Origin of the sequence: Bacillus yapensis, assembly GCF_005280205.1 — a bacterium.
Lineage (GTDB): Bacteria > Bacillota > Bacilli > Bacillales > Cytobacillaceae > Robertmurraya > Robertmurraya yapensis.
In genome coordinates this window covers 230059-287729 of sequence record NZ_SUND01000001.1, presented here as the reverse complement: position 1 = coordinate 287729, position 57671 = coordinate 230059, and the positions used below count along the sequence as shown (strand labels likewise).

63 protein-coding genes, 1 other RNA gene, 1 pseudogene and 1 other annotated feature (2 of these 66 only partly in view) are annotated in these 57671 nt (G+C 38.2%); of the genes and pseudogenes, 52 read left to right on the top strand and 13 right to left on the bottom strand.

From position 1 onward, the window contains the following. The 3 genes from tpiA to eno form a co-directional block, all read left to right on the top strand. Positions 1-125, top strand: the end of a protein-coding gene (tpiA, locus tag FAR12_RS01395; protein WP_126405446.1) for a triose-phosphate isomerase. 637 nt of this gene lie to the left of the window's left edge; the window shows 125 of its 762 coding nt (coding positions 638-762); its start codon lies off the left edge, out of view; its stop codon occupies positions 123-125. Next, the gene (gene gpmI, locus FAR12_RS01390) at positions 118-1650 is read left to right on the top strand and encodes a 2,3-bisphosphoglycerate-independent phosphoglycerate mutase (protein ID WP_126405445.1); all 1533 of its coding nucleotides are present in this window, start codon (positions 118-120) and stop codon (positions 1648-1650) included. Before tpiA ends, gpmI begins: the two co-directional genes overlap by 8 nt. Positions 1651-1711: 61 nt before the next feature. Beyond that, positions 1712-3007, top strand: a complete 1296-nt coding sequence (gene eno / locus FAR12_RS01385; RefSeq protein ID WP_126405444.1) for a phosphopyruvate hydratase — start codon at positions 1712-1714, stop codon at positions 3005-3007. Between the two features lie 187 nt (positions 3008-3194). Here eno and FAR12_RS01380 read toward each other — a convergent pair whose 3' ends face one another. Beyond that, positions 3195-4160, bottom strand: a complete 966-nt coding sequence (locus FAR12_RS01380; RefSeq protein WP_126405443.1) for a nuclease-related domain-containing protein — start codon at positions 4158-4160, stop codon at positions 3195-3197. 237 nt (positions 4161-4397) lie between these two features. Here FAR12_RS01380 and secG point away from each other — a divergent pair, with 237 nt between their 5' ends. The 5 genes from secG to ssrA all read left to right on the top strand — a co-directional run bounded on the left by secG (position 4398) and on the right by ssrA (position 9062). Further along, on the top strand, positions 4398-4631 hold the full coding sequence (secG, locus tag FAR12_RS01375; RefSeq protein WP_126405442.1) for a preprotein translocase subunit SecG: 234 nt from the start codon (positions 4398-4400) through the stop codon (positions 4629-4631). A gap of 139 nt (positions 4632-4770) precedes the next feature. After that, on the top strand, positions 4771-5517 hold the full coding sequence (locus tag FAR12_RS01370) for an alpha/beta hydrolase (RefSeq protein WP_126405441.1): 747 nt from the start codon (positions 4771-4773) through the stop codon (positions 5515-5517). Positions 5518-5589: 72 nt separating this feature from the next. Beyond that, on the top strand, positions 5590-7866 hold the full coding sequence (gene rnr, locus FAR12_RS01365; RefSeq protein WP_425456127.1) for a ribonuclease R: 2277 nt from the start codon (positions 5590-5592) through the stop codon (positions 7864-7866). Positions 7867-8087: 221 nt separating this feature from the next. Further along, on the top strand, positions 8088-8555 hold the full coding sequence (gene smpB, locus FAR12_RS01360; RefSeq protein WP_126405439.1) for an SsrA-binding protein SmpB: 468 nt from the start codon (positions 8088-8090) through the stop codon (positions 8553-8555). A gap of 170 nt (positions 8556-8725) precedes the next feature. Next, positions 8726-9062: a transfer-messenger RNA gene (ssrA, locus tag FAR12_RS01355) on the top strand. Positions 9063-9380: 318 nt separating this feature from the next. On the opposite strand, the gene FAR12_RS01350 is transcribed toward ssrA, so the two are convergent. Continuing rightward, entirely contained in the window at positions 9381-9785 is a 405-nt protein-coding gene (locus FAR12_RS01350; protein WP_246010269.1) for an LAGLIDADG family homing endonuclease, read from the bottom strand. 343 nt (positions 9786-10128) lie between these two features. Next, complete coding sequence (locus FAR12_RS01345) at positions 10129-10401, bottom strand: hypothetical protein (RefSeq protein ID WP_126405437.1); 273 nt, start codon at positions 10399-10401, stop codon at positions 10129-10131. 268 nt (positions 10402-10669) lie between these two features. On the opposite strand from FAR12_RS01345, the gene FAR12_RS23205 reads away from it, so the two are divergent. The 11 genes and pseudogenes from FAR12_RS23205 to FAR12_RS01295 form a co-directional block, all read left to right on the top strand. Then, on the top strand, positions 10670-10813 hold the full coding sequence (locus FAR12_RS23205; protein ID WP_158318908.1) for a hypothetical protein: 144 nt from the start codon (positions 10670-10672) through the stop codon (positions 10811-10813). Between the two features lie 210 nt (positions 10814-11023). Further along, on the top strand, positions 11024-11218 hold the full coding sequence (locus FAR12_RS01340; protein WP_126405436.1) for a DUF4017 family protein: 195 nt from the start codon (positions 11024-11026) through the stop codon (positions 11216-11218). Positions 11219-11474: 256 nt separating this feature from the next. Then, positions 11475-11798, top strand: coding sequence for a hypothetical protein (locus tag FAR12_RS01335; RefSeq protein ID WP_126405435.1), 324 nt, complete (start codon positions 11475-11477; stop codon positions 11796-11798). Positions 11799-12023: 225 nt separating this feature from the next. Beyond that, the gene (locus tag FAR12_RS01330; protein WP_126405434.1) at positions 12024-12479 is read left to right on the top strand and encodes a GNAT family N-acetyltransferase; all 456 of its coding nucleotides are present in this window, start codon (positions 12024-12026) and stop codon (positions 12477-12479) included. A 114-nt stretch (positions 12480-12593) separates the two neighbouring features. Then, complete coding sequence (locus tag FAR12_RS01325) at positions 12594-13508, top strand: VOC family protein (protein WP_126405433.1); 915 nt, start codon at positions 12594-12596, stop codon at positions 13506-13508. A gap of 140 nt (positions 13509-13648) precedes the next feature. Next, positions 13649-14053: a GNAT family N-acetyltransferase gene (locus tag FAR12_RS01320; protein ID WP_126405768.1), complete on the top strand. Its 405-nt coding sequence runs from the start codon at positions 13649-13651 to the stop codon at positions 14051-14053. A gap of 14 nt (positions 14054-14067) precedes the next feature. Then, entirely contained in the window at positions 14068-14499 is a 432-nt protein-coding gene (locus FAR12_RS01315; RefSeq protein ID WP_126405432.1) for a GNAT family N-acetyltransferase, read from the top strand. Positions 14500-14564: 65 nt separating this feature from the next. Continuing rightward, positions 14565-15179 carry a VanZ family protein gene (locus tag FAR12_RS01310; protein WP_126405431.1) on the top strand — a complete coding sequence of 205 codons (615 nt, stop codon included), beginning with the start codon at positions 14565-14567 and terminating at the stop codon, positions 15177-15179. A gap of 30 nt (positions 15180-15209) precedes the next feature. Next, positions 15210-15593 carry a hypothetical protein gene (locus FAR12_RS01305; protein ID WP_126405430.1) on the top strand — a complete coding sequence of 128 codons (384 nt, stop codon included), beginning with the start codon at positions 15210-15212 and terminating at the stop codon, positions 15591-15593. Between the two features lie 462 nt (positions 15594-16055). After that, on the top strand, positions 16056-16520 hold the full coding sequence (locus tag FAR12_RS01300) for a DUF2231 domain-containing protein (RefSeq protein ID WP_126405429.1): 465 nt from the start codon (positions 16056-16058) through the stop codon (positions 16518-16520). Positions 16521-16567: 47 nt separating this feature from the next. Further along, a pseudogene (locus tag FAR12_RS01295) lies at positions 16568-16738 on the top strand (DapH/DapD/GlmU-related protein); the annotation flags it as partial. 68 nt (positions 16739-16806) lie between these two features. On the opposite strand, the gene FAR12_RS01290 reads toward FAR12_RS01295, so the two are convergent. Continuing rightward, positions 16807-18213 (bottom strand): DUF4179 domain-containing protein, encoded by a 1407-nt coding sequence (locus FAR12_RS01290; protein ID WP_126405428.1) that lies wholly within the window; start codon positions 18211-18213, stop codon positions 16807-16809. Then, complete coding sequence (locus FAR12_RS01285) at positions 18188-18733, bottom strand: sigma-70 family RNA polymerase sigma factor (RefSeq protein ID WP_126405427.1); 546 nt, start codon at positions 18731-18733, stop codon at positions 18188-18190. Before FAR12_RS01285 ends, FAR12_RS01290 begins: the two co-directional genes overlap by 26 nt. 284 nt (positions 18734-19017) lie before the next feature. On the opposite strand from FAR12_RS01285, the gene FAR12_RS01280 reads away from it, so the two are divergent. The 4 genes from FAR12_RS01280 to FAR12_RS01265 all read left to right on the top strand — a co-directional run bounded on the left by FAR12_RS01280 (position 19018) and on the right by FAR12_RS01265 (position 25641). Continuing rightward, entirely contained in the window at positions 19018-20178 is a 1161-nt protein-coding gene (locus FAR12_RS01280) for a D-alanyl-D-alanine carboxypeptidase family protein (protein WP_126405766.1), read from the top strand. 203 nt (positions 20179-20381) lie between these two features. After that, the gene (locus tag FAR12_RS01275; RefSeq protein WP_170972045.1) at positions 20382-21410 is read left to right on the top strand and encodes a DUF3231 family protein; all 1029 of its coding nucleotides are present in this window, start codon (positions 20382-20384) and stop codon (positions 21408-21410) included. Positions 21411-21726: 316 nt separating this feature from the next. After that, a complete protein-coding gene (locus tag FAR12_RS01270) occupies positions 21727-22239 on the top strand; it encodes a DinB family protein (protein ID WP_126405425.1) in 513 nt (170 codons plus the stop codon). A 291-nt stretch (positions 22240-22530) separates the two neighbouring features. Further along, on the top strand, positions 22531-25641 hold the full coding sequence (locus tag FAR12_RS01265) for an alpha-mannosidase (protein ID WP_126405424.1): 3111 nt from the start codon (positions 22531-22533) through the stop codon (positions 25639-25641). 70 nt (positions 25642-25711) lie between these two features. Here the strand turns inward: FAR12_RS01265 and FAR12_RS01260 are convergent, their stop codons facing one another. After that, positions 25712-26254 carry a recombinase family protein gene (locus tag FAR12_RS01260; protein ID WP_126405423.1) on the bottom strand — a complete coding sequence of 181 codons (543 nt, stop codon included), beginning with the start codon at positions 26252-26254 and terminating at the stop codon, positions 25712-25714. A 184-nt stretch (positions 26255-26438) separates the two neighbouring features. Between FAR12_RS01260 and FAR12_RS01255 the strand changes: the two genes are divergently transcribed. Beyond that, positions 26439-27902, top strand: a complete 1464-nt coding sequence (locus FAR12_RS01255; RefSeq protein ID WP_126405422.1) for a SulP family inorganic anion transporter — start codon at positions 26439-26441, stop codon at positions 27900-27902. Positions 27903-27920: 18 nt separating this feature from the next. Further along, entirely contained in the window at positions 27921-28340 is a 420-nt protein-coding gene (locus tag FAR12_RS01250) for a universal stress protein (protein WP_126405421.1), read from the top strand. A 62-nt stretch (positions 28341-28402) separates the two neighbouring features. Here FAR12_RS01250 and FAR12_RS01245 read toward each other — a convergent pair whose 3' ends face one another. Continuing rightward, complete coding sequence (locus FAR12_RS01245; protein ID WP_488154032.1) at positions 28403-28816, bottom strand: DUF4279 domain-containing protein; 414 nt, start codon at positions 28814-28816, stop codon at positions 28403-28405. A gap of 364 nt (positions 28817-29180) precedes the next feature. Between FAR12_RS01245 and FAR12_RS01240 the strand changes: the two genes are divergently transcribed. Beyond that, positions 29181-30359 (top strand): NupC/NupG family nucleoside CNT transporter, encoded by a 1179-nt coding sequence (locus FAR12_RS01240; protein ID WP_126405419.1) that lies wholly within the window; start codon positions 29181-29183, stop codon positions 30357-30359. A gap of 233 nt (positions 30360-30592) precedes the next feature. On the opposite strand, the gene FAR12_RS01235 is transcribed toward FAR12_RS01240, so the two are convergent. Further along, positions 30593-31357 (bottom strand): class I SAM-dependent methyltransferase, encoded by a 765-nt coding sequence (locus FAR12_RS01235; RefSeq protein WP_126405418.1) that lies wholly within the window; start codon positions 31355-31357, stop codon positions 30593-30595. Positions 31358-31379: 22 nt separating this feature from the next. Next, complete coding sequence (locus FAR12_RS01230; RefSeq protein WP_126405417.1) at positions 31380-31907, bottom strand: GNAT family N-acetyltransferase; 528 nt, start codon at positions 31905-31907, stop codon at positions 31380-31382. 87 nt (positions 31908-31994) lie between these two features. On the opposite strand from FAR12_RS01230, the gene FAR12_RS01225 reads away from it, so the two are divergent. The 6 genes from FAR12_RS01225 to FAR12_RS01200 all read left to right on the top strand — a co-directional run bounded on the left by FAR12_RS01225 (position 31995) and on the right by FAR12_RS01200 (position 39467). Beyond that, entirely contained in the window at positions 31995-32630 is a 636-nt protein-coding gene (locus FAR12_RS01225; RefSeq protein ID WP_126405416.1) for an NUDIX hydrolase, read from the top strand. Between the two features lie 188 nt (positions 32631-32818). Next, on the top strand, positions 32819-34255 hold the full coding sequence (gene treP / locus FAR12_RS01220) for a PTS system trehalose-specific EIIBC component (protein ID WP_126405415.1): 1437 nt from the start codon (positions 32819-32821) through the stop codon (positions 34253-34255). A gap of 126 nt (positions 34256-34381) precedes the next feature. Further along, positions 34382-36043: an alpha,alpha-phosphotrehalase gene (treC, locus tag FAR12_RS01215; RefSeq protein ID WP_126405414.1), complete on the top strand. Its 1662-nt coding sequence runs from the start codon at positions 34382-34384 to the stop codon at positions 36041-36043. A 22-nt stretch (positions 36044-36065) separates the two neighbouring features. After that, on the top strand, positions 36066-36779 hold the full coding sequence (gene treR, locus FAR12_RS01210) for a trehalose operon repressor (RefSeq protein ID WP_126405413.1): 714 nt from the start codon (positions 36066-36068) through the stop codon (positions 36777-36779). Between the two features lie 183 nt (positions 36780-36962). Then, positions 36963-39128 carry an outer membrane protein assembly factor BamB family protein gene (locus FAR12_RS01205; protein WP_126405412.1) on the top strand — a complete coding sequence of 722 codons (2166 nt, stop codon included), beginning with the start codon at positions 36963-36965 and terminating at the stop codon, positions 39126-39128. 114 nt (positions 39129-39242) lie between these two features. Beyond that, the gene (locus FAR12_RS01200; protein ID WP_126405411.1) at positions 39243-39467 is read left to right on the top strand and encodes a hypothetical protein; all 225 of its coding nucleotides are present in this window, start codon (positions 39243-39245) and stop codon (positions 39465-39467) included. Here FAR12_RS01200 and FAR12_RS01195 read toward each other — a convergent pair. Next, positions 39464-39634: a DUF4083 family protein gene (locus tag FAR12_RS01195; protein ID WP_126405410.1), complete on the bottom strand. Its 171-nt coding sequence runs from the start codon at positions 39632-39634 to the stop codon at positions 39464-39466. The genes FAR12_RS01200 and FAR12_RS01195 overlap by 4 nt on opposite strands. 100 nt (positions 39635-39734) lie before the next feature. Between FAR12_RS01195 and FAR12_RS01190 the strand changes: the two genes are divergently transcribed. The 3 genes from FAR12_RS01190 to FAR12_RS01180 are packed head-to-tail and all read left to right on the top strand — an operon-like array spanning position 39735 to position 41532. Then, the gene (locus FAR12_RS01190; protein WP_126405409.1) at positions 39735-40259 is read left to right on the top strand and encodes a GNAT family N-acetyltransferase; all 525 of its coding nucleotides are present in this window, start codon (positions 39735-39737) and stop codon (positions 40257-40259) included. A gap of 12 nt (positions 40260-40271) precedes the next feature. Next, positions 40272-40748: a hypothetical protein gene (locus tag FAR12_RS01185; protein ID WP_126405408.1), complete on the top strand. Its 477-nt coding sequence runs from the start codon at positions 40272-40274 to the stop codon at positions 40746-40748. Between the two features lie 19 nt (positions 40749-40767). Next, positions 40768-41532 (top strand): nucleotidyltransferase domain-containing protein, encoded by a 765-nt coding sequence (locus FAR12_RS01180; RefSeq protein WP_126405407.1) that lies wholly within the window; start codon positions 40768-40770, stop codon positions 41530-41532. Positions 41533-41554: 22 nt separating this feature from the next. Here the strand turns inward: FAR12_RS01180 and FAR12_RS01175 are convergent, their stop codons facing one another. Continuing rightward, positions 41555-42520 (bottom strand): nucleoside hydrolase, encoded by a 966-nt coding sequence (locus FAR12_RS01175; protein ID WP_126405406.1) that lies wholly within the window; start codon positions 42518-42520, stop codon positions 41555-41557. A gap of 56 nt (positions 42521-42576) precedes the next feature. On the opposite strand from FAR12_RS01175, the gene FAR12_RS01170 reads away from it, so the two are divergent. Both FAR12_RS01170 and FAR12_RS01165 read left to right on the top strand, forming a co-directional pair. Next, complete coding sequence (locus FAR12_RS01170; protein WP_126405405.1) at positions 42577-43269, top strand: MBL fold metallo-hydrolase; 693 nt, start codon at positions 42577-42579, stop codon at positions 43267-43269. Between the two features lie 124 nt (positions 43270-43393). Continuing rightward, complete coding sequence (locus tag FAR12_RS01165) at positions 43394-43735, top strand: hypothetical protein (RefSeq protein WP_170972044.1); 342 nt, start codon at positions 43394-43396, stop codon at positions 43733-43735. A 185-nt stretch (positions 43736-43920) separates the two neighbouring features. On the opposite strand, the gene FAR12_RS01160 is transcribed toward FAR12_RS01165, so the two are convergent. Beyond that, the gene (locus FAR12_RS01160; RefSeq protein ID WP_126405403.1) at positions 43921-44355 is read right to left on the bottom strand and encodes an Rrf2 family transcriptional regulator; all 435 of its coding nucleotides are present in this window, start codon (positions 44353-44355) and stop codon (positions 43921-43923) included. Between the two features lie 181 nt (positions 44356-44536). Here FAR12_RS01160 and FAR12_RS01155 point away from each other — a divergent pair, with 181 nt between their 5' ends. From FAR12_RS01155 to FAR12_RS01130, 7 genes are all read left to right on the top strand, one after another. Next, a complete protein-coding gene (locus tag FAR12_RS01155) occupies positions 44537-45403 on the top strand; it encodes an SDR family oxidoreductase (protein WP_126405402.1) in 867 nt (288 codons plus the stop codon). A 190-nt stretch (positions 45404-45593) separates the two neighbouring features. Beyond that, on the top strand, positions 45594-46115 hold the full coding sequence (locus FAR12_RS01150) for a GrpB family protein (RefSeq protein WP_126405401.1): 522 nt from the start codon (positions 45594-45596) through the stop codon (positions 46113-46115). Positions 46116-46176: 61 nt separating this feature from the next. Beyond that, positions 46177-46344 carry a hypothetical protein gene (locus tag FAR12_RS23200; protein ID WP_170972043.1) on the top strand — a complete coding sequence of 56 codons (168 nt, stop codon included), beginning with the start codon at positions 46177-46179 and terminating at the stop codon, positions 46342-46344. A 179-nt stretch (positions 46345-46523) separates the two neighbouring features. Beyond that, positions 46524-48761, top strand: a complete 2238-nt coding sequence (locus FAR12_RS01145; RefSeq protein WP_126405400.1) for an ATP-binding cassette domain-containing protein — start codon at positions 46524-46526, stop codon at positions 48759-48761. 118 nt (positions 48762-48879) lie between these two features. Continuing rightward, positions 48880-49434 (top strand): GNAT family N-acetyltransferase, encoded by a 555-nt coding sequence (locus FAR12_RS01140; RefSeq protein WP_246010268.1) that lies wholly within the window; start codon positions 48880-48882, stop codon positions 49432-49434. Positions 49435-49506: 72 nt separating this feature from the next. Then, positions 49507-49716: a binding site (T-box leader), on the top strand. A gap of 47 nt (positions 49717-49763) precedes the next feature. Continuing rightward, complete coding sequence (tyrS, locus tag FAR12_RS01135) at positions 49764-51011, top strand: tyrosine--tRNA ligase (protein WP_126405399.1); 1248 nt, start codon at positions 49764-49766, stop codon at positions 51009-51011. 24 nt (positions 51012-51035) lie between these two features. Next, positions 51036-52286: an MFS transporter gene (locus FAR12_RS01130; protein WP_126405398.1), complete on the top strand. Its 1251-nt coding sequence runs from the start codon at positions 51036-51038 to the stop codon at positions 52284-52286. A 58-nt stretch (positions 52287-52344) separates the two neighbouring features. On the opposite strand, the gene FAR12_RS01125 is transcribed toward FAR12_RS01130, so the two are convergent. Then, positions 52345-52893: a DUF3231 family protein gene (locus tag FAR12_RS01125; protein ID WP_126405397.1), complete on the bottom strand. Its 549-nt coding sequence runs from the start codon at positions 52891-52893 to the stop codon at positions 52345-52347. A gap of 174 nt (positions 52894-53067) precedes the next feature. Between FAR12_RS01125 and FAR12_RS23195 the strand changes: the two genes are divergently transcribed. From FAR12_RS23195 to FAR12_RS01095, 8 genes are all read left to right on the top strand, one after another. After that, positions 53068-53226, top strand: coding sequence for a hypothetical protein (locus FAR12_RS23195; protein WP_170972041.1), 159 nt, complete (start codon positions 53068-53070; stop codon positions 53224-53226). A gap of 189 nt (positions 53227-53415) precedes the next feature. Further along, the gene (locus tag FAR12_RS01120; RefSeq protein ID WP_126405396.1) at positions 53416-53904 is read left to right on the top strand and encodes a DinB family protein; all 489 of its coding nucleotides are present in this window, start codon (positions 53416-53418) and stop codon (positions 53902-53904) included. 19 nt (positions 53905-53923) lie between these two features. Next, positions 53924-55177, top strand: coding sequence for an MFS transporter (locus FAR12_RS01115; protein ID WP_246010267.1), 1254 nt, complete (start codon positions 53924-53926; stop codon positions 55175-55177). A 131-nt stretch (positions 55178-55308) separates the two neighbouring features. Then, entirely contained in the window at positions 55309-55512 is a 204-nt protein-coding gene (locus FAR12_RS01110; protein ID WP_126405394.1) for a hypothetical protein, read from the top strand. A gap of 54 nt (positions 55513-55566) precedes the next feature. After that, entirely contained in the window at positions 55567-56016 is a 450-nt protein-coding gene (locus FAR12_RS01105; RefSeq protein WP_126405393.1) for a MarR family winged helix-turn-helix transcriptional regulator, read from the top strand. A gap of 79 nt (positions 56017-56095) precedes the next feature. After that, a complete protein-coding gene (locus FAR12_RS01100; RefSeq protein WP_126405392.1) occupies positions 56096-56962 on the top strand; it encodes a permease in 867 nt (288 codons plus the stop codon). Positions 56963-56976: 14 nt separating this feature from the next. After that, positions 56977-57099, top strand: coding sequence for a hypothetical protein (locus tag FAR12_RS23920; protein WP_281275623.1), 123 nt, complete (start codon positions 56977-56979; stop codon positions 57097-57099). Positions 57100-57255: 156 nt separating this feature from the next. Next, a protein-coding gene (locus FAR12_RS01095) for a coiled-coil domain-containing protein (RefSeq protein ID WP_126405391.1) crosses the window boundary here: on the top strand, positions 57256-57671 show its beginning. 856 nt of this gene lie beyond the right edge of the window; only the first 416 of its 1272 coding nucleotides appear in the window; the start codon lies at positions 57256-57258; the stop codon falls past the right edge of the window.

Below are 57671 nucleotides of genomic sequence, written 5' to 3'. Positions count from 1 at the left end.
GCGTGAAGCCTGAGAACATCAAAGAATACATGGCACAGCCTGATATCGATGGCGCTCTAGTTGGTGGAGCTAGCTTAGAGGCTCGTTCTTTCCTTCAATTATTGGAGGCAGGTCAGTATGAGTAAATCACCTGTTGCTTTAATTATTCTTGATGGCTTTGCATTCCGTGATGAAGTGAAGGGAAATGCTGTTGCCCAAGCGAAAAAGCCAAACTTTGATCGCTTGTGGAACCAGTTCCCACATTCTCAACTAACTGCTTCTGGTGAGGCGGTTGGTCTTCCGGAAGGCCAAATGGGAAACTCTGAGGTTGGTCACTTAAACATCGGTGCTGGCCGCGTTGTTTACCAAAGCTTAACACGTGTGAATGTTGCTATCCGTGATGGTGAGTTTGTTGAAAACGAAACAATCAATGGTGCAATGGATCACGCGAAAAAGAATGGTACAAACCTTCACCTGTTCGGATTACTATCTGATGGTGGCGTACACAGCCATATTCACCATATGTATGCTCTATTAAAAATGGCTGCTGACAAAGGTGTGGAAAAAGTCTACGTACATGGCTTCCTAGATGGCCGTGATGTTGGTCCACAAACGGCACCTACATATGTGAAAGAAACATTGGGGAAAATGAAGGAGTATGGCGTTGGCGAGTTTGCCACTATTTCTGGTCGCTATTATTCCATGGACCGCGATAAGCGTTGGGAGCGTGTAGAGAAATCCTACCGCGCAATGGTTTATGGAGAAGGTCCAACATACTCTGACCCATTAGAACTAATCGAGGATTCTTATAAAAATGGAATCTATGACGAGTTCGTTCTTCCTTCTGTCATGACAAAGGAAAACGGTGAGCCAGTTGCAACCATTCAGGACAACGATGCTGTTATTTTCTATAACTTCCGTCCTGACCGTGCAATTCAGATTTCAAACACGTTCACAAACAAGGATTTCCGTTCTTTCGATCGTGGAGCGAAACATCCTGAGAACTTGTATTTTGTATGTATGACTCATTTCAGTGAAACAGTGGACGGATATGTTGCGTTCAAACCAACAAACCTAGATAATACTCTTGGTGAGGTTTTATCACAAAACGGCTTAAAGCAACTTCGTATTGCTGAAACTGAAAAATATCCACACGTTACCTTCTTTATGAGTGGTGGACGTGAAGCTGAATTCCCTGGTGAAAAGCGAATTCTAATCAATTCTCCGAAGGTTGCTACATATGATTTACAGCCAGAAATGAGCGCGTATGAAGTAACAGATGCTTTGCTTGCTGAAATCGAAGCAGACAGTGTGGATGCGATTATTTTAAACTTCGCAAACCCTGATATGGTTGGCCACTCTGGAATGCTTGAGCCAACAATTAAAGCCATCGAAACGGTTGACGAATGTCTTGGCCGTATCATTGATTTAATTTTACAAAAAGGTGGCGCAGCGATTATTACAGCTGACCACGGAAATGCTGATGAGGTTGTAACCTTAGAAGGCAGCCCAATGACAGCTCACACAACAAACCCTGTTCCTGTTATCGTAACGAAGGAAGGTTTGGAGCTTCGTGACGGTGGTATTCTTGGTGATTTAGCACCAACAATGCTTGACCTATTGAAAGTAGCAAAGCCAGCTGAAATGACTGGTACTAGCTTAATTAAGTAATGATTTCGGACACTGTTTCTGGTGTCCCCCAAATACTAATAAATTTTAGGAGAGATGAACAATGCCTTATATCCAACAAGTATATGCTCGTGAAGTTTTAGATAGCCGCGGTAACCCAACTGTAGAAGTAGAAGTATTAACTGAGTCTGGTTTCTTCGGACGCGCTCTTGTACCATCTGGTGCATCAACTGGTGAATACGAAGCTGTTGAACTACGTGACGGAGACAAGTCTCGTTACCTTGGTAAGGGAGTTCAAAAAGCAGTTGATAATGTAAACAACATCATCGCTGAAGAAGTTATCGGTTTAGACGTAACGGATCAAGTTGGAATCGACCGCTTAATGATCGAGCTTGACGGTACTGAAAACAAAGGAAAATTAGGAGCTAACGCTATTCTTGGTGTATCTATGGCTGTTGCACATGCTGCTGCTGACTCTGTAGGTCTTCCATTATACCGTTACCTTGGCGGATTCAACGCTAAGCAATTACCAACTCCAATGATGAACATCATCAACGGTGGTTCTCATGCTGATAACAACGTTGACTTCCAAGAGTTCATGATTTTACCTGTTGGAGCTCCAACTTTCAAAGAAGCAATCCGTATGGGTGCTGAAGTATTCCATGCATTGAAAAAAGTTTTATCTGACAAAGGTTTAAACACTGCTGTAGGTGACGAAGGTGGATTCGCTCCAAACCTTGGTTCTAACCGCGAAGCACTTGAAGTAATCATCGAAGCAATCAAAGCTGCTGGTTACGAAGCTGGAAAAGACATCTTCCTAGGTATGGACGTTGCTTCTTCTGAGTTCTTCAACAAAGAAACTAAAAAGTATGACTTAGCTGGTGAAGGCCGTACAGGTTTAACTTCTGAAGAAATGGTTAATTTCTACGAAGAGCTAGTTAACGAGTTCCCAATCCTTTCAATCGAAGATGGATTAGACGAGAACGACTGGGATGGCCACAAGCTTTTAACTGAGCGCATTGGCGGAAAAGTTCAATTAGTTGGAGACGATTTATTCGTAACTAACACTAAGAAGCTTGCTCAAGGTATCGAACAAGGGGTTGGTAACTCAATCCTTATCAAAGTTAACCAAATCGGTACATTAACTGAAACTTTTGATGCTATCGAAATGGCGAAGCGCGCTGGTTACACTGCAGTAGTTTCTCACCGTTCTGGTGAAACTGAAGATGCAACAATCGCTGATATCGCTGTTGCTACAAACGCTGGTCAAATCAAGACTGGTTCTATGTCTCGTACTGACCGTATCGCGAAGTACAACCAATTACTACGCATCGAAGACGAGCTTGGCGATTTAGCTATCTATGATGGATTAAAATCTTTCTATAACTTGAAGAAGTAATTTAAGTTAGGTGGGGCGGTCCCTTTTTGGGGACCGCCCTTTTGGTGTTGGTTTGGGCATTTGACCGATATATTGGCTGTTTTGACCGATATATTCGAAATAAGACCGATATATTTTGAAAACGACCGATATAACATCTATTTTGACCGATATGATCAGAATTTCGACCGATATCCAGAAATAGAGATTATCTTTTCATAGGATCACAGTAGATTCTACCTTTATTCGACCCTGAAAAAGGTAACTCCATCGCCTTTAACATCCTTTTTGCACTCGTATCCGACCTCAAATGCACAAAATCCCGAAATTGTTTATTCGTAATTGAATCCCCAAACAAATGAAAGTAATCCGTAACTGCTGAAACATGTGCTTTTTTATCTTTCATACCACATCCACCGCAATACCAAGTTACATTCTGCCGAATCATCGGAATTCTGCCACATCCTGGACAGCGAACTCCAGTATTAATATCACCAATCCTCAACCCATATTTCACTAGCACATCAATATCCTCTGGTGTATGACTTTTTAATAGTAGCTTTGATAGTTTTCGGACCTCTTTAGAATCAAGTATCTCATTCTGATAACGACTATCCACCTCAGCAATCTTCTCTAACAAGCTGTGGCCATGCACAACCTTCTTCATTGCTTCTCTATTTTTGGGACTCGTTTTAACGATAGTAGAGGGATCGCTAATCACAACGAAATATTCAATGGGGAGTGTGATATTGTGGAGTTTTAAAAGGCTTCGCAGCTGATGTTGGTGCCATTTAGCCTGTGAAATGGGATCTTGAAAGCCTTCTTCTTTTTCATTGGCAATACGGATCATCTGTTTGAAGTCTTCATCAAAATAGAGGGTTCCAAAGAAGTTCTTGCACTCGAGGATCAATGCGTAGCGTACGGTAAGAACAAGATAATCAATTTGAAAAAAATATTTTCCACTTGGAAGGCGGAGGGAGTGGAAAATGTAGTTTTCCTTTTCAGGGAGGAAATCGAGGTAATAGCTGACGGCTTTTTCACCCCGGTAACCTTTCAAATATCGCGCTAAATTTGCTTGCATAAATGCTGTTTTAGGGTGGGCAAGGTGAACTCGCGGCAATAAAGATTCGAGTTTTGGTACTTGAATGGGGATTGATAACTTTTTTATATTCAATCATATCTCTCCTTTCGCTATATTATTTCGCTCGACTGCACAAAACTCCTCTAAGGAATTTTCCTTTTTTATAGAGTTTTTTTACGTATCGCCGATACAATTCATTTTTCGCCGATATATCTCCAAAATCGCCGATATCCAAAGGTTCCACAATCAGAATCTCCTCTATTGTTCAAAAATTTAAAGTATGATAAAATATGAGATACTGTGAAATGTTCGTTTCAGGAGGTGGACTTCATGCATACTTTGTTCATTACATTGCTTGTAATCGTATCAATCGGATTAGTTATTGTCGTACTTCTGCAGTCTGGTAAAAGCGCAGGCCTATCTGGTGCCATCTCTGGTGGAGCGGAGCAGCTTTTTGGAAAACAAAAAGCTCGTGGACTTGATTTAATTCTCCACCGCATTACCATCGTTTTAGCGGTACTATTTTTCGTTTTAACCTTCGTGGTTGCTTATTTAGGAGCATAAGAATAATCGGAACCTGGCCCCAACAAACGGCCAGGTTTTTTAATTTAATCAGATTGAAACTCAAGCCGTTTCAGTGGATGATCCATACTACCATTGTTTAAACTAAAAAGAGATAAAGAGCTAAAAGGAGTACTTACATATGAAAATTTCACTACCAAAACCTTTTACCTTTGAGAGGGGAAAGAGAGCGGTCCTATTCTTGCACGGTTTTACGGGGAATAGCTCAGATTGTCGGATGGTTGCACGTCATCTTGAAAAACAAGGCTACACTTGCCACGGAATTCAATACAAGGGGCATGGCGTACCGCCTGAAGAGCTTGTCCACACTGGTCCAGAAGATTGGTGGAAGGACGTAATGGAGGGCTATAACTATTTAAAAGATAAAGGTCATAACGAAATTGCCGTCGTTGGATTGTCACTTGGCGGTGTCTTCTCCTTGAAATTAGGGTACACGGAAAAAATCAAAGGGATTGTCACGATGTGTGCACCAATGTACCTGAAGAGTGAAGAAATCATGTACCAGGGTGTACTTGAGTATGCTCGTGAATACAAGCGACGTGAAGGGAAAACACCGGAAGTAATCGAACAGGAAATGGCTGAATTCCAAAAGACGCCGATGAACACTCTCAAGGCACTGCAAGGATTAATTGCCGAAGTAAGAGAGAACATTGATATGATCTATGCGCCAACCTTTGTCGTTCAAGCGCGTCACGATAAAATGATTAATACGGACAGTGCGAATATTATCTATAACGAGATCGAATCACCTGTCAAAGAAATTAAATGGTATGAGGAATCTGGCCATGTCATTACGTTTGACAAAGAAAAGGAACAACTTCACGAGGATGTGTACAGGTTTCTAGAATCACTAGATTGGGAAGAATAATTAGAAAAGAGAGAAGGAGGGAAACCTTTGGACGAAAATATTAAACAACATATAGACAGACTCCTCACTTATATGGAGGATGAGGCGTACAAGCCACTAACTGTCCAGGAGCTTGAAGCTGCATTTGGTATCGAAGACTCAGCAGACTTCAAGGACTTTGTAAAAGCGCTTGTCAAAATGGAAGAAAAAGGTCTCGTTGTGCGTACGCGTAGCAATCGTTATGGCTTACCTGGCAAAATGAACCTTGTTCGTGGAAAACTTACTGGGCATGCGAAGGGATTCGCGTTTGTGATTCCAGATGAGCCAGGATTAGATGATATTTTTATACCACCGAATGAAACGAATAACGCCATGCATGGCGATACCGTGTTAGCCCGTGTTTCTTCAGAAAGCTCTGGCCAACGAAGAGAAGGGACGATTGTCCGCATTCTTGAGCGTGGCATTCAGCAAATTGTTGGTACATACACGGAAAGTAAGCATTTCGGTTTTGTGATTCCGGATGATAGCAAATTTGGAAGTGATGTGTTCATTCCAAAGTCTGCTTCTAAGGGAGCTGTCGAAGGGCATAAGGTCGTTGTGAAATTAACCACTTACCCTGAAGGAAGAAAGAGTGCGGAAGGTGAAGTTGTCGAGGTTCTTGGTCATAAAAATGATCCTGGTGTCGACATTTTATCCGTGATTCATAAGCATGGACTTCCTGGTCCGTTTCCAGAGGATGTTTTACAACAAGCAAACGAAACGCCAGAAACCATTTCGGAGGACGAGATTAAAAATCGTCGTGACCTACGCGATCAAGTCATTGTTACCATCGATGGTGCTGACGCGAAGGACTTGGATGATGCGGTTACTGTGACGAAGCTTGATAATGGAAACTATAAGCTTGGGGTTCATATTGCTGATGTGAGTTACTATGTCGAAGAAGGGACAGCGATTGACGTAGAAGCGGCGGACCGTGGAACGAGCGTCTATTTAGTGGACCGTGTAATTCCGATGATTCCACATCGTTTATCAAACGGAATTTGTTCACTAAATCCGAAGGTTGATCGTCTGACACTGTCTTGTGAAATGGAAATTGATGCAGATGGTCACGTGGTGAACCATGAAATTTTCCAAAGTGTCATTAAGACAACGGAAAGAATGACGTACAGCGATGTTAACAAGATTTTAACGGAAAAAGATGAAGAGCTTATCCAAAGGTATGAACCATTAGTTCCAATGTTTGAACTGATGGAGGAGCTTGCGCAAATTTTACGTAATAAAAGAATGCAGCGTGGGGCGATTGACTTCGACTTCAAGGAAGCGAAAGTGCTTGTCGATGAAGAAGGCAAACCAACCGATGTGGTTACACGCGAACGTTCGGTGGCAGAGCGCTTAATCGAAGAGTTCATGCTTGCAGCGAACGAAACAGTGGCCGAGCATTTCCATTGGTTAGATGTTCCGTTCATCTATCGTATCCATGAGGATCCGAAGGAAGACAAGCTAAGACGATTCTTCGAATTCATCACGAATTTTGGCTATATCGTCAAAGGAACAGCGAATGAAGTCCATCCGCGTGCATTGCAGGAAATCATTGAAGAGATCCAAGGCAAGCCAGAGGAAATGGTTGTTTCCACAGTCATGCTGAGATCGATGCAGAAAGCGAAATATGATCCGGAGAGTCTGGGACACTACGGGTTATCAACGGAGTTTTACACGCATTTCACTTCGCCAATTCGTCGTTATCCAGATACGATTGTCCATCGCTTAATTCGTACGTATTTAATCGAAGGAAAACTGGACCAAGCAACGAGAGATAAATGGAATGCCCAGCTTCCGGAGATTGCCGATCACAGTTCGAAAATGGAGCGTCGTGCGGTTGATGCAGAGCGTGAAACGGACGAACTGAAAAAAGCAGAGTATATGGCAGATAAAATCGGCGAGGAATACGATGGTATAATCAGCTCTGTGACGAATTTCGGGATGTTTGTTGAACTGCCAAATACGATTGAAGGTTTGGTTCATGTTAGCTATATGACCGATGATTATTACCGTTATGATGAGCGTCATTATGCGATGATTGGTGAGAGAACGGGGAAAGTGTTCCGCATTGGGGATGAAATTACAGTTCGTGTTGTGAAAGTCGATAAGGATGAACGCGCGATTGATTTCGAGATTGTCGGAATGAAGGGTGCACGTCCAAGAAAGCTAGAAGAACGAAAAGTCTTCAAAACAGGTAGTTCTGAGAAGAAGCCTCGTAAGAAAGAGTCTTTGAGTCGACCTGGCAAGGATGATAAAAAACCAGGAGCTCCACGAAAGAAGAAAAAGCATTATGAAAATGCCCCGAAGGCTAAGCGGAAAAAGAAAAGATAATGAGAGGGAGCCAAACATTTGGCTCCTTTCGGCGTACATATGAGCGGATATCGGAGTTTATTTGATTTTATCGGCGAAAAATGAAATATATCGGCGATTTTCGAGATTTATCGGCGAAAATTAGAATTTATCAGCGAAATGCCATTTTTTAAGCATATTCGTATTTGTGACAAGGTCTTTTTTTTGCTAAAATAAAGGGCAGTCAGTAAGGGGGAAATCATATGCCTAAAGGCGCTGGTAAGGTTATTGCCCAAAATAAAAAAGCGTTCCACGATTTTTTTATTGAGGAAACGTTTGAAGCGGGGATTGTTTTACAAGGTACAGAGATTAAGGCGATTCGTGCAGGGAGAGTGAATCTAAAGGATTCTTACGCTCAGATTAAAAATGGTGAGATGTTTTTATTGGGGATGCACGTTAGTCCTTATGAGCAAGGGAATCGTTACAATCACGACCCACTTCGTACGCGAAAGCTTCTTCTTCATAAGAAAGAAATCAACAAGCTGATTGGAGAAACGAAGGAAGCTGGTTATTCGATTGTTCCCGTAAAGCTATATTTGAAAAACGGTTTTGCGAAGGTGCAAATTGGTCTTGCGAAAGGTAAGAAAAAGTTCGATAAGCGTGAAGACTTGAAGAAGAAAGAAGCAAAACGTGATATTGAACGTGCTTTCCGCGAAAGACAGAAAAGTTAAGGTAATTCTTACAGAACCTTACAATTGATTTGGAGTTTGTTTGTGATATAATAATAAATGTCACGAGGTTGTGACACTAACTGATAGCTCATCTATTTCGAGCATTCCGTTTCAAACCATAGTCTTGTTTGTGTGAAATACCACAGGCAGACATTTTATAATGGGGACGCTACGGATTCGACAGGGGTAGTTCGAGCTTAGGTTGCGAGTCGCGGGGATCGGCCGCGTACCAACGTCAAAGCCAATAACTGGCAAACAACAAAACAACTTCGCTTTTGCTGCTTAATTAGCGCATAGCGGTTCCTCCCTCCATTGCCCATGTGGTAGGGTAAGGGACTCACTTTAAGTGGGCTACGCCGGATTCCACCGTCTGAGGATGAAGGAAGAGAACAACCAGACTAGCTGACCGGGCGCCTGTCGATAGGCAGATGGCTCAGCGAAACATGAATATGTCGACTACACTCGTAGAAGCTTAAGTGCCGATATCTTTGGACGTGGGTTCGATTAGTTCATAGTCGCCTTATGTGGTAACACATAAGTGAAAATTCGGCTTTATCGGTGAAACCTAAGTCGTGAAAAACGATAGGGCAATGCCGAGCGGTATGTGGAGCAATCCAACAGCCGTGTATCGACTCATAGGCTGCCATCTTGGTAGTACTAGGATGCGAATTTCTATCTGGAATCAGATAAAAATTATGATTCGCATAATACGCCGAAGAACCTGATGCATGTCAGGTTCAAGATATAGTCAGTGCCATGACGAAAGCATGGAATAGCACGTCCCACCGTCTCCACCAAATACATATTTGGTGGTTTTTTATTTGTCTAGATTTCAAAAAACTTTTCCTCAAACAAAAGTTTTTCTTCTAATAATTCAAGACTATACTTACCATTCCGTGGAGTAACCTTGTCATAATTATCCAAAATCCATTTAGCCCGCTGCTTTTTCTTTTCAACCCTACGAAATACAGTAATAAGTTCTAGGATCTCTATTACTTTTTGCTTTTTCTTAATAGTTAATGTATATGAATCTTTATGTTTTTCTGGATTGTAGTTCTTCTTATTTAGAACAATACCACCAGTTAGCGAAGAGACATAATCTAATAATTCCTTGTCAGTGGATGCAATGGTAATACAAGGTCTACGATGTTCATTCTTATGAATTCGAGTAAGAGTAATCGAACCTTCTCCATCTATTATTCCTGCAAGATACGAAGCTTCCCAATCCACCACTAATAATCACCTCTAAATAGAACGTATGTTCCCTTACATTATATCTTATTTGTTAGTTTGAAAAAATTATAAATGAAAGAGAATATGAGTATTTTGTGTCTGAATTTTTCGTTGAAATTTTTGCAAAGTTAAAGTTTAAAAAACCTTATTGTCATCTTATTTACACAAGATATACAGCAAAATTAGGTGAAAATGAAGAAAGATTATAGAAATTTATACTTGAACTGAAGAGTAGCTTTAGCAAAAAAGGACTGTCTTTTTGACGGTCCTTTTTTGGTGAGGTTAACACAAATACTTTTTTGTACAGACTCTGCTACTTATTTATAGAGTTATTATTGCTCTAATCATCATTTTTGGAAGCTGTTTTGTCATCGATTTCAGCCCCCTCTACAATCTGGTCACCAATAGTACTACCTGAAACACCGCCTATGACAGTACCAATTAGTCCATATTGTGCGCCTATCATAGCACCAGCAACGGCACCATTTAAAGTTCCTGCTACTGCTGCTTCACCAAAGTCATTCTCAACATGATTAGCATTACTGCTAGCTTGATTGTTGTCGCTTTCTTCTACATTTCCTCCAAAGTTATTGCGTTCGTTACTCTGATTCATTTACTCACTTCCTTGTTTAATAATGGGGAATATGATCAAACCATCCTAAACATATACTACCCAGCTGAAGTAGTTTTACTCAATATATATTGCTTCAAGATATGTTTGTCTTATCGGTAGCCATATTTTCTTGTATAACCAACAGGTCTATAATTCAAGAAGGATTATCGTTTATTTTTGTTGAAGTTATTCTTTTAACGAAACAGAAGAGTTGAGGAACTAAATAAGTTTAGAGTTTATCTTAAAGTTTTAAGTTAGGGGTGATCATGTGGAGGTTTTTGGAATTATGGGGTTCTCATTCGGAGCTATGGGATTTACTTTCGGACTTATTGCTTTTACAACAGCAATGACTAGTAGTAATAAAGTAAAAGAACTTGAAAAGAGAATTGATGATTTAGAGGGGAAATCGTGAACAAAGTTTCAAGAAAAATGGTGCTTTAATGCGATAAGTTCAGTAGCTCATTGTACTATAGAGCAGTTTAGTCTATGAATAGTCATTAGCTTTTTTTCAACAATGTGCCGGATTACCATTAAACGATTGCGAAAACAATTCATTTTTGAAATAATTTGTATTAAAAGGAAGGGGATTTTCTACGAGTAAAATAAAAAGAAGGTGAGTAAATTGAGATTTTTAAAGGTTTTTGGAATTGGGTTCGTCTTGTTTGTTGTACTAATCATTAGTTTACTCATGGACACAAATGATCCTTCTACTAGAGATGGAATAGGGTTTTTAATTATTTTTGGTATTGTCTTTTATGTACCTATCTTATTTATTGTGGCACTTGTAATGCAGTTTGTGAAAAGAGGTAACAGTTAAGAAATATTGCTGTTTTTTTAATATACTTCCCAAATTAAAAAAGAAGTTGATGAGCTTTATGAAGGTATTAGTTTAAGAATATATCAATGATTTAACAAATCTTATTGATATTTTATGAAAAATACAGGGACCTTAATCGATGAAGGATTAAGGTCTCTTTTTTTTCGACTCTCAATTTATGAACTTTATATAAAAAATTGGAACTTTTTAACATGTAAGCCGTAAGTAAATAAAGGACGTTTATGGGGGGATACAATTGAAAAAGTTTTTAGCAGTGATTTTAACCATATTAATAGAAACAGGCTTATTGTGGGTAATATCTATTATTTTTAAATGGAATCTTATGGAGATATTATTCTTAGGTGGAGTAATAATATTTGGTTTATTATGGTTATTTTTGTTTTCTTCCAATCAAAGCCAAAACCAATACAATGCAGGTGTAAAAGGCATGACAGGGCAGGAGGTTGGAGGAGTAAAACTATTTCGATTCCGTTTATCTCCAATTACTTTAGGATTAGTTTTGTTTATGGTGCTAAGTTTATGTTTGACTATTGTGTACTACAAGGATTATTTTATCTAATCTAACGTAAGTCTTCTGTCACCAGATTGTTTTGAATAATATGAAGAAGAAATATACATAAAGTAACTTAAATTGAGAATATAAGAAAGACTTGAAGATTTAGTTGCTATAAACTAAATAATAATGGAATTATTGGAAAGGTTTTTATTAGAGGAAGTATTTAGGTATAAGGCCAAACAAATATATCTGTCTTAATCGAGGATTATGGTAACTAGGGGAATTAATATGGGTAAATTTGAGGTAAAGCGTATAAGCAATCTGTTGGATTTTGATTTGAATAGATTCTTAGAGCAAAGTAAAAAAGAGGGTTTTCGTATTGTAGAAAGATTAGTAACGGATTATAAAAATGGGAGTAATACTTTCAATCTTATTGGAGAAAGTTTATTTGGTGTTTTTAATGAAGAAGGTTTACTTGTTGCGATTGGTGGATTAAATAAAGACCCGTTTTCAAAAGAACAATGTATTGGAAGGCTTAGAAGGTTTTATGTTATTAAAGAGTATCGGAGAAACGGGATAGGAAGCCTTCTAGTTACAAAGTTAATTGAAGAAGCAAAAAGATATTATGAAATTTTGGTGCTTCATACAGATACTGAAGAAGCTGATAAATTTTATACTTCTCTAGGATTTTTAAAAAAGAATCTTTATCCGAGTTCAAGTCACTATATGGAGTTTAAAAGCTAAAGAATTTTTATACTAACGTGTAGATTTACCTAAAATTCTGTCTATTATATTAAGGGCACTCTTTTATGAAATATACATAAAATCAACCTATATCATTTGTAAGGGAGAAAAATGATGACAAATCCTATTCAAAGAATCGTTCCAAATTTGTGGTATGACAAGGAAGCAATTGAAGCGGCAGAGTTTTATGCTTCTGTATTCCCGGAATCATCAGTTACCAATATAACAACTCTCAAAGACACACCATCAGGTGACGCAGATTTAGTTATGTTTGAATTGTGGGGACAGGAATTCATGGCAATCAGTGCAGGACCGTACTTCAAAATTAATCCCTCGGTGTCTTTCACGGTTAATTTTGATCCATCCCGAGATAAAGATGCGAGTGAAAAATTAAGTGACGTTTGGAACAAATTGTCGGTAGGAGGCACTGCATTGATGCCTCTTGATAAATATCCTTTCAGTGAAAAATTTGGTTGGATTGAAGACAAATATGGTTTGTCGTGGCAGTTATTCCTTACGAATCCAGAAGGAGAAGAGCGGCCAGCAATCATTCCGTCACTGCTGTTTGTTGGAGATAAATGTGGTAAAACAGAAGAGGCCATTCAGTTTTACACATCTGTTTTTAAAAATGCAAAGTTAGGTCATATTGCTCGCTATCCTCAAGGAATGGCGCCTGATAAAGAAGGAACCATTATGTTTTCTGAATTCATGCTTGAGAATCAGTGGTTTACTGCAATGGATAGTGCACATGAACATCGATTTAGTTTCAACGAAGCCATCTCATTTATGGTCTATTGCGATTCCCAAGAAGAGCTTGATACCTATTGGGAGAAGTTGTCGGCGGTGCCTGAAGCCGAACAATGCGGTTGGCTAAAGGATCAATTTGGTGTGTCATGGCAAATTGTTCCGAAACAAATGGACGAAATGATGAGGAACGGAACACCAGAGCAAATTAATCGTGTCAATCAGGCTACTCTTAAAATGAAGAAACTTGATCTTGCAAAGTTACAGGAAGCATACAATGGGTAGTGAAAAAACTATGTCAGTTAATTAACGAATCTTTTTAAAACAATTTGAAGCTATTCTTCTTCAAGCAGGAGAATAGCTTTTTCTTGTTGAACTAGTTCAATAAATAAATCCAAGGAGATAAGGTTTTGAGATTACTAGTAATGTTGCAATCAAATGATTTGGGAGAAGTAGTGAATATAGATAGTGAAGTGATAGGAAACGATAGCAGGCATGATTACATCAAAAAGGCAATTGATGAAGCTAGATGCATAGGTGTCAAACATGAGAATGCGATTATGGGATACTTGATTTTTGATACCCACTTCTTCGATTGTAGTTTTATCTCGTTGATTATTGTTAAACCATCAGAGAGAAGAAAAGGATATGCCACGTCACTTATTCAGCATTTTATAAACATCGCACCTACCACGAAAATCTTTTCTTCTACGAATCAATCAAATAAACAGATGCATGAGGTATTTAAGAAAAACGGATTCATCCAAAGTGGGTATGTCGATAATTTAGACGAAGGCGACCCTGAGATTATTTATTATAGGAGCATATAAAGGGGATATACACTATGAGCTTTTACATAACAAGAGAAGATAATAATGAATACAAGAATCATATCAATAACGAGCTTTACAAGTTCAATTTAGCACATTTTCCAGAGGATTTAAGAGGGAGATATGAGCCAGTGAACCTTTATATTAAGGGTGAGAATGATGAGATTCGTGGTGGGATATTAGGTGAAATCTGTTGGAACTGGCTAGAGATTCACACGTTTATGATCGACGAAGATATTCGAAGAGAGGGTTATGGTACCAAATTATTAAAAGAAATAGAAACGATTGCAAGAGAAAGAAAGTGTGATTTTATCAAAGTAGATACCTTAAGTTTTCAAGCATTAGGATTCTATGAGAAAAATGGGTATCAAGTATATGGAAGTATCGATAATGTGGGTAGAGAGTTTACGCATTATTATTTGAAGAAAGATTTAAGTTACAAATGAATTCCCCCTATCGATAGTATGTTGAAATTATACATAAAAAGGAAATTGAGGGGGAGGCTTTAAAATTGATTTACATAAATGGTAGGTTAATAGTGTATCTAGCAATTATAGGATATTTGTTAATTCGCGGAATTTTAATAGGAAGAAAATATAAAAAGCAAATTCGTGTTGAGTGGGTAAAAGAGGTCCTAAGATTTCTAAGTGTGATATACATAAGTATGGTTGTTTCCGTCACGCTATTTCCAATAGCTTTAGGATTTAATGATGAATCCATCTATTTTTCACGTACACTAAATCTTGTACCACTGGCAAGTATAATCAAGGACTTCAATCAGATTGGAACAGCATATGACGGCGATATTATCTTTATGATTTCACTTATCGTTCGAAACGTGGGAGGTAATATTCTGTTGCTCATGCCGCTAGGGTTTTTGGCACCATTCCTGTGGAATAAGGCTAAAAGCTTGAAAGGAATTACCATTTTAGGCTTAGTATTCTCCGTAACTATTGAGTTACTACAGTTATTAGAAACTCTGGCTGGTGGATGGGGACGAATAACAGATATTGACGATGTAATTTGTAATGTATTGGGAGTCGCCATTGGGTTTCTCGTTTATATTGTTTTTATGCGTGCTGGTGAAAAATTGAAAATAAACATGATTAGAGACTTAAATACATAGTAAATACTTGTGTGGGGAAAAGGAGAAACTATGAAAACCAAAAACACTATAATCGTGTTGTCGGTCGTATTAAATCTCGTTTTAGGTTTTATGGTATACCAAGAAACGACTAAAGAGGATAAAGGACCTGTTAATGTAGGTTTATCATTTAAGGAAGCGGTAAGGGCGGAAAATTATGAAGTCGCTAAATCGCTTATGTCTGATGGACGTAAGGCTCATATCTCTAACGTAACATTAGAAGAGATAAATAAGGTAATGGGTGAGAACACGAGTTTTCATACTTATGAAGTGTTAACATTTGATAATGGAGAAATGGTTCTACTAAATTTAACTCCGGATAAAAAATATGAAATTCAGGATGTGAAAATTGTTCCTGAAGAAGTAAGAGGGATATTTCAATATCAAGAAATTTAGTACTTAAAATCGAATAGAGGCGAAACATTAATCGTCAAATAAATAAAGGGCGTCCTGAAAGTTCAATTGACTTTTTTGGCACCCTTAATTTATTTTCAACAACTTACATTGTACAGATGTCAATGACGAATCGATATTTTACTTGGGTCCATTAGCAACACTAATTTCGTTATTTGTAGAAAAGAGAAACAGGAGCACTAAATTTCACAATAATTAAAATAAGTTAATAAACCTACAACTGTAGAAATATTCTTCAATGAAGGAGTTGTTTAGATAAAGAAGGGAAATATACATCAAGTATGTTTGCTAAATGCACCCCACGAGTGTAGACAATTATTAGCTAAGAAATAGTATACGTGATGGAAGGTCTTCTGTTAAAAAGGAATGAATATATAAAGTATATACCTGCTTTTTGGGAATATGATTAGATAATACTAATCGGTCACGAAGGAGGAGAATATATTGATAACTTTTCCTATTCATCCACTACTTGTACATTTTCCGATTGCATTATTTTTGTTTGGAGTATTCATACAAATAATTGCATTTTGGAAACCTACTTTCTATGAGAAAATGGCAACGTATCTCTTTCTAGGAGGAATAGTGGGTGGGATTCCCACATATTTAACAGGGAAATTAGATGAGGATTATGCAGAAGACTATTTTGGTGAAGACGTTAAAGACATAATTGAGATTCATGAGACTCTTGGGATAACCACACTAATTGTATTTAGTAGTATTGTCATAATTAAGCTGATTTTTAGAGATAAAAAGAGTATGCGCATACTTGTAATATTACTTTCACTTATTGGTGCAGGACTTATATCTTTAACCGGGCACCTAGGTGGGCAAATTGTGTACAATGACCAGCAGCTTCCTGAACTCCAAATTGATGACGGTTTTGAATTCGAATATGAACATGATTAGGCGTGAATTAGAGTAAATAGATAGACTGATGTTACACTCAATGGTTAATTGGTAAAAATGTGTGGATTGGTTCAATCGCAACAATCCTACCTTACCTGACGATTGGGGAAAATTCTGTTGTGGCGGCCGGGGCAGTTGTCACGAAGGATGTTCCAGAAAATATGGTTATTGCAGGAGTGGCAGCGAAAGTTATAAAGTCTATAAATGAAAACATTTGAACTTACAGCGATGAAGAAAAAACGGCATTAGCCCTATAAAATATAGAGCTAAAGCCGTTTCTCCATTTCTATCTTAAATCAAACTCAATTGCTAAATCTGAAAACACCTTATAAGTAGCATCGTACATAAAAAGTTCTAAGGATTCTGGGTTTTCCACTTTTGGATAGGTTACTTCAATAAGATTGTCTTGTTTTTTAAAAGAAATTGCCTCAAATAATTCCACAGTTTCATGGTTTATTATTGTCGGAACTCTAGGTAATGATGGGTCTAAATCCATTTTATAATTGACAACAGTTTTATTAGTATCATATATGATTTTTTCCACTTTAATTTTGGGAGAAGCCTCAAGAATTTCTCCTTCTTGGAAAGGAGAGGTAATTTCATCCCAATTAAATCCGTTCCCATCACTAGTTGGTTCAGCTCCATTGAATGTAACGATATACGGGACTATTTTAAAAGAATAAAGGTCGTTTCCTCTAGGTATTTCAAGGGATTCATTTATGGTTTTCTCAGAAACAATGGGCTTATGGGCATTTGCATCATTGCTATACGATCTCGAAGGCCCACTAAAGTACACAACTCCATCTGGTCCAATAGCCACGCAAGAAGTAGAAAGAAAACTATTTTCAGGCATATTTTCTTCAAGCTTTATGGAGGTTGTCGTATTTAGTTTTAAAAGTGAAGGAGTCAAATGAGCTTCATTTATTGAGAGTCTATTTCCTGTCTTGTCTGTTTTTTCAGCTATGTCAGATTCCTGAATATCCTCTTCTTCTTTTGGCATATCAAAGGAAAAAGACCAATTTCCTTCAATCTCATTAATTGATTGTATATTGATTTCTATTTTAGGTTGAGAAGGTAGATTTCCTAAATCAGTGAATTGCAAGATACCTCCTTCGTCGACTAATTCTTTCATTTCCAGACCACCGCCAAAACCATGGGTGCCTTTAGATTCTCCGTCAACAAGTAATTCCATTAAAATGTTTGATACTTCTTCAGTTTCATTTAAGTTAATCGGATCTAAACGAAGTGAAATAGCCATGCGCTGGTTATCAATATATCCCTCTTCTAAAATGACTTTAATCCCCTTGTCTTCAGATGCTAGTGATATATTTTGAGTCTTTTCTTCAAGTGCCATTCTTTTTAAACCTTCATCCCCTTTATTAAAAAAGATACTATCTGAGTAGGGGATAGCCGCATGATTTGGTTTTGTAGCAGATTTCTCAGGAGTAGGAGTAACTAAGGTTCTATTACCATCAATGCCAAACTCTGGAGAGTAAGAAGAAAATAATAATGCTCCAATTGCTATAACGAAAACAGATGCAATTCCTACGATGATGTTATGTTTAATATTAAAAGAACGATTTTTACTCTTATTTGCAGACAGTATCGCTGCCTGTACAGTATCATTAACTTTTTTTGTTGGTACGGTTACATGGTCTACCATACTTTTAATCTCTCGTTGAAGTTTGTCCATAAGTTTCGCCTCCATTTTCAAGTTTTGCCCTCAATAATTGAAGAGTACGATGCAATTGGGATTTAATTGTTCCTTCTGGAATGCCAAGTATTTCAGCCATTTCATTTATGGAATAACCATAATAAAACCTTAAGAGTAACAGTGTTTTTTGCTGCGGTTTTAATTTTTCAAAAACGAGGTCTAGATCCATGGTCATAACGGTCGTGTTTTCTTCATTTCGTCTAGGGTCAAACCAATCCGGTTCTAGCGTAATGACATCCTTTGCTTTTCTCAAATGGTCAATAGCCGTATTTATGAGAATACGTGTTATCCATGTTGAAAAATAATTCATATCCTTTAATTTTTCAAAGGATTTAAATCCTTTTATGATGGTGTCCTGTAAAATGTCCAATGCATCCTGTTCATTTTTCACGTATGAATAGGCAATTTTATAAAGTTTTTCCTGTTCGTTCTTAATAAGTGATTCAAATGAATGCTCTTCTAAATCTGAACTTCTCTGAAAGAATTTAAGAATAGACATATAATGTGCACCCCCTTCAATTTGTATTGATGCTCTATATTTGACCTTGACGATTATCTACTCATTAGACAGTGTTAGGGTTAGTTCCGTTCCATACTGTAATAAAATAATTTGCAATAATTATATTATTACATACACTTTCCTTTAACTGGGAGAGACAAGTGTGATGCTTGTAATATGTTCTTAACATTTTTATGTTAAAATAGTTCAGTACAAATTTATGAACTCGGGGTATTGGACTGATGAATAATTTGAAAATGGATGGTTTTAAAAAGATCTCTTTCATGTTTTTAATAATGACTTTGTTTATAAATATATTTTTGAATAATAAAGCTGTGGCTACTGAATTAGATGTAGCTCCTGAAATTACAAGTGAATCAGCCATTTTAATAGAAGAAGGTAGTGGTAGGGTTTTATATGAAAAGAACGCGGATCAAATCATGTATCCTGCCAGCTTAACAAAGGTAGCTACCGCTATATATGCCATCGAGAATGGGAAATTAGATGATATTGTGACGGTTAGCGAAAATGCTAGAAATGTCGATGGTACTAGAGTGTATTTGGAGGCTGGTGAGCAGGTTCCGCTAAAAAAGTTAATCCAAGGATTACTTATTAATTCTGGGAACGATGCTGGAGTTGCAATAGCGGAGCATTTACATGGGTCCGTGGAAGCATTCGCGACTCATTTAAACGGTTATTTAAAAGAAATCGGACTGGAGAACACAAATTTTGTGAATCCACACGGTTTATTTGATCCTGAGCATAATACCACAGCGAGAGATTTGGCTTTACTTACGCAGTATGCGATGAAAAACGATATCTTTCGTGAGATCTTTGGAACGGTAGAATTAAAATGGGACGGGGAAACCTGGGATACTACTCTGATTACTCATCATAAGATGTTGAAAGAGCAACCGTATGAAGGTGTTACGGGAGGGAAAAATGGATATGTTCAACAATCCCAACAGACTTTAATTACGACTGCTAAAAGAGGGGACTTGTCTGTTATAGCTGTTGTCTTAAAAGGACCAACACAAAAAGTTATCTACAAAGACACGAGAACACTTCTTGATTATGTATTCGCCAATTTCCATATGGTCTCTATTCCAAAAGGAAATGAATACAAAACGAAAGAACGAAGCTATGTTACGAAAGATATATTCGCATTTCCGATTGCACAAAATGAAGAGTTTAAAGAGAAAATCACAAGTGATGGTCTCTTAAAAATAGTGAATCAAAATAAGGAAGAGATTCTTTTATATCCACCGAGTGGATTGGACATAACTGAAATAAAAACGGAAAAAGAAGTAAAAGCTGCCGCGGTTGAAGAAAAGGATCCTTTAGTAAATTTAAACGGTTTTACGCTGGTTTCTGCTATTACGGTACTGGGAATTATTTTGTTCCTGAGATTTCGAATGAGTCGAATTCGTGCGAGAAGGTTTTGATTTCGGATAAACGTACCTAAATATTTTTTCAAAACACCAGATGCGTACATTTGGTGTTTTTTTAATATTTTGCATAAACAAACTGGTTAAAGCACACTTAAGTGCTTTTTTCTTGTGTACATATTTCTGTTGCGTATTGGAAAAATATTGGTAATGATAATTCTTTGGAGTATAACTGTTACTATTTGAAAGGATTGAAACTAGTGAATGATTTTAGGCACGAGGACGAAATCCCCCATAACGTAAGACTTACAGCACCAGAGATTGCAAATCTCTGGACCCAGTTTCAAAATGATACGATGGCTATATGTGTTTATACATACATGCTGAAAATTGTTGAAGACAAATCAATTCGCCCGATATTAGAATATGCATTAACTTTAGCAGTGGGACATGTGGCCAAGATCAAGGAATATTATAAGAAAGAAAAATTTCCTATTCCTCATGGCTTCACAGAGGAAGATGTTAATTTAGCCGCTCCCCGATTATTCTCCGATGAATTTTGTTTGATCTACACGCAAATTGCAAGTATTCACGGGCTAGCTGGATATGCTGCTGCCTTATCTACGAATACACGTCGGGATATTCGTGATTATTTCGTTCAAAATCAAAATGAAACGATGGAACTTTTTAACCTAGCGACCGATCTCATGTTAGAGAAAGGAATTGTATCTAGGCCACCATTTATTAATCCACCTAATCACTACGAATTTGTTCAAAACGAGAGCTTTATCCAAGGTATTCTAGGGGGAGAAAGGCCGCTGAACTGTATTGAAATCAGCGATATTTTCTGGAATTTGAAAAAGGCCCAGTTGGACAAAGCATTATGTATGGCATTCGCTCAGGGGGCTAAATCACAAGAAGTTAGGGACCTCTTGTGGCGTTGGGTTAAGATGATGGGAAAGCACGTTGAAATTTTAGAAACATTATTGTCTAATGACCGATTACCTTCCCCAAGATCGGAAGATGCCGAAATAACGAATTCCACGATTTCTCCTTTTTCAGATCGTCTTATCATGTATCATAAAATGATCATAAGTTCTACTCAGCTAGGTTTGTATGGAACTGCGGTCGCTACATGCCAACGATATGATTTAGGGATACATTTTTCGAGACTTTCGATGGAACTCGCAGATATATTGAAAGATGGATATAAGTTAATGATTAAACATAAGTGGGCTGAACAAGTGCCATTAGCGGACGATAGAGAAGAACTTTCTGGTCAGCGATGAGGTTTAGTTTGAATGACTAGATTCAGTTTTTCTTTTGTAGCCCATAATTGATCTGCCCTCACTTAGAATCCAAATGGTTTTGTTGACGTGGATTCCTAAAAAAACATACTAAGAGACTCTCCAGACCAATGCTTGTTTAATTAGGCGTTGGTTTTTGCTTTTTATCCTAAGGTAAATATGAGTTCCCAGTTTTAAGTGGTTAACAATGAAACATATTTCCCTTTAAACATAAGGAGGATATTCCTCAAAACGATGGAATATTATTCATAGGTACATGTAAGGGAATTAATATGGACTTTATAAAGGGGAGAGCAAATTGAGTGTTATAGAAGTGATTGATACATACAAAGACAATTTAAGAAAATATTCTCTGAAGCAACTAAGGTACATATCTGCTGAAGGAACTTGGTCAATCTGTCAGATGTACGACCATATCATCGTCGTTGCTCATGAGTACATAGATAAAGTGGAAGCTTGCGCTGTATCGGAAGAAGAACAAGTGTTAGGTAAGACAAAATCGGGTGAACACTTATTTGAAATAGGAGGATTTCCCCCGATCAAAATCAAATTACCGGACGAATTAAACTCACCGCCTTACAATTTAGATAGTAGGGAAAACCTTTCTTTTCGATTAGAGCAAGTAAGAGAAAGATTAAAGCAATGGGAATCAAAAGTAGATACAATAAATATAAATTACAAAATGAAACATGGAGGCTTTGGTTGGTTAAATGCGAGGGAATGGTACGATCTTGTTGGAATGCACTTCCGTCATCACTTCCGTCAGCTTCGGGAGTTAGAGCAAAAACTTGAAACCGTAGATCCCTTATGAAATACCAAGTGCAGGAAATAAAGTAGATTTAACTCTTTTAATGAAGTTACTAAAAGAAAAAAGGAGCGTGAATCAAACAATCTTTTGATACCAGATTCTTCTTTTGCTGAAATATTTCACATTATAAATTGGCTGGCATGTGTGGGCTTGATATAATGTTAATAGTCAGAAATCTTTTTAAGGTTCCTACCCCTCTTTGTTTAACAAAGATTCGAGAATTCACGACTTTATGTAAACGTTTACACAAACGAAGGAACCTGTAAATAAAAACATAATAAATGAGGTGTGGCTATGTTTTTAACAGAAAGAAAGCTAGAGGAAAGAATCAAGGAATTAGCAGCATACCGTTATCGTGATGCCATTGAATTACATGAGTTTCAAGCGATGGAGGATGAGGGAGAATTAGGAACTTATCCGCCGGCAAGTATGGATGGGTTTGTTTTAAAACAAGGTGACCAATGGAAAGGGCGAGATCGCTATCTTTGGCTACATACTTCTATCAAGATTCCGACCGGATGGCGAGGAAAAAAGGTAGTTGGCCTATTTGATTTTGGGCGCACTGGTGGAGGCAATAACTCAGGTTTTGAATCACTGTTATTCGTCAATCGCAAGCCTTATCAAGGTGTGGACTCGAATCACCAAGAAGTCTTTTTTCAAGCAGAGGATAGTGGAAAAATGGTTGAGCTACACTTCCGCTTATGGTCGGGCCTTGAGGGTGGTGGTGAGCCGAAAGTTCAAAACTATACCCTTGAGACTTCGGAATTATGCTGGTTAGATGAAGCGGTCGATGATCTTTACTATACTTCATTGGCTGGATGGCAAACGATTCAAGAGCTAGGGGATGAAAGTCCAGAGAAACACAAAATTGTAAATGCCTTAAACGGTGCCTTTGCATTGCTTGATTGGAGTAAGCCAGGCGACGATTCGTTTTATAAAAGCTGTGAGCTAGCGAGGGAAGCTCTGCAAACGAGTTTACGAGAAATTGAAAAGCATCATGCTGTGACGATTCATTGTGTCGGACATACCCATATTGATGTAGCATGGCTATGGCGACTGAAGCATACGCGTGAAAAAGCGGCTCGTTCTTTTTCAACAGTTCTGCGCTTGATGGAGCAGTTTCCTGAATACTTTTTCCTTCAAACTCAGCCACAATTATATGACTATATTAAAAATGATTATCCTGAAATCTACGAAAAGATTAAGGAGCGGGTGAAAGAGGGGCGTTGGGAAACAGAAGGTTCCATGTGGCTAGAAGCGGATTGTAATATCCCTAGTGGCGAATCCTTAGTGAGACAGATTTTACATGGAAAAGCGTTCTTTAATCGAGAATTTGGGGTGAACTGTGAGTATTTATGGCTTCCAGATGTGTTTGGTTATAGCTGGGCACTTCCGCAAATTTTGAAAAAATCGGGTATCCATACGTTCATGACGACGAAGATTAGCTGGAACCAGTACAATCGTATGCCGCATGATACGTTCAATTGGAAGGGCATTGATGGGACAGAGATCTTAACGCATTTCGTGACGACTCCTGAGCCATGGAATCCACCAGATTCTTGGTTTTACACGTATAACGGTCTATTAACGGCGAAAACGGTCAATGGAGCATGGAAAGCATATCGAAATAAAGACATTAATCAGGATTTACTCGTTTCCTATGGCTATGGAGATGGGGGAGGCGGAGTAAATCGAGAAATGCTAGAGCTTCGTCGTAGATTTGAAGATATGCCTGGAATCCCAAAGGTGAAGACTGCAAAAGCAGGAGATTTTTTCAAAAAGCTTCATGAGAAGATTGAGAATACAAATGAGTATGTGCATACATGGGATGGAGAGTTGTATCTGGAGTATCACCGGGGCACGTATACGAGCCAGGCTAACAACAAACGAATGAATCGAAAATTGGAGTTAGCTTATCGAGAAATCGAATGGTTATCTGTATGGAACGCCTTGCTTTCAACTTGGGAAAAATATCCGAAGGAACAGCTAGATGCAGGCTGGAAGATTATTTTGCGAAATCAATTTCATGACATTATCCCAGGGTCTTCGATTAAAGAGGTCTATGAAGATTCAAAGGTCGAGTATGCTGAAACCGAGGGTATTCAAAAAGAAATCATGCAGCAGCAGGTTGCGGGGCTAATTGCATCAGAAAGTAAGACATATACGGTTCTGAATGCATCCCAATGGGAGGATGAGCAAATTGCTCAAATTCCATTTGATGAAGGAAATGGTTATTGGGCGTCAAAACAGGGTGAGAAACTGATTGCTCAACGAAATGAAGAAGGCTGGTTAGTGAAAGTGGAGAAACCGTCTTCCTTTGGTGGTGTGGAAATTGAATTCCATCAAGGAGATGTGCCAGCGGATAGCCCGTTCGTATTTAATGAAGACTCCTTAGAAACTCCTTTTTATTCAGTAAAATGGAATCGTTCGAAGCAATTAGAATCGTTGTATGATAAGGAAGCAGAGCGCGAAGTCATTAAGACTGGACACAATGGGAATGTCTTTCAAATTTTTGAAGATAAACCTTTATACTGGGATGCGTGGGATATCGATTTATTTTACCAGGAAAAAATGGAGGAAATTACGGAGCTTGTCTCAAGTGAGTTAATTGAGAACGGACCGCTACGAGCTGTGGTTCGTACCATTTGGACATACCAAAACTCACAGATTGAGCAGGATACGATTTTCTATGCGCATAATCGACGTATTGATTTTCAAACAAAAGTGAATTGGCATCAGAAAAATAAGCTCTTGAAGGTAGCGTTCCCAGTGGATATTCGTACGACGGAAGCAACGTATGATATCCAGTTTGGAAATGTGAAGCGACCGACACATTGGAATACGAGCTGGGATATGGCACGCTTTGAAACAGTTGGTCATCAGTGGGCTGACCTTTCTGAAACGGGTTATGGTGTCAGTCTATTAAATAATTGTAAGTATGGTCATGACATTAAGGAAAACACCATGCGTCTATCACTATTGAAGTCGGCTGTATATCCAGATCCGACTGCTGACCAAGGAGAGCATGAATTCACGTATTCCTTGCTTCCGCATTTGGGTGATTGGCGAGAAGGGCAAACGGTCAAACAGGCATGGTATTTGAACCATCCATTGAAGGCCGTAAAAGGTGGATTTGCTCCGCAAGAGAAGTCGTTTGTGAAGATTGATGGCGAGCATGTCATTGTCGATGCGATTAAGAAAAAAGAAGATGACAATGCCGTAATTATTCGTCTTCATGAATTTGAGGGCAGACGTGGAAAAGTGAGATTAGATTTCGCGGTACCTGTTGAAAAATGGGTAGAAACGAATTTAATGGAACAGGTTGAAGGAGAAGAGAAAACAGGTAATATTGAATTCACGATCAACCCTTATGAAATTAAGACACTTCTATTGTATTTTTCTTAAATGGATGGAAAATAGCTCGAATGAATGTTAAATTCATTCAAGCTATTTTTTTGTGCTGAAGTACTTCATTCTAATTCTCTAAATATCGATATAAAGTCGATTTACTTATTCCTGTTTCCTCTTTTATTTGGGCTAATGTATAGTTTTTACTTTGGTACATCTCAATCGCCCGTTGCACATTTTTGTCTGGTTTCCTTGGTCGTCCTGTTGTTACTCCTTTTTGTTTGGCCTCAGTTAACCCTTGTTTTGTTCTCTCACTAATTAAATCACTTTGAAATTCCACGAGATGTCTGACAATCTCATAAAAACTGTGGCCAGCTCCATTACTCGTATCAATCCCCTCTTTTAGAGAGAAGATAAAAGCACCTTTGGAGTTTATGACTTCTAACAATTCCACTAGATGACGTGATGAATCGGCTAAAGTAGATAATTTTGAAATGACGACTTTATCTCCGCAATCAAGATTACTTAATAGAGTTTTAAGTTGGATTCTTTTTTTAGGGGAGGAATGTTCTTCTGAAAAAATGCTGTCACATGGGATAGCTATTAAATTTTTTTGCTGTTCTTCACAGTTTGGATCGTCTTCGGACGGTCTCATGTATCCAATTAACATAGCAAAATCTCCTGTTTTATAAAAAACGTTTATACAATTATAGCCTGTATTTTGTTAAGAAACCTTCCCAAAAAGGTTCATTTTTGGAACAAAAGGTGATAGACTATTCAAGTGTGTTTTTGTAGTTATTACCTTTTTAATAGCGTATATCCACAGTTTACTATAGATTTGGAGGTTTTAGAAAGTGGTTGAAAAGATAAAGAAAGAATGGTTCTCCAATATTAAAGGCGATATCCTTTCTGGGATTGTTGTTGCCTTAGCTCTTATTCCTGAAGCGATTGCTTTTTCTATTATTGCTGGAGTGGACCCAATGGTGGGACTGTATGCCTCTTTTACAATGGCAGTCATTATTGCATTTGCAGGTGGAAGACCTGGGATGATTTCTGCGGCAACAGGTGCTATGGCATTGGTAATGGTACCACTGGTTAAAGATTATGGATTGGAGTATTTGTTTGCAGCTACCATTTTAACCGGTATTATTCAGATTCTATTTGGAGTATTTAAAATAGCGAGACTGATGAAGTTTATCCCAAGAGCGGTCATGATCGGTTTTGTTAATGCTCTAGCCATTTTAATTTTTATGGCACAAGTTCCTCATTTTATTGGAATCTCGAATATGACGTATGTATTTGTGGCTATTACTTTATTAATTGTTTATGTCGTGCCAAGGTTTTTCAAGGCAATTCCGGCTCCGTTAATTGCCATAATTGTCTTAACGGCAGTAACTGTTTTTTCTGGAGTGGAATTAAAAACAGTTGGAGATTTGGGTATCATTACACAAACGCTTCCATCCTTTTTAATTCCTAATGTACCGTTTTCATTTGAAACATTGGCTATTATTTTCCCTTATTCTATTTCCTTAGCAATTGTTGGTCTTCTAGAAAGCTTGTTAACGGCATCGATTGTTGATGATATGACTAGTACGGAAAGTAACAAAAATCAAGAGGCAAGAGGGCAAGGAATTGCTAATATTGTCACTGGTTTCTTTGGTGGAATGGCCGGCTGTGCAATGATTGGCCAATCTGTCATTAATGTGAAATCTGGTGGACGTGGGCGACTATCAACGCTGATTGCAGGTGGGTTTCTCATGTTCCTTATTATTGTTTTGGGAGACTTAGTAGTTCAAGTTCCGATGCCTGTTCTTGTTGGAATTATGATTATGGTATGCATTGGAACATTTGATTGGAGTTCTTTCTCTTATATCCGAAAAGCGCCTAAATCTGATGCCTTGGTTATGGTAGTAACGGTAGCAATTGTCGTTGCGACACATGACTTATCTAAAGGGGTTATTGCTGGAGTCATTTTAAGTGCAATTTTCTTCGTTGCTAAAATTTCATCGATTAAGATATCGAAGAATCAAGAAGCTACACAAATCACTTTTAACGTAGAAGGGCAATTGTTCTTCGCTTCAGTAGATAGTTTTGTAGATGCTTTTGATTACAAGGTTGAAAATCAAAATATCTATATTGATTTTTCCACAGCCCATGTATGGGATGACTCAGCTGTTGGTGCCATAGATAAGGTAGTCATGAAGTTCCGTGAAAATCATAATCGAGTCACTATTAAAAATCTAAATGCAGCGAGTAAGAAGCTTGTAGATAAATTAGCAGTATTTCATGATCCGGAAGGAAAGCTTTCAACACATTAATGTATTGGAGTGATGACCTTGTACAAGAAGATTATGTTAGCAATGGATGGATCCGAACATTCATTAAGAGCGGCAAATGAGGCGATTAAGATGGCTGCTTTAGATAGTGAAAGTAAACTCGAAATGGTATATGTAGCTGATTTTGCCAAAGCAAAGAGTGAAGTTCTCCATGCTCAGGGACGGGAAGATTTGGAGCATGCAAGAAGAAGTCGACTTCAACCGGTAGAAGACCTTATGAAAGCAAATAAATTAATATACGATGTAAAAATATTGCATGGAGAGCCAGGCCCAGCTCTAGTTGAATATGCGAATAAGGAAAAGTTTGATTTAGTAGTTATCGGAAGTCGTGGTTTAAATGCATTGCAGGAAATGGTTCTTGGAAGTGTCAGTCACAAGGTTGTCAAAAGAACAAATTGTCCGGTTCTCGTCGTTAAATAATTTGATATGTTACAATGAACAACCCACGTAATGATTCGTGGGCTGTTTTAGTCTGTGTATATTTAGTCCTCTTCCACAAATCCAAAGATGTATTGATCAATATCGAATACGACACCGATATCAATCGCAAATTGCATTTGTTCTGGTGTGAATGAAAAAGCTGGGGATATGCCATCTTTTATATATGGCACTATCTGAAACCTTAGCTTGAGCTGTAGTTCCTCTTTCAGTTCATTAATAATGTGAACCTTGTCCTGAAAAGTATGAACGATTTTATCAACTAACGATGGCATGTCTAGGGTTTCGACTAAACCGGTGCTATACTTCCACTCACTAAAGTTGTATTGCCGCGGTCGTATGGGTGGCTTGGGCCGATGCCAGTCTCCTCTTTTTTGAGTATATGTTGGGAAAATACCGAGCTTATCAGTAACATGTGCCATTGAAAAAACAGTTTCACTCCATAACGAGAAATACACTTCAATTGATGTGTTCTTATAATCCAAAGCTTACCTCCGATTATTAAAAGTCTTAACTGGATATTTCGAGATGAGCTCCGTGACTTCCTTCCATAGTTTAAAAAATTCCAAACATTATAAACTGCCGTAATTAACTCAAGCTTCAAAAATATTTTTCAATAAAGATTTTAAAAAATTCATGCTATACTGTTAAAGGTTTTCGTGAGTAATCTAAATTATTTCAAATTCTGAGGACATCTTGCACCATCGGATTGTCCTTTTGCTATGTCGTTTTTTTGATTAAAAAACATAGACCAAAGTGAAATAATGGGGAATTACTATTAATACATAAAAATAACACAACACAGTGTGGAGGAACTCAACGATGAAATACGTCATAGCTGTCATTGGTTTACTAGTTGTTCTAGGACTTGCTTATTTGGCAAGTAATAATCGCAAACAGATAAAATTAAAGCCAGTCATTCTTATGGTTATCATTCAGTTAATCTTATCTGCAATCCTTTTGAATACAAACTTCGGTTTAATTATCACAAAAGTGTTTGCGGGAGTCTTCGAAAAATTATTGGAATACGCCGCTAGTGGGATCTCCTTTGTATTTGGCGGTCTTGCAAACGAAGGAGAAGCTCCGTTTTTCCTAACGGTTCTTCTACCCATTGTTTTCATATCTGTTTTAATTGGTATTTTGCAGCATTTAAAAATCCTTCCTTTTATCATGAAAGGGATTGGCCTGCTATTAAGTAAAGTGAATGGCTTGGGAAAATTGGAGTCATACAATGGTGTGGCTTCAGCGATGGTAGGACAATCAGAAGTCTTTATTACGGTTAAAAAACAGCTTGGACAATTGAGTGAGCAACGTTTGTACACGATGTGTGCTTCCGCGATGTCGACGGTGTCCATGTCTATTGTTGGTGCCTATATGACGATGATTGAACCGAAGTATGTTGTAACTGCTCTTGTTATTAACTTATTCGGAGGATTCATTATCGCCTCTATTATTAATCCGTATACAGTGGATGCCAAAGAAGATATACTTGAAATTCAAGAAGAAAAGCAAAGCTTCTTTGAAATGCTAGGCGAATACATTATGGATGGCTTTAAGGTAGCGATCATTGTAGGCGCTATGCTGATAGGCTTTGTGGCTTTGATGGCTGGAATTAATAGTGTGTTTGATTTGATTTTTGGTATTACATTCCAAGAAATACTTGGATATATTTTTGCACCAATTGCATTTATTATGGGTGTTCCATGGGCTGAATCTGTGAATGCAGGTGCGATCATGGCAACAAAGCTTGTCACAAATGAGTTTGTCGCAATGCTTGACCTAACGAATATTCAATCTGAGTTTAGTTCACGTACAATCGGAATTATTTCCGTATTCCTTGTTTCATTTGCAAATTTCTCATCTATCGGAATCATTGCCGGAGCTGTGAAAAGCTTAAATGAGGAAAAAGGAAATGCTGTCGCTCGATTTGGCTTGAAACTATTGTATGGCGCAACTTTGGTTAGCGTGTTGTCTGCGGTTGTTGTAGGGGTTGTATTATAAGAGTTAGTTTGGAAACGAAGCCAGAGGAGTTTTTTCCTCTGGTTTTTCTGTTTTATTGGATACTTGTTTTCTAGTGCAAATACGCAATTAGTAGCCAGAAATACGCAATTCCATTCGAAAAGCACGCATAAAACTCCGAAACATACACGATCATCCTTGAGAAATGCGCGATCCAAGCCGAATTCTGGGCAATCCCAAAAAAGAGGACCCGGTTTGAGCCCTCTATCGATAGATTATTCCTTTATCCCAATCACTCGAATCCTTTTATAATCAGCAACCCACCGGCCATCCTTATGTAAAATTTCTTTTAAATGATTTTCAACGTTCGTGATAATTTGAGCCCTACTTTCTTCAGGGACACCTGTAAATAGCTGATTCCCAAACATCTGAATCCAATTTCTCAATCCATCGTCTCCATCCAAGGTGGTAGGTCGATCAAAATGCTGAGCAAAGGTAACTCGAAATCCGACTTCTTCCATTAGAGTAGAATACTCGGCAATGCTTGGATAGAACCATGGGAAATGCGCCTTTTTAAATTCAAATCCGGCTGCTTCAATTTCGAACAGAATCCCATTCGAGATCGTTTGAACATTTCCTTTGCCACCAAATTCCGCAACGAATCTTCCACCTGGCTTTAAGCTGTCATAAATGCCGAGTAATGCTTTAATCGGAGGTTTCACCCAATGAAGAGTAGCATTGGAGAAGACGGCATCAAATTCGCTATCATATTCTAAGCTTGTTGCATCTTCAACGATAAAGTTGATATCCGGATATTTGTTTTTAGCTTGTTCCACCATATTGACAGAGCTATCTACACCTACAACATCTACACCATTTTCATATATTTGATGGGCGAGGTCACCAGTTCCACAGCCAAGGTCAAGAATTCTTTCTCCAGGTTTAGGTGCTAATAATTCTACTAGACTTTGGCCAAACTGTGAGACAAAATTATGCCTTCCATCATATAAATTGGCATTCCAAAGGTTATTTCGTTCCAAGTTAACTCACCTCCCCAATAATTTAAAAAGGCAATTCCTCCAACCGAATAGGTGTCAAACTCTTACACTCCCAATCTCTCCGAATCCATGAGTACACCATCATATCTGAAACACTTCCATCAGCATGTTCCCAAGCATCACGAAAGTAGCCCTCTTTTACGAACCCACACTTATGTAGTGTTTTTCGCATGGCGATGTTATCGCTACGAGTGTAGGCTTCAACCCTAATCTTCTTATCTGGCAACTGAAAAAGATACTCGATCATCCACCGAATGGCTTCTGTGGCAAACCCTTTTCGTCTAGTAACGCTCCCTAAACGAATATCAAATGATGGAATTGTATCGTTTATGTCATGAATCGTCAGTAATCCTATTTTTACATTTTCTCTTTTAATCCAAAAAGCTTCTGCATACGAGCCCTCGTGATATCTACTCAAGATTTCCTCATATGAAGGCTTAGGCTGTGAATGAAACTCCCATTCCTCACTAGTCAAAAAGGAGACCAAGTCATCCAACTCACTAGTGAATTTTTCTAAAGAAAGCTCACTCATTTTTATATCACACCCATCTATTATTCAAAATTTCATAATATTTTGGTAAAGTATACCATATATTCTACTTGAAGTTAGGAGAACAGGATGAAAAACATTGCAGAAATCACAAACAACCAGCCCTTTTGCGCTGGAGTACTTATCACAAAATTGGATAAAATTCTTATCACGCTTAACCCGGATGGGTTGCCTCGTGAATTGGAAGATGTGGCATTGCGGGTTGGTGCCGTTGGAGGTGGTCAGGAACCGAATGAATCGATATTAGAATGTGCGATTCGTGAGGCGAAGGAAGAAATAAGTGTAGATGTCCAAATTAAATCGTCACCGGTTACTATTTTTCACGACATCGATCAAAGGACGATGGAAAAAATACAGGTAAAGGATGAGATTGCACCTTATTTACTTGAAAGAGTAACGAATCCTTTCCCAGATAAGCCTTATCGAGAAGGGTTACCAGTTGGGCCTTATATTTATTTTGCGATTTATCTGGCAAACGTGGACAATTGGGAAGAGGTTGAAGCAGGAGATGACGTCCAAGGGCTGCTCCTCGTTCCCATAACAGAATGGGATAGTTTAAATAATGGTTACACGATTGCTGAATTAAAAACAAAAGGGGTAGAAGTCGTTCATCTCCGCACTATGGATGAAAGCAAAAAGGTATGGATACCAGAAAATGAGTCATTAACAACCGCTTGTAGGTTGTTGCTTAAAAGCCTAACCTAACAACATCGGTTGGGCTCGTTTGTATCCGCCTAAAATAATTGGAAACATTTTGGTGAAAAATAAAAATAAATATTTGATTGACTTACTTGTATATACAAGATAAAATGAAAACGCAAACAAGTTGTATATACAAGTTGTTTTGGAAACGCAATCATATATATCAGTCATAACGTAAGGGGGAAATATACATGAGTAAGTACACAAACGATGCGAAGCAATTGCTTGAGCATGTTGGCGGTAGTGAGAATATTTCTGTTGTTACTCACTGTGCAACGAGAATGAGATTTGTTTTAAAGGATGCAAATAAGGCTGATGTCAAAAAGGTGGAAGAAATCGGTCTTGTGAAGGGGACTTTTACACAGGCAGGACAATTCCAAGTCATCATCGGGAATGAGGTTTCATCTTTCTATAATGAATTTACACAGATTGCGGGTGTATCTGATGTAGCATCAAAGGATGATGCGAAGGAAGCAGCAAAGCAAAACATGAACTGGCTTCAACGCATGATCGCGCATCTAGCTGATATCTTTACACCATTAATTCCTGCCTTAGTAGTAGGTGGTCTAATCTTAGGTTTCAGAAACGTCATGGAAATCAAAATGATGAGCGATGGAACACAATCACTCATTGATGTATCCCAATTTTGGGCAGGAGTTCATTCGTTCCTATGGTTAATTGGGGAAGCTATCTTCCACTTCTTACCGGTCGGAATTACATGGGCCATTTCTAGAAAAATGGGTACGACACAAATTCTTGGTATCGTATTAGGTATTACACTTGTTTCTCCTCAGTTGCTGAATGCTTATGGAGTAGCTGGTGCAACAGAAATTCCATTCTGGGATTTTGGTTTTGCTCAAGTAGATATGATTGGGTATCAGGCACAGGTCATTCCAGCGATTTTAGCCGGGTTTGTTCTTTCTTACCTAGAGTTAGGCTTACGTAAAGTCATTCCAAGTGTTGTTTCTATGATATTTGTTCCATTCTTTGCAATAATTCCAGCTGTGCTTATTGCACATGTTGTTTTAGGACCGATTGGTTGGGCGATTGGTTCATGGATTTCTAATATTGTGTATTCTGGATTAACTTCAGCATTTGGTTGGTTATTTGCAGCTCTGTTTGGTTTTGCTTATGCACCACTTGTTATTACAGGTCTTCACCATATGACTAATGCCATTGACTTACAATTAATGAGTGAGTTTGACGGAACGAATCTTTGGCCAATGATTGCTTTATCAAATATTGCTCAAGGTTCCGCCGTAGTAGCGATGATTATTTTAAATCGTAAAGATGAAAAAGAGCAGCAGGTTTCGATTCCAGCAGCGATATCTTGTTATCTAGGGGTTACAGAGCCAGCGATGTTCGGGATTAACTTAAAATATACGTTCCCATTCCTAGCAGCGATGATTGGTTCATCGATTGCTGCCATCATCTCAGTAGGTTCTGGAGTTATGGCGAACTCAATCGGAGTTGGTGGTATTCCTGGAATTCTATCGATTCAGGTACCAGATATGCTGATGTTCGCAATTTCAATGCTTGTTGCAATTATCGTTCCAATCATTTTAACAATGGTTTTTGCAAAAACAAAAATGGGCGTAAATGCTTACGAACGCCTTGGTAAAAGATAATATAGTTATATAAAGTATCTGTGAGGATCTCTAGGCGCCATACATGAGTATCAAGACCATTTGATATGAAGTGTAGAGGGCGCCTTGGGCTTTTCTCGTAATAAAAAATAGGTAGGTGCACACATCATGAATCAGCCTTGGTGGAAAAAAGCAGTAGTATATCAAATCTATCCGAAAAGCTTTAACGATACGACCGGAAACGGTGAGGGAGATCTTCAAGGAATCATTAAAAAATTGGACTATTTAAAGGAACTAGGTGTGGACGTTCTATGGTTAACGCCCATTTACGAATCTCCTCAAAAAGATAATGGCTATGATATCAGTGACTATTATAAAATTCATGAGCCGTACGGTTCCATGGAGGATTTCGAGCAGTTACTAGAAGAAGCACATAAACGTGGGATAAAAATCATCATGGATATCGTGATCAATCATACTTCTACTGCCCATGAATGGTTCCAAAAAGCTTTAACTTCAAAGGATAATCCATATCGTGATTACTATGTCTGGAAGGATGGAAAAGAAGGCGATCCACCAACAAATTGGATCTCAAAATTCGGCGGATCGGCATGGCAATATGATGAAGTGACGGAGCAATATTATTTACATCTTTTTGATGTCACGCAGGCTGATTTAAACTGGGAAAATGAAGCCGTTCGAAAAGATCTCTATAAAATGATGGAGTACTGGTTGAAAAAAGGGGTCGACGGATTCCGTCTAGATGTCATTAACTTGATTTCGAAGGATCAGTCCTTTCCAAATGATGATCATGGGGATGGGCGTAGCTTCTACACAGATGGGCCAAGAATTCATGAGTATTTACATGAAATGAATCAAGCCGTTTTTTCAAAATATGACATTATGACAGTTGGAGAAATGTCATCGACTTCGATTGACAATTGCATTCAGTATACGAATCCAAAGAGCGAAGAGCTTAATATGACATTTAATTTTCACCACTTAAAAGTAGATTATCCAAATGGGGAAAAGTGGACGAAAGCGGATTTTGATTTTCAAGAACTGAAAAATATTTTATCGAAATGGCAAGTTGAGATGAACAAAGGTGATGGATGGAATGCCTTGTTCTGGTGTAATCATGATCAGCCACGTGTTGTTTCTCGATTCGGAAACGATGAAGAATACCATAATGAATCTGCCAAAATGTTGGCGACAGCGATTCATATGATGCAGGGGACTCCTTATATTTATCAAGGAGAAGAGTTTGGCATGACGAACCCGAAATTCCACGACATTGATGAATATCGAGATGTAGAATCCTTGAACATGTTTCAGATTATGAAGGAAGAAGGTCGCTCGGAGGAAGAGATTCTTGAGATTTTAAAACAAAAATCAAGAGACAATTCGAGAACACCTGTTCAATGGAATGACGAGAAGAATGCTGGTTTCACAACTGGAACGCCTTGGATTCCTACTGCTCCAAATTATAAGAAAATTAATGCGGAGAAGGCACTAGAAGATAAGGATTCGATCTTTTATCATTATCAAAAGCTGATCCAGCTTCGAAAAGAGTATGATATCATAACAGATGGGGATTACCAGTTGTTATTAGAAGATCACCAGGATATTTTTGCTTATGTTCGAAGCAATCCACATGAGAAGCTACTTGTGATCAATAACTTTTATGGAAAAGAAACGACTTTTGAATTACCTGAGTCACTGAATGGAGATTCTGTTGAAATTTTGCTGTCCAATTATCAAGATTCATCTACAGATATCCAACAAATTCAGCTTCGCCCTTATGAATCCATTGTGTATCTCCTAAAATAATTTCAATTGGGGAAAGTTTGAAATGAAAACCAAATATTTAGCTATTTACAATGAGATATCAAAGCAAATAAAGTCAGGAGAATTACTGCCGGATAGTCTGCTTCCATCTGAAAATGAATTGACGGACATCTATCACACATCAAGAGAAACGATCCGTAAGGCCCTCAATCTTCTTTCACAGGATGGTTACATTCAAAAAATTAGAGGGAAGGGCTCTGTTGTTCTTAATGTGAACAAGTTTGATTTCCCTGTCTCTGGCTTGGTTAGTTTTAAAGAGATTTCACAGAAATTGGACAACCAGGTTCGGACAATTGTCAATGAGCTTTCATTAGAAAAGCCGAGTCAGTCTATGAAGAAACAAATGCAGTTATCCTCTACAGACCTTGTATGGAAGATTGTTAGAACGAGGGAGTTTGATGGTCAAAAGGTGATTTTGGATAAAGACATTTTAGTTCAAAATTTGATTCCCAATCTAACCAAAGAAATCTGTGCAGACTCACTTTATCACTACATTGAAAAAGAGCTAAATTTAACGATTGGCTTTGCAAAGAAAGAAATCGTCGTTGTGGAACCAACGGACGAGGATCGTGAACTTTTGGACCTAGAGGGCTTCAGTAATGTCGTTGTCATTAAAAGCTATGCCTTCCTGGATGATGCGACTCTTTTTCAATATACAGAATCTCGACATCGACCAGATAAGTTTCGATTCGTCGACTTTGCGAGGAGAAATCATTAATACAAAACTAACCGGCGTTGTGATGTCGGTTAGTTTTTTTATGAAGAATTCCTGCCTTCCATAAAAAAATGCCTCTTCTTACTTATTGAAAATTTTGTAATATAGGACGGTCATTTTCTGAAATAACTGTAATATATTGACATCAAGGGTAATTATTCTTAAAAGAGGGGTAGGTGTAATCTCATGGAAAGAAGGAATCTCATTGTTATGTTTGGCTTCTTAGGTGCCTTCGTCCTACTTGTTGCTTTTTCTATTTTTTTAGGGACAGTCGATGATAGAGAGAGAGCAGATGTGGAACCTGTAGAAGAAGAGGAAGTAGTAGAGCCTGAACAACCAGTCGTACTCGATCCGCTTCCTCCAGCATTTACTGCGAGTGAATTGACAGCGCTTCCAAAAGAAAATTGGATTGGAAATGGGGGAGATGTCTACAATCGCAGGTATTCTGTTTTGGATGAGATCAATACGTCAAACGTCGGAAATCTTAAAGGAAAATGGGTGACTAATCTAGGTTCTGGATTAGAGTTCAAGTATTCAGGGGAAGCTTCACCAGTTGTGTATAATGGCGTGATGTATGTCATTACAGGTTCAAATGAAGTTTCCGCCCTTGATGTGAAAAATGGTGAAATTCTTTGGACTTATAAACCTACACTCCCTGATATCACTACTGTTTGTTGTGGCTGGACGAGTCGCGGTGTAACAATTGGTGATGGAATGGTGTTTGTTGGACGATTAGATGCAACCATTGTCGCATTGGATCAGAAAACGGGTGAGGAACTATGGTCAACCGTCATCGATGATTGGAAAAAAGGTTACACAATTACAAGTGCACCTCTTTACTATGATGGAAAACTATACACCGGTATTTCCGGAGGGGAATATGGAACGAGAGGTCGAGTAACAGCACTTGATGCTAAGAGTGGGGAAGAGCTTTGGCGATTTTATACGATACCAGGACCTGGAGAAATTGGCTTTGAATCATGGCCTAGTGACAATGATGCATGGAAACGTGGTGGAGCCCCAGTATGGCAAACACCAGCGGTTGATCCAGAGTTAGGTATGTTATATTTTTCAACAGGGAATGCGGGCCCAGATGTAGACGGAAGCTCTCGTGAAGGGGATAACCTATTTGCTTCTTCCATTGTTGCGATTGATGCCGAAACTGGGGAATATAAATGGCATTTTCAAGAAGTTCATCACGATATTTGGGATTATGACGCTCCGAATCCAGTGATATTATTTGATACCGAGATGGATGGAAAACCAGTAAAAGGTCTTGCTCAAGCGGGTAAAACAGGTTGGGTATATATTTTAGACCGTACGAACGGGGAGCCGTTGGTTGGAATCGAAGAAGTTCCCGTTCCACAGGATGAGCGACAAAAAACGGCAGCAACCCAACCATTCCCTAAAGGAGATTCGTTTGTACCACAAGTTGTAACGGCTGAAGAAGTTGCCAAGGAAGTGCCTAATTATAAAGGGAAAATTGCAACTGCTATGTTTGAACCTTTCTGGGATGAACCTCTTCTCACAAAACCGGCAGCAGCAGGAGGAGCGAACTGGCCGCCAGCTGCGTACAATCCGGATACAGGTTATATGTATGTATTAGCAACGGATCAATATATGGCATTTTCGAGAATGGAATTAGAAGAATACGATGAAGCAAGTATTGAAGAAGGAAAAATGTATATTGGTAGTCTCATCGCACCTGTTGAAGATGCGCCAAGGCGAGGTACTGTTACAGCGATTGATGTAACAACAAATAAAATCGCGTGGCAGCAGGTTTGGGAAGATAGTGCATATAGTGGTGCTCTAACGACAAAGGGTGGTCTTCTCTTTGTTGGTCATAATGATGGAAGATTCATTGCTTATGATGCTAAAACAGGTGAGCAGGTTTGGGAATTTATGACGGATGCCGGTGTGAACGCTCCACCAGTGACTTATGAAGTAGATGGTGTTCAGTACATTACCGTTTTTGTAGCAGGTAATTCACTTGCTGGTTCGAAGCATGGGGATTCTGTCTGGACATTCGCATTAGACGGTGCGATTGAATCCGGCTCAGTGACATCTAGTGTGGAAGAAGAAGGCGGTGAGGAAGAAGTTGCCACTGCAAATCCAGATGAAGGTTTGAAGGTTTTTGAAGGAAACTGTCTTGCTTGTCATGGTAATGAGGGTACTGCTGGGCATAATGGACCAGACCTTCAGCTTAGCGAAATGGCTGATGATACTGAGGCGGTCATTGAGCGAATTAAAAACGGAGGCAACACGATGCCAGCTTTTGCGGACATTTTGACAGAAGAACAAATCCAAAATGTCGCGGCATATATAACCGAAGTTGTAGCACCAAAACAATAGATAGAGAGTATGAACTGACCTGTGATGATTGCAGGTCAGTTTTTTGTTTAGATGGAATATGTAGGAAATTGTGAGGGGCATGTTGAATTAGATAAGAAAGGGGGAGCGGGGCTTATGAGCAATTTATTCTTTCTCATGGGAGGAATTTTCTTTCTTGGCTATGCAATTAGGCAAAAAAATAATAAAGCAAGGACGATAAAATATCCTGTAATGTTAGGTATTCTGTCGATCCTTTTTGCATTCTTTCTTTGGAACCATTATGTAATCGGGGAGATCATAGTCGCCGTTCCAGCGATTATTTTAGCGTTCTTTGGTACAAGAACGAGGAAACGGGATTAATTTTTCTCCTTTTCTAGTAATTCAATGATTCTATCAAGCTTTCTTTCCATTGTCTTATTCGTTGAGTTCCTCTTAAGAGCTGAGCGAACAATAACGAAGGCAACACTCGAGAGTCCAATGAGCAAAAGAAACATAATCAGTTGAAATAATACATTACCAATGTTCATGGGGATTCCTCCAAATTCAATTATTTGGTTAATTATACCATGTAAAAGGAGGATTAAGGGACTATTTGTTGAACTATTGCTTTAAAGGGGAGGCATACATATGACGAATCAATCTATCAAAATTAGAAAAGCTATTTTAACCGATGCGAAAGGGCTTGCTAAAGTACATGTAGATAGTTGGAGAACTACGTATTTAAATATTGTTCCAGACGAGTTCTTGAGTAGTTTATTGTATGAAAATTTTGAGCAGAGATGGATCAATAATCTACCAAATGGCGGTGTATATGTGGCCGAAACCGAGTCTGGTGAAATCGTTGGTTTTTCCTCTGGTGGGAAAGAGAGAAGCGGAAAATATACAGGGTTCGTTGGGGAAATTTATGCTATTTATATTTTAAAAGAGTATCAGGGACAAGGGATTGGACGGGAGTTAGTGAAACCAATTGCGGTTGAATTGAAAGAAATGGGAGTCAACTCGTTGTTGGTTCTTGTTTTAAGAGATAATCCTTCGCGGCATTTTTATGAAGCGCTTGGAGCGAGATACATAGAAGAAGTCGAAGTAGAAATTGGAGGAAGACAGCTTCCGGAGCTGGTTCTTGGTTGGGAAGACATCGGAAGTTTTTTGTGAAGGAGAGAGTATATGAAAAAGGAGTGGGGTAGTTTTAAGTCAATCGAAGGAAGCTTGTTATGGATTTATGCAAATCAACTTTGCGTATACCAAGATAATGAGACTATCACTCTACATAGTATGGAACCAATTTTAAAAATTAGAATACCCGATTCTTCTGAAACAAGCTATTGGAGGATAAATTGGAAAGAGACAGATTTAGGGGATGATATTCTGCTACTAAAAGAGCAGGATAATCCTGAACCATTGGATTATGAATCAGTAGATTGGCCTGAGGAAAAACATACCATCATGAGTTCTAGTTTTTTTCTGGAACAAAATAATATCCAAAAAGTGAGCGGGTACGGTTTTGAAGAGAATGGTAACGAACTTCTTTCCTCCATTGTTCTCGAAATGGATGATCGGTTTATTTCGATCGAAGCTGGACCAGTTATAACAATTAAAGTTACGACAACAGCACCTGATGATTCGGGTAAACTACTTTTTTAGATAACTGGAGGAGTCTATCTTGATACAAGATGAAGCCGTCGAAGCAATAACGGAAAGTTTGATACAGGATGAACGGGTTCAGGCGATTTTCTTAAAAGGGTCTATGGGAAGAGAGGAATATGACGAGTTTTCTGATGTGGATCTCTATTGTCTAGTGGAAGAAGAACATCTGGATGATTTTTTGAAGGAGCGAATTAGGCACTTAAAGTCCTACAGAAAAATTCTGTTCTTCGAAGACCTCTTTATTATTGCGCCGCAGATAATTGCAGTATTTGATGACTTGCTGCATGTCGATCTGTTTACCGTAACCGAAAAAACATTTAGAGAGAAAGATTTTTTCAAAGTTCTATATGATCCGAAGGGGCTACTTACTCAATTTGAGTCAACCCAAAAACTCTATTTGTCTGAAGAAGAATTCGACGGATATACTTATGATGTGGCTTGGTTTCTTTTCCAATATCGTAAAGCAAGCTTGCGTGGGAATGAGCTTTGGGCAGTTGAGATGCTTATGCAGGTGCTGATTAATCTTTCAAAAGTGTTGTTACACCGATATAGGCCAGAACGAGCACAATTAGGTCTCAAAGCACTACTAGCACTATTACCGCCAAATCAACTTGATGAAGTGAAGGTGATTTTTAACAACAATACACCAGACTCTCATAAAAAAGCGGTCAAGCATCTTATTTGTTTCTTAGAAAAAGAGATTGATTGGATTGAAATGAATTTGCAAAAAGATTCTCAGGCAGGTCCGTTTTTAAGAAAGATGATCGATCTTTTAGGATAGATCAAGGAGAGATTACTCTCTCCTAGTCTAACCTCAACATGACGTTAAAGAATTCCTCGACGAACTTCTCATAGTTTAGTTTCACGGCAATTCTCGTTTTTCCTTTTGGACTGGTTGGGCGGATGTCGATAAAGGACATCCCTTTCGCTTCACTATTTCCGTTAATGACCTTCGGATCATAATAGACATAATCGACAATAGTAGGGGTGCTTACAATCATCACAGTTAGTAGATCGTGGATGGGGGCACCTTGAATGTTAGGAATGTTTTTTTGATAAGCACTATAGTAAAACTCGAAAATAGGTGAAAGTAGTGAACCAAAGGGAGTATCTCCTTCTTGTGTTAAGCGCTGCACCATTTCCGAGGTGAGAAGGGCATATTGGGTCACGTTTAGTGGAGTGATCGTTAGATTATGTGCATGTGATAAAACATAGTTCGTAGCTGTAGGATCTCCATAAAAATTGGCTTCTGCTAAAGCGGTGACGTTTCCAGGTACAAAAAAGGCACCTCCCATTAGATAAAATGCTTTTACTTTTTTTATTTCTTCATTAAAAAGAATGAATGCGGTCGCTAAGCTTGTTGAACGGCCTGTATCAACAATAACGATTTCATTTGGATAGCGATTTATGATGGTTCTAATGGTTTCAAAAGAGTGAACTTGATATTGCAGGTTGCCTGGTGGTCGGATCGGTCCCATTCCTTCCGCTCCATGGATTTCTGGATAGTAGATATTCGATGCCTCTTCTTGCTCAACTGGATTTGCAGCACCAGGAATAATGGGAATCTGGGTTTGATTAGCGAGCTGAAGTAAATAATACGCATTTGCTGTCGCCTGTTCTTTTGAAACATTTCCGTAGCTTGTGACAATGCCAACAAGCTCAATGTTCGGATTTAGAAGAGCGTAAATAATCGCCAATGAATCGTCTATACCCGGATCTGCAAAAAGCAGAATTTTTTCCGTCAATTCAATCCCTCCTAAGTCAGTCATTACAAGTTTATGATTTAAATGAAGTAAAATGCTTGAAAAAAGGAGTTGAAATCAATATGGAAAAATATTTCAAAAAAATAACGGATCATGTCTATGTTTTTTTGCTTTGGGATGAGTCTTGGAATTCGTTCAATAACTGCTATGTGTTAGTTGAAGGGGATGAAGTCACCTTGATTGATTCTGGAAAGGAAGAGCATTTTGAACATCTTGCAGGGGAAATGAAGAAAATTGGAATTGAAAATATTAATAGATTCATAGCAACTCATGGACACAGGGATCATATAGGAGGAATTCGATTCCTTGAAAACGCTGAAGGCTATATTCATAAAGCGGATCTGGAAAGGGTTCCTGAAGATATTAGGAGCGACTTAACATCTTATCTTCCTGACAGTGGCTCTACGGTAAGCAATCTAGAATGTTTACTTCTTGGGCATCATACAAAGGGTTCCGTGGCCCTTTACCATAAAAAAGAAAAGGTATTGTTTTGTGGTGATCATATTTGTTTCTTTGGGGAGCCAATAAATGGTCAGGTTGTCGAAGATGGGGATGTAACTGGAGAAAAGTTTAAGAAATTCGTTTCGGAATGGTCTCAAAATAAAGAAATGAGAAGACAGCGCGATTTTGATTCATTTATCAAGGGATTAAAAGCAATGAACCAATTTGAAATAGAGTATTTGTGCACGGGACATGGAGCGGTTTTGAAAGGCGGGATTAATAGATATATTTCAGAATTGATTACATTTGAATAAGTGGTTACAGCCTCAAAAAACATTTATTCTTCTGAAGAAAATAGCTCTAAGAATGAATAGGAGGATTGATTTATATATTTATGGTGAGTGAGAAAGACCATTAAAAATACGTAATAAAAATAGATTGGGCTATTTGTTATTTTTGATGACGATTATGATGGTGGGAAGTGGTAGTAATCAAGACGCCTCTGTTCCAAATTTGTATGCTCCTGATCGTTTTTCTGATGAAAATGGAAAATATTTGATTTATGTAGCAGGAACTGAAATTTCTTATGATGATTTCGAGCGAAAAGGGATTAACACGTATAAAATTGCATTCATTAGGAATGAATCCATCGATAGTCATCCAGTACTTGAACTTGAAAAGGAACCAGCTGATGCCGTTTTTGATACTAAAGGGGTCGTTTTTAAAACTTATGCAATTGATGAACTCATTAATTTTTCGCTTGAAGAGTTAGATGAATGAAAGTTTTCGAAATGAAAAAGAAGGGGACTAGGGAAGGGAGAAAAGTGTCTGATAAGGAAAGAGATAAATCAAAGGCTGTCTTGTCAATATTATATCTTTCATCATTTTAATAGGATGCATTTTGATAGTAAGATTTTGTTCCTATAAGATAGGCTCCTTAACCATGTAACGGAGCCTATCATAAGTTATTTCTGCTTCTCTTTTTCCACAATATCCTCAAAGATGTCTTCGATCGTGACGCTTCCAAGTACCTTTTCCATAGCGATTTGTGCGATCGACAGTATGGGAATAATTGTTTCTTGGATATTTCGTCCAACCAAACATTTGGGATTTGGATTTTCGTGAACGCTAAATAGTTCATTTTCCGGAACAACATTTACTGCTTTATACACATCTAGCAATGTGATTTCGGATAATTTTTTTGCAAGATTTGCCCCAGCGATCCCTGGATGCACATCAACTAATTCTGCCTTTTTTAGCATCCCGATAATTTTTCTGATAAGGGCAGGATTCGTGTTGACACTTTCAGCTAAATATTCAGATGAGCTTACCCCATCTTTATTGAACTCAATCAATGTTAATATATGAACACCTACAGCAAATCGGCTGCTAATGGACATGATAAATCACCAACTTTTTTCCATGTAATTAGTATGGTTACAACTATTATTATACTCAAAAAGAATTCCAAAACGATAAAAAGTTTGGATTACTTGACATAGTACTTGATTGTAATTAATATAGTTACATGTAACCGTATCGATTACAACTATAATGGGGTTTTGGGAGGAGAAATAGTTCATGAAATGGTTAGTGACAGGAGCTACAGGGAAATTAGGAAGTAAAATCGTTGAGAAGTTATTAGAAACCGTACCAGCAACGCAATTAGCAGTAAGTGTACGAAATCTTGAGAAGGCAGAAGGCTTACGCGCACGTGGTGTTGAGGTTCGTCATGGTGATTTCGATCACCCAGAAACATTGGAGCAGGCATTTGCAGGAATTGAACGTTTGCTTATTATTTCTGCAGACGGAGATAATGAAACGAGAATTCGTCAGCACGGCAATGCAGTAGCAGCAGCCAAACGTGCAGGGGTCGGATTTATTGCTTATACGAGCATCGCGAATGCACAAGAAAGCACAAACTTCCTAGCGCCAACACATAAAGTGACAGAGGAAGCCATTATAAATTCGGGCATTCCTTATTCTTTCCTACGTAACAACTGGTATCTTGAGAATGAAATCTCTAGTATTCAAGGAGTTTTAGCTGGAGCACCATGGGTGACTTCTGCAGGAAAGGGGAAAGTTGGTTGGGCGTTGCAGCAGGATTATGCAGAAGCTGCGGCAGCAGTTCTTTCAGGAGAGGGCCATGAAAATACCATTTATGAACTGTCTGGTCCACTATTAGCACAAGAAGAGCTAGCCTTGACACTTGGAGAAGTATTGGGCAAAGAGGTATCTGTTCAACAAGTCGATGATGCAACATATGCTGAAATCTTAACTGGAGCTGGATTACCAGACTTCCTAGTCACTATGATCGTGAACATCCAAAAGGATATTCGTGAAGGCTCTCTTGAAATTAACAGCAAGGACTTTGAAAAAGTTCTAGGACGTCCAGTTACATCAATCAAAGAAGGACTTACGCAAATCGTGAATGGTTTTACCAATTAATGAGAAGTCATCAGCTGATTATGAACGAAGAGGAAGCGGCGGCTGGAGATGGGGATCTGATTTTATAAATGGGAAGGCTCGAGGACGCTAGTGAGTGGAATCGAGCCTTTTTATATGTTAAAGAATCGTGCTTTAATGGAAGGAGGATAAATGTCTTTTTTAGCGAAGTTAAAGGAGTGGAGGTGCTGTCTTGAGGAAGGTTGATGTCAGTAATTATGATGAGAAATGGGCTGTGCTATTCGCTGAAGAAGCAGGTAAACTAAAACTTATTTTTGAAAATGAAATGGTCGCGATCCATCATATTGGTAGTACGGCCGTACCAGGGTTAAAAGCTAAGCCTATAATAGATATCATGCCGGTGGTTAAAGACATTTCCCTCGTCGATAAATACAATGAAGAGATGCAAAATATTGGATATGAACCGAAGGGTGAGAATGGAATACCAGGACGCAGGTATTTTCAAAAGGGTGGGGACAATCGGACTCATCATGTTCATGTCTATCAAGTTGGAAGTACTGAAATAGAACGGCATTTAGCATTTCGGGACTATCTCCTAAATCATCCGCATGAAAGGAAAAGTTATGGGGCGCTCAAAGAGAAATTGGCAGAGCAATTTCCCTATGATATTGAATCCTACATAAATGGTAAGGATGCATTTGTTAAAGAAATAGAATTGAAAGCACTAGAGTGGGCTAAGGAAAATCAAGAATGATTTTTCTCATGTTCACGTTTTATTTTTATGAAAATTGTAAAAAATGGTGAGGTGAGATTAAATGAATGGTTGGCTATATGGATTATATGCAGTAATTCTAGCGCTCGTTTCCATATACACAGGGGAAATCATAACGTTTGTTATGCTCGGAGTTATCTTGATCAGTCTACAAAATATACATAATACTTTGAAGGAAATATTAAAAGTAAATAAGGAAAATAGAAACTAACGAACTGGCGATTCTTCAATGAGAGGGGTCGCCAATTTGTCGGTTGGAGGAGTGATAGAGTAATTTAGTTGACTCCAAGTAAATTGGATTCGAAAAAATGTTATGTGGATGAATTTTCTGGGAACTTATGGGCCGCATTAGCCGTACAAAAGATTGAAGATTTATTAAGGAGGACTTGAATGAAACAACAATTTATCGAGCTAGTCAATGCAAGAGAAAACAACCTCAAGAATGTCAATTTGCAAATTCCCAAAGGAAAGATTACTGTTTTCACAGGCGTATCTGGTTCAGGGAAGTCATCTATTGTGTTTGACACGATTGCCCAAGAAGCAGGACGTCAATTAAATGAAACTTACAGTAATTTTACGAGACTCTTTCTTCCCAAATATAGTCGCCCTGACATTGATGAAATCCAAAATCTTTCAACAGCTATTGTCGTGGACCAGAAACGTTTAGGTGGAAATGCTCGCTCGACTTTAGGGACAATCTCAGATATTCTCCCATTGTTCAGAGTGCTTTTTTCTCGATTTGCAAAACCACATCTCGGATTCAGCAATGCGTATTCTTTTAATGATCCAAGTGGAATGTGCCCAGTTTGTGAGGGGATTGGCAAGGTTATTACCTTAAATGTTGATGCTGCAATCGATTGGAATAAGTCGCTAAATGAAGGTGCTATTCTTTTGCCAGGTTATTCTCCAGGAACCTATCAATGGAAATCATATGCGGAGACTGGGTTCTTTGATAATGATAAAAAAATCAAAGATTATACAGAAGAAGAGCTCCAAAAATTACTATATGCGGAACCTGAAAAAGTTAAGATGAAGTCCTTTGGAGATTTTAATGCTACCTATGAAGGTATAGTCGTTCGATTCATGCGCCAAAACATTAATAGAGAAAAAGAAGTTTCAAAGAAGGCGATGAAACAACTAGAGGAGTTCACAACGAATACGATATGCCATTCTTGTGAGGGCAAACGTTATAATAAAAACGTCCTTTCTTCTAAAATCCACGATTACTCTATTTATGATGTCACAGCATTGCAGTTAAATGAATTAATTGATGTGTTGAAAACTTGGGAAGTGCCAGACGCTAAGCCCGTCATTGAGAGTATTATTGAACGGTTAACGAATTTGTGTGAAATCGGCCTAGGATATATGAGTTTAGATCGTGAAACAGCGACTTTATCTGGTGGCGAGTCACAGCGTGTGAAAATGGTGAAATACCTTTCGAGTAACCTCACTGGTCTTCTCTATATTTTTGATGAGCCAAGTACCGGACTTCATCCACGAGATGTCTATCGGTTAAATGATTTGCTCGTGAAAATGAGAGATAAGGGGAATACCGTTCTTGTTGTGGAGCATGACCCAGATGTTATTCAAATTGCCGATCATATCGTTGATGTTGGACCGCTTGCAGGGAGCAATGGCGGTAACATTATGTATAGTGGAGATTATCCTAGTTTACTGCAAACCGATACTTTAACTGCTCGATTTTTAAACAAACATTCACCTATTAATACGAATCCACGAACTGTTACAGAATTCTATGAAAGTCGGAAAAGTTCATTACATAATTTAAAGAATGTTAGTCTTCGCGTTCCAAAAGGCGTATTCACTGTTGTGACAGGAGTAGCCGGTTCAGGAAAAAGTACACTTGTGAACGAAGTATTTGCGAAGGATTTTCCTGACGCCTTACAAATTGATCAGAACCCTATACATACAACAAGTCGCTCAAATGCAGCTACGTTTTTAGGAATTATGAATGGAATTCGAAAAGCGTTTGCGGATGCAAATGAAGTAGATGCTGGTCTATTCAGCTATAATTCAAAAGGAGCTTGCCCAACCTGTGGTGGAACTGGAACCGTTGAACTGAATTTATCCTTCATGGATAAGATGGAAACGGAATGTAGTGAATGCCAAGGAAATCGTTATCGACAGGACGTGCTGGAGTATTTATATAAAGGGAAAAATATAGTCGAAGTTATGGATATGACTGTACAAGAGGCCCTAGACTTTTTTGAGACAAAGGATATCAAAGCTAAATTGAAAAGTCTAGAAATGGTTGGACTTTCTTATCTTACAATTGGTCAGCCATTATCCACATTATCAGGTGGAGAATGCCAGCGTCTGAAGTTAGCGAAGGAGCTAAAAGCAGGCGGCCATATTTATATTCTTGATGAGCCAACAACAGGGTTACATTTGTCCGACATATCAAATATTCTTCATATTATTAATGAAATGGTCGAAAAGGGAAATACGGTTATCGTGATTGAACACAATATAGAAGTCATTCGTCAAAGTGATTGGATCGTTGATATTGGTCCTCAAGGTGGTTCAGAAGGTGGAAAGATTCTTTATGAAGGTCCACCAGCAGAAATTAAGCAATGTGAACAGTCGATAACAGCGAAATATATCTAGTCAGCATATTGAAATAAAAAGGGTAGCGTTAATTCTTTGGAGGATTAACGCTATTTTTGTGGAATTAAATGGAGATGTGTATTGAAAAAAGAAAAATATTCAAAAAAGGATGATTTTCGTGACGTTTGAGATCGACACATTTCCTGTATTGGAAACGAATAGAATAGTTTTAAGACAAGTGACAAACGATGATGCCAGCGATATGCTATGTTATCTATCTGATGAAGTGGTCATGAAATATTACGGGTTAGAACCGTTTAAATCGATCGCCGACGCAATGGACGAAATCTCATGGTATCAATCCATATTTGAAAACAAGACGGGCATCCGTTGGGGAATTACTTTAAAAGGACGAGTGATTGGCAGTTGTGGTTTTCATAACCAAGTTTCCCAGCACTCCCGCACGGAAATTGGCTTCGAACTTAGTCGAGAATATTGGGGGCAAGGAATTGCGAGCGAGGCAATTGGCGTGATCCTTAAGTATGGCTTTGAACATATGGAATTGAATCGTATCGAAGCGCTAATTGAACCACCAAATCTCTCATCACAAAAGCTCGTTGAAAAACAAGGTTTTGTGAGAGAAGGACTATTACGCCAATACGAGTACACGAGTGGGAAATTTGATGATTTGTATATGTACTCGATGTTGAAGCAAGATTTTGAAAGTAGATAAAACTAATTGGCTCTGGAATATTTTATTTGAAATTTCTGCAATACAAAGTTATGATATATAGAAATATTTTGAAAATAAGTGATGACAGGAAACAGTAGTGACTTATCTCCCTGTTTTAGAGAGCTGATGGTAGGTGTGAATCAGTACAAAGATAAGTGCGAATTACCTCCTTGAACTTTCTTTACGAACCTATAGTAGTAAAGAACGGAACGATCCGTTATTCGTTTTAAGTGGAAGAGAAATCTTCAATTAGGGTGGTACCGCGCTAACCACGTCCCTTTTTATGGGGGCGTGGTTTTTTTATTTTTTGATAATTGGAGGCGAGCATATTGGGGAACATTTTAGAGCAACTGATAAGTGAGCAATTAGCTGAAGTGGAGAGACAGTTTGCGATTTATGGCAATGGGGTAGCAGCGATTATTCCTGCTATTGAACTCAAGAATAAGATCGCAAGGTCATTATTAAAACAAGAACCTTTAAAAGTAAAGTTAGGACTGGATCCATCTGCCCCTGATGTTCACTTAGGACATACGGTCGTTTTAAACAAACTAAAGCAATTCCAGGAGAACGGACACACCATTCAACTTATAATTGGGGACTTCACCGGTAAAATAGGAGATCCAACCGGAAAATCAACTGTAAGAAAACAACTTACGAATGAAGAAGTCATTCATAATGCGAAAACGTATTTTGAACAATTTAGCAAAGTATTAGATATGGAAAAGGTAGAATTACATTACAATTCAAAATGGCTCAGTGAACTTAATCTTGAAGAGATTATTAAATTGTCATCAAGTATTACAGTAGCGCGCTTACTTGAGCGAAATGATTTTTCAGAGAGATACTCTACAGGAAAACCGATTTCTTTACATGAATTTTTTTACCCCTTAATGCAAGGCTGTGATTCTGTTGAACTCGAAAGTGATATAGAACTTGGCGGAACAGATCAACATTTTAACGTGTTGATGGGCAGACATTTGCAAGAGCATTATGGGAAAGAGAAGCAAGTGGTTGTATTGCTTCCATTGCTTGAGGGACTTGATGGTGTCGAAAAGATGTCCAAATCGAAGAACAATTATATTGGTGTGGATGATGCACCAAATGATATGTATGGTAAAACAATGTCGATAACAGATGAATTAATTCCGAAGTATTTTGACCTGGTTACGGATTTATCTTTAGTAGAAAAGAGTAGAATCAAAGAAGAGCTTAAGCTTGGGAAATTACATCCAAGAGATGCAAAAATGTTTCTAGCTAGAAGGATTGTAAGTATTTATCACAATGAAGAAGAGGCAGAAAAAGCAGAGGAAGCCTTTAAGGCTGTGTTTCAACGGGGTTCACTTCCTAATGAAGTACCCGTTATAAAATGGAGCGGAGATAAAGAGCTTCCTATAGTGGAACTACTCGTGGAGCTAGGATTACAAAAATCAAAAACGGAAGCACGAAAAATGATCCAAAACGGTGGGATTCGCATAAATGAAGTGAAGGTTAATGACATATATCTTCAAGTAGATACATCGGAAGAACCGATTATTCAAGTAGGTAAACGGAAATTCGTGAAGCTGCAGATAAATTAAAGAGATACACTGGGGGAGAGACAGATGAGGAAACTACATTATAGCTGGATCATTTTATTCCTGACATTCTTTTCGATTATCGTAGCGGGAATTGTACGATCTTCATCGGGTGTATTTGTGATTCCATTTGAAGAGGAGTTTCATTGGGATCGCTCGATGATTTCATTTGCCTTCGGGTTGAGCCTATTCATCTATGGATTCTCAGGTCCATTTATGGGAGCCATTGTTCAATCAGTAGGAATCAAAAAAATGATGCTCATTTCCATGGGCACGCTCATGATTAGCCTGATCCTTACTTTATTCATGTCAGAGCCATGGCATCTTGTATTGGTATGGGGTGTATTGAATGGACTAGGTGCGAGCCTTTTTCTTACTGTTCTTAGTCCACTTATTGCCAACACTTGGTTTGTAAAAAGAAGAGGCTTAGCTATAGGGATTCTTACTGCGAGTACAGCAACCGGACAGTTATTGCTACTACCATTACTTGCTTACGTCATAGAGGATTCTACTTGGAAAAATGCGATTGTCATTATTTTAATACTTAGCATGATCATGTTCTTACTTATCTGGAGTTTTATGAAGGATTCGCCTAGAAAAATTGGGATAACTCCTTATGGATCTGAAGAAGAAATAGTTTCAGAATCGCCGAATAAGCTTAAAATGAACCCATTTAAAACGGCAATAGATACACTTTTTTATGCTTTTAAACATAAAGAGTTTTGGCTGTTAGCAGGAAGTTTCTTTATATGTGGACTTTCGACGAATGGATTAATTGGTACTCATTTTGTAGCGTTATGCGTTTCCTTTGGTATTGTTGCTGTGACGGCTGCCTCATTTTTATCGATCATGGGGGTCTTTGACTTAGTCGGGACAACTGCATCTGGATGGCTGTCTGATCGAATCGATAATCGCTGGCTGCTCTTTTGGTACTATGCACTAAGAGGCTTATCATTACTGTTATTGCCTTATGCTCTGCAACAAGGTTCGCTTACACTGCTGATGATTTTTACTGTGTTCTACGGTTTGGATTGGATTGCGACAGTACCTCCTACGATTAACATCGCAAGGAATGTCTTTGGCTTAGAAAAAAGCGTTATTATTTATGGTTGGATATTTGCAGCACACCAAGTTGGGGCTGCAGTAGCCGCATATGGTGGAGGTGTTATTTTTGAACGTTACGACACCTACTCGTACGCTTTTGTAGGAGCTGGTATCTTCTGTTTTCTAGCAAGTTTGTTTGTCATCATCATTCGAAAAGAACAAGCGAAAAATTGATTGAGAGTTACTGCGTAGTGAAACCTCCCATCAGAAAATGAAGGGAGGTTTTGTTTCGTTAATTACTAGGTGCGCCTGGCGGATAGTAATAGGGTGGTACCTTTATCCATCCACGCTTTCTCATCATGTCCTTTAATGAAGCACCGAACTGCATTTTCTCAAACATAGCATGAGCAAACATGGAACCGACATCATTTCTGATGGCTTGTGCTGAAGCTGTCGCACAATGAACAATCGCGGCAACGGTTTTGATACTTAATCCATTCATAATTTCATCGTCCGTTAGTTTAGTCCCCAAAGGCACTCCGTTTGGATCTGAATTAGGTCGCGGCTCACTAGTAGGAGGCAAATGAATGCCTTCTTTTTTCATAAAGCTCTTAAATCTTTGAGATTGAGTTTCACATTGTTTAAGGCTGTCTTTTAGAATCTTTACTACTTCGTCATCTGTCGTGGTGTTCAGCCCAATTTGGATAAACACACTTGCCTCATCCATAATCGTGATATATAACCAACAGCTCATTACTTCTCCCACATGTAGCGGATTTTTAGGTTCATCATCTAAACTTATTTGTAAAAGATCTTTCAGTGATTCGATAATGGAAGTCATGGATTAACTCCTTTCAAAATTAATCGAAGTGTATTGGGAAATATTAGTTATCAATATGATTTCCAATTTACTGGAAAATAATATGTCTGGTGTTTGTTCTGTTAAAATTGTAAAATTAAGTAAAAATAAATGATATAATAAATATTAAGAGATGTTTTATGTGGAGGTATTGCTATGATTTGGCTGTATATATTAATACCTGTTGTTATTATTGGAGGCATTGCCATATATTTTGAGAAGAAGTCTGGAATGGCACCACCTGATGAAAGTAAACAAGCTGAGAAATTAGGCGAAGTGATCAAGGAAAATCGTACAAATCATTGGACTGGATGAAACGAATGGGAGCATTCTTCGAAAAGGGAGGATGGCTTATTTTTTATCGTTATTTTTCAGAAATTTATGATAAAATAACTTGAACTTAATAAATACCCAGAAGACTTTAACCCTCTGATTAAAAATTTGATAAAACAATAAGTTCTATCTGCTTCTTTAATTACTTGAAAGTGTAAAGGGAGGTTATTCATGAGGGAAAATTATGTAAAATCACTTTTTGAATATAATTGGACAATCCGAGAGAAGTGGTTTGAATGGTGTAAGAGAATATCAGAAGAAGAGTTATTAAAAGAAAGAATAGGTGGATACAAAGGAATTTTACATACCCTTTTTCATATTGTTGATTTTGAACAGAGATGGATGCACGGTTTAAGTAAGGAAGATCCTAAAAAGTACAATTTTCAAGAGTATAATTCTTTGGATGCTGTGAGCAAACTTTCTAAAATGACGAAAGAGTATTCTTTAAGTTTCATAGAACACTCTAACTGGAACCTACGAAATGAGCGATTTCACGGTGTCAATAAACAAGGAGAAAAAGTGTCATTTGCTTACTTAGAGGTTCTCCTACATGTTTCTGTTCATGAAGTCCACCATATTGGACAATTATCTGTTTGGGCCAGGGAGATGGGGAAGGAACCTATCTCTGCAAATTTAATTGGACTAAACCTATTCGTGTAATTTAAAACCACCAAAGGAAATGAGAAAATTTATGACCCGTTCTTTTTATGCTCTAGTAGTGAGCCAATGCTCTACGAATCTAGGATTTTCCTTGTATACCATGGTTGTTGTACTGCATCTATATGATGAAACACAATCTACTACATTAGCAGCACTCGTAACGTTGGTAAGTTTATTTTCACGCATGATGAGTAGCTTGACCCTGCCCCTACTCTCAGACAAATTTAAACCAACCCATATATTAATGACTTCACAGATGACTCAATTCGTATTTCTATTCGTTTTAGTGGCCCTATTTTTTCAAGAAATGAACACCTTGACTATCCTATTCTTTTTTATCGTATTAGCCGTGATTTCTATCTTCAACGGTATCTTTGCACCGATAAAATCATCTCTTGTAAAAGCAGTCGTTCCAGAAGAATCGCGTGTGAAAGCCAATAGTCTCCTCGCAAGTGTTGATCAAACGTTTCTATTTGCGGGCTGGACATTTGGTGGAGTTCTTATTGCCTTTTTAGGGAAAGAACCGACCCTTTACATTACCTGCAGTTTAATTTTGCTTTCAATTTTCTCTCTTTCTCTTGTAAAAGTTATTCATGCTACCAATATCCAAGCACAAGATGGACTCATTGCTCGCTTAACGACAGGATGGAAGTATCTCTTCACCCATAAGGGATTGAAAGTACTAATCATGATGGATCTCCTGGAAGCTTGGGTGGGCATGATCTGGATTGGGGCTGTGACGTTAACTTATGTGGAGGATGCGCTGGGTAAAGGAGAGACATGGTGGGGATACATTAATGGCGGATACAATTTAGGTACGATCATTGGTGGGATATTAGTATTCCGTTTCTCAAAATTATTCCAAGGAAGATTAACGACCTTTATGTTAATCGGTTCAGTCGCTTTTGGTCTTCTGACGTTTGCATATGGTTTCGTATCGAACCCCATTTTGGCATTGTTATTGGTCTTGTTAATGGGACCGTCTTACCAAATGAGAGACTTGGCCCAAGAAACATTATTCCAAAACAGTACGGATGAAGCGACATTGACAAAAATACTAGCGGCAAAATCAACATTAATTCAGCTTATTTCGATCGTTTCCATCCTTGGCATTGGTGCATTAACAGACCTCATCGGGGTGCGATTGATTTACATCCTTTCGGGATGCTTAATGATATTTTCGTCTGTCTATGGATTTATCAATCTTCACGTCCGGGGAAAAGTTGCTTTCCTAAAAAGTGAAAGTTTGAATGGAAAAATCCATATAGAATAAGATTTGGAGCTGGGCTCTTTTTTAGTGGTGATGGCCCTCTTTCTAATTTAATCGATAACCATAGTATAAATGGATAAAATAGTTGTATAATACAAATAAAAATGTGTTATAAAAAGAAGGGAGAGGGGAGCATGACAGTTAATCGTTCGAGTGTGCTTTCGGTGGATTATTTTGAATCATATTTTAGATTGGTCATGACATCTAGAAATTTCGTTCTTGAAGAGGCTAAAGAGTATATGATTAGTAACTTTATTCAAGGAGATGTAATGTTATATGGAGAGGATTCTTATCACAGTTTTACTGATGCTTACCTTAGATTGAAAAAAATCTTTTGATAAATAGTTGCATTTTGCAAATTATTTCGTATAATAAAGTCAGAGGTGGAAAAATTGGAAAATTTACGTGAATTGTTTCAGGTGATGACACGCCGTTTTGGCTTTCTAAATAAGAATTGCTGTACTACTGGAGGGACTGAGATTTCCCTTGTTCAAAGTCATATTCTTTATGAGATTGACCATCAGCATAATCCTTCGATGCAGCAGATTGCCGATACGTTAGGAATTGATATTACAACATTTAGTCGCCAAGTTCAGTCATTAGTGAAAATGAATTTAGTGAAGAAAACGCCAGATGCAGAGGATCGAAGAATTCAAATTCTTTCCTTAACTACAGAAGGTAAGTATGTTGCAACGACGATTGATGAACAAATGAATCTCTTCTTAAATGATGTATTTTCTCATATGAATGATTTTGAAAAAGAAACGGTTATTCGCTCGATTAAGCTTTTAAATAATGCAATGGCTAAATCAAGTATGTGCTGTGGGAATATCCAGGGGTGAACTTCCCCTTATTTGATATAGTTGCAAATTACAAATAATAAATAGTTGCGAAATACAACTATTAGAGGAGGGCTACGAAATGTTCTATCAGGTTTTCCGTGACTTTTTATCAATTGCTTTAGAACTTACGGTTTTATTTGTTGGGATATCTTTTCTTGTGAGTCTACTACAAGGATTGGTTCCTTATGAAAAGCTCAACAAATTCTTATCGGGTAAAAACACATTTATCGGGGTGGTGGCTGCAGTTGGATTTGCTTTTATGACGCCATTTTGTTCTTGCTCAACGATTCCAGTTGTTGTGAATCTCTTGAATAAAAATGTTCGCTTTGGTATTGTGATGGTCTTTTTATTCGCATCTCCTGTACTCGATCCAACAATTATTACCTTGATGGCAGCCTTATTAGGCTTCAAGGTTGCTGTAGTTTATACGATTGTGACAACGCTTCTGTCAATCGGGATAGGGTTAGCTTTAGAGAAACTAGGCTTCGAGAAGGCAGTAAAGAAAGTAAAAATGACGGGGTTTACAGAGCAAGAAATAAAATTCAGCTTTAAGCATGCTTTTAAAGAAACGATGGGATTGATGAAGACTGTTTATCCGTTTTTGTTAATCGGAGCAGGGATTGGCTCGCTTATCCATGGTGTAGTGCCGACGGAATGGATTACAACCTATCTAGGTGATGACAAGTGGTGGCTTGTTCCGGTTGCTGCAGTCATTGGAATTCCTTTATATGTACGCTTATCAACAATGATTCCCTTATCGCAAATTCTGATTGCAAAAGGGATGGCCTTTCCACCAGTAATGGCTTTAATGATTGCTTCAACAGGAGCCAGCTTACCAGAAGTAACCTTATTAAACTCGATTTTTCAAAAACGTTTGGTGTCTGCTTTTGTTGTATCAGTCGTATTGATGGCTTCAATTTCAGGATTTCTATTTTATCTGATTTAAAGGAGGTGAGAAAAATGGCGTGGTTCAAAAAAAGTGACGACAAAACTTGCTGTGATGTAAAGTTTGAAGAAGTCAAAGACGATACTTGCTGCAATGAGAAAAATGATGGCGAGAAAAACGCTTGTTGTGCTGGGTAATTGATAGGCGTACTAAGTAGGGACATAAATATATTTCGTTCATTCTAAATTGAGGTTGGGTATTTTAAAGATGCCCAACCTTTTTTGGTGGAAATACATAGGATACATAAACGAGAGAAAAATGGTCATCTATATTTTTCTAAGGAGAGAGGTAAGTTGCCTTGGTATAATTCCCGTATTGTTTATCCCCTAACATGTATAGACCGAGGAGAACGGGTCATTAGTTCAAATCAAAAAATCTTTATTTTCAATAAAACAGAGGAAATGAAAAGAGAGTTTGAAAAGATATACAATGAATTTTCTGCGGAAAACGACCAATTAGAAAAACAGATTGTGCGTTTAGACCGGAGGCATGAACGATTCAAGGAGAAGATCAACGAATCAATGAGCATGCAGAGTATGGAGCAACAGAAAAACTTAGGCGAGATTCATGATAGGTTTAAAGAATTACAAAAAAAGCTCCATGACTCCGAAAGAGCACAATTCGTTGCCCAAGATAAGTATGAGAGTCGATTAGATAAAAAGGTTCAGCAAGTAGAAGGGGCCATGAACGCTTATTCTACCGAACAAAA

What these genes read in the sequence shown, in the direction of transcription:
- FAR12_RS01345 (WP_126405437.1), bottom strand. Translation starts at nt 10,401, where the DNA reads ATGAATCAGAGTAACGAACGCAATAACTTTGGAGGAAATGTAGAAGAA.
- FAR12_RS01170 (WP_126405405.1), top strand. Translation starts at nt 42,577, where the DNA reads ATGGAAAAATATTTCAAAAAAATAACGGATCATGTCTATGTTTTTTTG.
- FAR12_RS01325 (WP_126405433.1), top strand. Translation starts at nt 12,594, where the DNA reads ATGACAAATCCTATTCAAAGAATCGTTCCAAATTTGTGGTATGACAAG.
- FAR12_RS01155 (WP_126405402.1), top strand. Translation starts at nt 44,537, where the DNA reads ATGAAATGGTTAGTGACAGGAGCTACAGGGAAATTAGGAAGTAAAATC.
- FAR12_RS01370 (WP_126405441.1), top strand. Translation starts at nt 4,771, where the DNA reads ATGAAAATTTCACTACCAAAACCTTTTACCTTTGAGAGGGGAAAGAGA.
- FAR12_RS01130 (WP_126405398.1), top strand. Translation starts at nt 51,036, where the DNA reads ATGAGGAAACTACATTATAGCTGGATCATTTTATTCCTGACATTCTTT.
- FAR12_RS01315 (WP_126405432.1), top strand. Translation starts at nt 14,068, where the DNA reads ATGAGCTTTTACATAACAAGAGAAGATAATAATGAATACAAGAATCAT.
- FAR12_RS01185 (WP_126405408.1), top strand. Translation starts at nt 40,272, where the DNA reads ATGAAAAAGGAGTGGGGTAGTTTTAAGTCAATCGAAGGAAGCTTGTTA.
- FAR12_RS01125 (WP_126405397.1), bottom strand. Translation starts at nt 52,893, where the DNA reads ATGACTTCCATTATCGAATCACTGAAAGATCTTTTACAAATAAGTTTA.
- treP (WP_126405415.1), top strand. Translation starts at nt 32,819, where the DNA reads ATGAGTAAGTACACAAACGATGCGAAGCAATTGCTTGAGCATGTTGGC.
- FAR12_RS01305 (WP_126405430.1), top strand. Translation starts at nt 15,210, where the DNA reads ATGAAAACCAAAAACACTATAATCGTGTTGTCGGTCGTATTAAATCTC.
- FAR12_RS01205 (WP_126405412.1), top strand. Translation starts at nt 36,963, where the DNA reads ATGGAAAGAAGGAATCTCATTGTTATGTTTGGCTTCTTAGGTGCCTTC.
- FAR12_RS01195 (WP_126405410.1), bottom strand. Translation starts at nt 39,634, where the DNA reads ATGAACATTGGTAATGTATTATTTCAACTGATTATGTTTCTTTTGCTC.
- FAR12_RS01230 (WP_126405417.1), bottom strand. Translation starts at nt 31,907, where the DNA reads ATGAGTGAGCTTTCTTTAGAAAAATTCACTAGTGAGTTGGATGACTTG.
- FAR12_RS01190 (WP_126405409.1), top strand. Translation starts at nt 39,735, where the DNA reads ATGACGAATCAATCTATCAAAATTAGAAAAGCTATTTTAACCGATGCG.
- FAR12_RS01145 (WP_126405400.1), top strand. Translation starts at nt 46,524, where the DNA reads ATGAAACAACAATTTATCGAGCTAGTCAATGCAAGAGAAAACAACCTC.
- rnr (WP_425456127.1), top strand. Translation starts at nt 5,590, where the DNA reads ATGGAGGATGAGGCGTACAAGCCACTAACTGTCCAGGAGCTTGAAGCT.
- FAR12_RS01115 (WP_246010267.1), top strand. Translation starts at nt 53,924, where the DNA reads ATGAGAAAATTTATGACCCGTTCTTTTTATGCTCTAGTAGTGAGCCAA.
- secG (WP_126405442.1), top strand. Translation starts at nt 4,398, where the DNA reads ATGCATACTTTGTTCATTACATTGCTTGTAATCGTATCAATCGGATTA.
- eno (WP_126405444.1), top strand. Translation starts at nt 1,712, where the DNA reads ATGCCTTATATCCAACAAGTATATGCTCGTGAAGTTTTAGATAGCCGC.
- FAR12_RS01160 (WP_126405403.1), bottom strand. Translation starts at nt 44,355, where the DNA reads ATGTCCATTAGCAGCCGATTTGCTGTAGGTGTTCATATATTAACATTG.
- gpmI (WP_126405445.1), top strand. Translation starts at nt 118, where the DNA reads ATGAGTAAATCACCTGTTGCTTTAATTATTCTTGATGGCTTTGCATTC.
- FAR12_RS01285 (WP_126405427.1), bottom strand. Translation starts at nt 18,733, where the DNA reads ATGTCTATTCTTAAATTCTTTCAGAGAAGTTCAGATTTAGAAGAGCAT.
- FAR12_RS01260 (WP_126405423.1), bottom strand. Translation starts at nt 26,254, where the DNA reads ATGTTAATTGGATACATGAGACCGTCCGAAGACGATCCAAACTGTGAA.
- smpB (WP_126405439.1), top strand. Translation starts at nt 8,088, where the DNA reads ATGCCTAAAGGCGCTGGTAAGGTTATTGCCCAAAATAAAAAAGCGTTC.
- FAR12_RS01320 (WP_126405768.1), top strand. Translation starts at nt 13,649, where the DNA reads ATGTTGCAATCAAATGATTTGGGAGAAGTAGTGAATATAGATAGTGAA.
- FAR12_RS01120 (WP_126405396.1), top strand. Translation starts at nt 53,416, where the DNA reads ATGAGGGAAAATTATGTAAAATCACTTTTTGAATATAATTGGACAATC.
- FAR12_RS23195 (WP_170972041.1), top strand. Translation starts at nt 53,068, where the DNA reads ATGATTTGGCTGTATATATTAATACCTGTTGTTATTATTGGAGGCATT.
- FAR12_RS01280 (WP_126405766.1), top strand. Translation starts at nt 19,018, where the DNA reads ATGTTTTTAATAATGACTTTGTTTATAAATATATTTTTGAATAATAAA.
- treC (WP_126405414.1), top strand. Translation starts at nt 34,382, where the DNA reads ATGAATCAGCCTTGGTGGAAAAAAGCAGTAGTATATCAAATCTATCCG.
- FAR12_RS01200 (WP_126405411.1), top strand. Translation starts at nt 39,243, where the DNA reads ATGAGCAATTTATTCTTTCTCATGGGAGGAATTTTCTTTCTTGGCTAT.
- FAR12_RS01175 (WP_126405406.1), bottom strand. Translation starts at nt 42,520, where the DNA reads ATGACTGACTTAGGAGGGATTGAATTGACGGAAAAAATTCTGCTTTTT.
- FAR12_RS01330 (WP_126405434.1), top strand. Translation starts at nt 12,024, where the DNA reads ATGGGTAAATTTGAGGTAAAGCGTATAAGCAATCTGTTGGATTTTGAT.
- FAR12_RS01100 (WP_126405392.1), top strand. Translation starts at nt 56,096, where the DNA reads ATGTTCTATCAGGTTTTCCGTGACTTTTTATCAATTGCTTTAGAACTT.
- FAR12_RS01265 (WP_126405424.1), top strand. Translation starts at nt 22,531, where the DNA reads ATGTTTTTAACAGAAAGAAAGCTAGAGGAAAGAATCAAGGAATTAGCA.
- FAR12_RS23200 (WP_170972043.1), top strand. Translation starts at nt 46,177, where the DNA reads ATGAATGGTTGGCTATATGGATTATATGCAGTAATTCTAGCGCTCGTT.
- FAR12_RS01225 (WP_126405416.1), top strand. Translation starts at nt 31,995, where the DNA reads ATGAAAAACATTGCAGAAATCACAAACAACCAGCCCTTTTGCGCTGGA.
- treR (WP_126405413.1), top strand. Translation starts at nt 36,066, where the DNA reads ATGAAAACCAAATATTTAGCTATTTACAATGAGATATCAAAGCAAATA.
- FAR12_RS01110 (WP_126405394.1), top strand. Translation starts at nt 55,309, where the DNA reads ATGACAGTTAATCGTTCGAGTGTGCTTTCGGTGGATTATTTTGAATCA.
- FAR12_RS23920 (WP_281275623.1), top strand. Translation starts at nt 56,977, where the DNA reads ATGGCGTGGTTCAAAAAAAGTGACGACAAAACTTGCTGTGATGTAAAG.
- FAR12_RS01290 (WP_126405428.1), bottom strand. Translation starts at nt 18,213, where the DNA reads ATGGACAAACTTCAACGAGAGATTAAAAGTATGGTAGACCATGTAACC.
- FAR12_RS01240 (WP_126405419.1), top strand. Translation starts at nt 29,181, where the DNA reads ATGAAATACGTCATAGCTGTCATTGGTTTACTAGTTGTTCTAGGACTT.